The organism is Paenibacillus amylolyticus, assembly GCF_003719335.1.
In the GTDB taxonomy this organism is placed as follows: domain Bacteria; phylum Bacillota; class Bacilli; order Paenibacillales; family Paenibacillaceae; genus Paenibacillus; species Paenibacillus amylolyticus_D.
Window position 1 is genome coordinate 807,400 of sequence record NZ_RIAS01000001.1, and the last position, 57,671, is coordinate 865,070.

General features: G+C 44.6%; 57 protein-coding genes (2 of these 57 only partly in view). 9 read left to right on the plus strand and 48 right to left on the minus strand.

Translation table 11 applies throughout. The annotated features are described in order from the left end of the window. The 3 genes from EC604_RS03545 to EC604_RS03555 all read right to left on the minus strand — a co-directional run. On the minus strand, positions 1 to 1,381 hold the 5' portion of the coding sequence (locus EC604_RS03545) for a methyl-accepting chemotaxis protein (protein WP_161556847.1). It extends 680 nt beyond the left edge of the window; the window shows 1,381 of its 2,061 coding nt (coding positions 1-1,381); the start codon lies at positions 1,379 to 1,381; its stop codon lies beyond the left edge, outside the window. A gap of 238 nt (positions 1,382 to 1,619) precedes the next feature. Further along, positions 1,620 to 2,495, minus strand: coding sequence for an amidohydrolase family protein (locus EC604_RS03550; RefSeq protein WP_123062761.1), 876 nt, complete (start codon positions 2,493 to 2,495; stop codon positions 1,620 to 1,622). After that, complete coding sequence (locus EC604_RS03555; protein ID WP_123062762.1) at positions 2,482 to 5,673, minus strand: GNAT family N-acetyltransferase; 3,192 nt, start codon at positions 5,671 to 5,673, stop codon at positions 2,482 to 2,484. The genes EC604_RS03550 and EC604_RS03555 overlap by 14 nt, the downstream gene beginning before the upstream one ends. Positions 5,674 to 6,060: 387 nt before the next feature. On the opposite strand from EC604_RS03555, the gene EC604_RS03560 reads away from it, so the two are divergent. After that, entirely contained in the window at positions 6,061 to 6,654 is a 594-nt protein-coding gene (locus EC604_RS03560) for a DedA family protein (RefSeq protein WP_123062763.1), read from the plus strand. A gap of 226 nt (positions 6,655 to 6,880) precedes the next feature. On the opposite strand, the gene EC604_RS03565 is transcribed toward EC604_RS03560, so the two are convergent. The 4 genes from EC604_RS03565 to EC604_RS03580 all read right to left on the minus strand — a co-directional run bounded on the left by EC604_RS03565 (position 6,881) and on the right by EC604_RS03580 (position 11,108). Then, on the minus strand, positions 6,881 to 7,900 hold the full coding sequence (locus EC604_RS03565) for a hypothetical protein (RefSeq protein ID WP_123062764.1): 1,020 nt from the start codon (positions 7,898 to 7,900) through the stop codon (positions 6,881 to 6,883). 212 nt (positions 7,901 to 8,112) lie between these two features. After that, positions 8,113 to 9,312 carry an MFS transporter gene (locus EC604_RS03570; protein WP_123062888.1) on the minus strand — a complete coding sequence of 400 codons (1,200 nt, stop codon included), beginning with the start codon at positions 9,310 to 9,312 and terminating at the stop codon, positions 8,113 to 8,115. Positions 9,313 to 9,577: 265 nt separating this feature from the next. Continuing rightward, positions 9,578 to 10,615, minus strand: coding sequence for an ROK family protein (locus EC604_RS03575; protein ID WP_123062765.1), 1,038 nt, complete (start codon positions 10,613 to 10,615; stop codon positions 9,578 to 9,580). Positions 10,616 to 10,838: 223 nt separating this feature from the next. Next, a complete protein-coding gene (locus EC604_RS03580; RefSeq protein WP_123062766.1) occupies positions 10,839 to 11,108 on the minus strand; it encodes a hypothetical protein in 270 nt (89 codons plus the stop codon). 107 nt (positions 11,109 to 11,215) lie between these two features. On the opposite strand from EC604_RS03580, the gene EC604_RS03585 reads away from it, so the two are divergent. Further along, positions 11,216 to 11,431 carry a helix-turn-helix domain-containing protein gene (locus EC604_RS03585; RefSeq protein ID WP_123062767.1) on the plus strand — a complete coding sequence of 72 codons (216 nt, stop codon included), beginning with the start codon at positions 11,216 to 11,218 and terminating at the stop codon, positions 11,429 to 11,431. Positions 11,432 to 11,452: 21 nt separating this feature from the next. Here EC604_RS03585 and EC604_RS03590 read toward each other — a convergent pair whose 3' ends face one another. Further along, positions 11,453 to 11,824 carry a hypothetical protein gene (locus EC604_RS03590; RefSeq protein WP_123062768.1) on the minus strand — a complete coding sequence of 124 codons (372 nt, stop codon included), beginning with the start codon at positions 11,822 to 11,824 and terminating at the stop codon, positions 11,453 to 11,455. Between the two features lie 180 nt (positions 11,825 to 12,004). Here EC604_RS03590 and EC604_RS03595 point away from each other — a divergent pair, with 180 nt between their 5' ends. From EC604_RS03595 to EC604_RS03615, 5 genes are all read left to right on the plus strand, one after another. Next, positions 12,005 to 12,346, plus strand: a complete 342-nt coding sequence (locus EC604_RS03595; RefSeq protein ID WP_123062769.1) for a hypothetical protein — start codon at positions 12,005 to 12,007, stop codon at positions 12,344 to 12,346. Positions 12,347 to 12,516: 170 nt separating this feature from the next. Next, a complete protein-coding gene (locus tag EC604_RS03600; RefSeq protein WP_123062770.1) occupies positions 12,517 to 13,128 on the plus strand; it encodes a TetR/AcrR family transcriptional regulator in 612 nt (203 codons plus the stop codon). 282 nt (positions 13,129 to 13,410) lie between these two features. Then, entirely contained in the window at positions 13,411 to 14,256 is an 846-nt protein-coding gene (locus EC604_RS30365; protein ID WP_123062771.1) for an amidohydrolase family protein, read from the plus strand. Continuing rightward, the gene (locus tag EC604_RS30370) at positions 14,190 to 14,732 is read left to right on the plus strand and encodes an amidohydrolase family protein (protein WP_123062772.1); all 543 of its coding nucleotides are present in this window, start codon (positions 14,190 to 14,192) and stop codon (positions 14,730 to 14,732) included. Before EC604_RS30365 ends, EC604_RS30370 begins: the two co-directional genes overlap by 67 nt. A 165-nt stretch (positions 14,733 to 14,897) precedes the next feature. Then, positions 14,898 to 16,223 carry an APC family permease gene (locus EC604_RS03615; RefSeq protein WP_123062773.1) on the plus strand — a complete coding sequence of 442 codons (1,326 nt, stop codon included), beginning with the start codon at positions 14,898 to 14,900 and terminating at the stop codon, positions 16,221 to 16,223. 35 nt (positions 16,224 to 16,258) lie between these two features. Here the strand turns inward: EC604_RS03615 and EC604_RS03620 are convergent, their stop codons facing one another. From EC604_RS03620 to EC604_RS03695, 17 genes are all read right to left on the minus strand, one after another. Further along, entirely contained in the window at positions 16,259 to 16,852 is a 594-nt protein-coding gene (locus tag EC604_RS03620; RefSeq protein ID WP_123062774.1) for a YdeI/OmpD-associated family protein, read from the minus strand. Positions 16,853 to 17,162: 310 nt separating this feature from the next. Next, a complete protein-coding gene (locus EC604_RS03625; RefSeq protein ID WP_123062775.1) occupies positions 17,163 to 17,705 on the minus strand; it encodes a DinB family protein in 543 nt (180 codons plus the stop codon). 66 nt (positions 17,706 to 17,771) lie between these two features. Then, a complete protein-coding gene (locus tag EC604_RS03630; RefSeq protein ID WP_123062776.1) occupies positions 17,772 to 18,719 on the minus strand; it encodes a helix-turn-helix transcriptional regulator in 948 nt (315 codons plus the stop codon). Between the two features lie 182 nt (positions 18,720 to 18,901). Continuing rightward, positions 18,902 to 19,411, minus strand: coding sequence for a hypothetical protein (locus tag EC604_RS03635; protein ID WP_205127908.1), 510 nt, complete (start codon positions 19,409 to 19,411; stop codon positions 18,902 to 18,904). Between the two features lie 75 nt (positions 19,412 to 19,486). Continuing rightward, the gene (locus EC604_RS03640) at positions 19,487 to 20,188 is read right to left on the minus strand and encodes a hypothetical protein (RefSeq protein ID WP_205127909.1); all 702 of its coding nucleotides are present in this window, start codon (positions 20,186 to 20,188) and stop codon (positions 19,487 to 19,489) included. Further along, a complete protein-coding gene (locus EC604_RS03645; protein ID WP_161556849.1) occupies positions 20,170 to 20,511 on the minus strand; it encodes a hypothetical protein in 342 nt (113 codons plus the stop codon). Before EC604_RS03645 ends, EC604_RS03640 begins: the two co-directional genes overlap by 19 nt. A gap of 461 nt (positions 20,512 to 20,972) precedes the next feature. Next, positions 20,973 to 21,731: a phosphate ABC transporter ATP-binding protein PstB gene (gene pstB / locus EC604_RS03650; protein WP_123062780.1), complete on the minus strand. Its 759-nt coding sequence runs from the start codon at positions 21,729 to 21,731 to the stop codon at positions 20,973 to 20,975. Between the two features lie 188 nt (positions 21,732 to 21,919). Continuing rightward, positions 21,920 to 22,828 (minus strand): phosphate ABC transporter permease PstA, encoded by a 909-nt coding sequence (gene pstA / locus EC604_RS03655; RefSeq protein WP_123062781.1) that lies wholly within the window; start codon positions 22,826 to 22,828, stop codon positions 21,920 to 21,922. Beyond that, on the minus strand, positions 22,825 to 23,793 hold the full coding sequence (gene pstC / locus EC604_RS03660) for a phosphate ABC transporter permease subunit PstC (protein ID WP_123062782.1): 969 nt from the start codon (positions 23,791 to 23,793) through the stop codon (positions 22,825 to 22,827). Before pstC ends, pstA begins: the two co-directional genes overlap by 4 nt. Before the next feature lie 122 nt (positions 23,794 to 23,915). Then, on the minus strand, positions 23,916 to 24,779 hold the full coding sequence (locus EC604_RS03665) for a phosphate ABC transporter substrate-binding protein (protein WP_123062783.1): 864 nt from the start codon (positions 24,777 to 24,779) through the stop codon (positions 23,916 to 23,918). Between the two features lie 94 nt (positions 24,780 to 24,873). Then, complete coding sequence (locus tag EC604_RS03670; RefSeq protein WP_240036629.1) at positions 24,874 to 26,274, minus strand: stalk domain-containing protein; 1,401 nt, start codon at positions 26,272 to 26,274, stop codon at positions 24,874 to 24,876. Positions 26,275 to 26,617: 343 nt separating this feature from the next. Then, entirely contained in the window at positions 26,618 to 27,808 is a 1,191-nt protein-coding gene (locus tag EC604_RS03675; protein WP_123062784.1) for a response regulator, read from the minus strand. A gap of 17 nt (positions 27,809 to 27,825) precedes the next feature. Further along, positions 27,826 to 30,858 carry a histidine kinase gene (locus EC604_RS03680; protein ID WP_123062785.1) on the minus strand — a complete coding sequence of 1,011 codons (3,033 nt, stop codon included), beginning with the start codon at positions 30,856 to 30,858 and terminating at the stop codon, positions 27,826 to 27,828. Between the two features lie 216 nt (positions 30,859 to 31,074). After that, entirely contained in the window at positions 31,075 to 33,468 is a 2,394-nt protein-coding gene (locus EC604_RS03685; protein WP_123062786.1) for an S-layer homology domain-containing protein, read from the minus strand. A 22-nt stretch (positions 33,469 to 33,490) separates the two neighbouring features. After that, on the minus strand, positions 33,491 to 34,981 hold the full coding sequence (locus EC604_RS03690; RefSeq protein WP_123062787.1) for a dockerin type I domain-containing protein: 1,491 nt from the start codon (positions 34,979 to 34,981) through the stop codon (positions 33,491 to 33,493). A gap of 112 nt (positions 34,982 to 35,093) precedes the next feature. Next, positions 35,094 to 35,312 (minus strand): hypothetical protein, encoded by a 219-nt coding sequence (locus EC604_RS30375; protein ID WP_240036630.1) that lies wholly within the window; start codon positions 35,310 to 35,312, stop codon positions 35,094 to 35,096. Beyond that, positions 35,281 to 35,691, minus strand: coding sequence for a hypothetical protein (locus EC604_RS03695; RefSeq protein ID WP_240036631.1), 411 nt, complete (start codon positions 35,689 to 35,691; stop codon positions 35,281 to 35,283). Before EC604_RS03695 ends, EC604_RS30375 begins: the two co-directional genes overlap by 32 nt. Before the next feature lie 123 nt (positions 35,692 to 35,814). Here EC604_RS03695 and EC604_RS03700 point away from each other — a divergent pair, with 123 nt between their 5' ends. Further along, positions 35,815 to 36,720: an ArsR/SmtB family transcription factor gene (locus tag EC604_RS03700; RefSeq protein WP_123062788.1), complete on the plus strand. Its 906-nt coding sequence runs from the start codon at positions 35,815 to 35,817 to the stop codon at positions 36,718 to 36,720. A gap of 64 nt (positions 36,721 to 36,784) precedes the next feature. Continuing rightward, positions 36,785 to 38,020, plus strand: coding sequence for an MFS transporter (locus EC604_RS03705; RefSeq protein ID WP_123062789.1), 1,236 nt, complete (start codon positions 36,785 to 36,787; stop codon positions 38,018 to 38,020). Positions 38,021 to 38,226: 206 nt separating this feature from the next. On the opposite strand, the gene EC604_RS03710 is transcribed toward EC604_RS03705, so the two are convergent. From EC604_RS03710 to EC604_RS03815, 23 genes are all read right to left on the minus strand, one after another. Beyond that, the gene (locus tag EC604_RS03710) at positions 38,227 to 39,045 is read right to left on the minus strand and encodes a purine-nucleoside phosphorylase (protein WP_123062790.1); all 819 of its coding nucleotides are present in this window, start codon (positions 39,043 to 39,045) and stop codon (positions 38,227 to 38,229) included. Positions 39,046 to 39,185: 140 nt separating this feature from the next. After that, complete coding sequence (locus EC604_RS03715; protein WP_161556851.1) at positions 39,186 to 39,530, minus strand: hypothetical protein; 345 nt, start codon at positions 39,528 to 39,530, stop codon at positions 39,186 to 39,188. A 570-nt stretch (positions 39,531 to 40,100) separates the two neighbouring features. Further along, complete coding sequence (locus EC604_RS03720; protein WP_123062792.1) at positions 40,101 to 41,003, minus strand: carbohydrate ABC transporter permease; 903 nt, start codon at positions 41,001 to 41,003, stop codon at positions 40,101 to 40,103. Positions 41,004 to 41,016: 13 nt separating this feature from the next. Further along, positions 41,017 to 41,916 (minus strand): ABC transporter permease, encoded by a 900-nt coding sequence (locus EC604_RS03725; RefSeq protein WP_090915693.1) that lies wholly within the window; start codon positions 41,914 to 41,916, stop codon positions 41,017 to 41,019. A 186-nt stretch (positions 41,917 to 42,102) separates the two neighbouring features. Beyond that, positions 42,103 to 43,761: an ABC transporter substrate-binding protein gene (locus EC604_RS03730; protein WP_123062793.1), complete on the minus strand. Its 1,659-nt coding sequence runs from the start codon at positions 43,759 to 43,761 to the stop codon at positions 42,103 to 42,105. Positions 43,762 to 43,903: 142 nt separating this feature from the next. Further along, positions 43,904 to 45,457 (minus strand): response regulator transcription factor, encoded by a 1,554-nt coding sequence (locus tag EC604_RS03735; protein WP_123062794.1) that lies wholly within the window; start codon positions 45,455 to 45,457, stop codon positions 43,904 to 43,906. Positions 45,458 to 45,482: 25 nt separating this feature from the next. Continuing rightward, complete coding sequence (locus EC604_RS03740; protein WP_240036632.1) at positions 45,483 to 47,228, minus strand: sensor histidine kinase; 1,746 nt, start codon at positions 47,226 to 47,228, stop codon at positions 45,483 to 45,485. A gap of 4 nt (positions 47,229 to 47,232) precedes the next feature. Further along, complete coding sequence (locus EC604_RS03745) at positions 47,233 to 48,351, minus strand: response regulator transcription factor (RefSeq protein WP_123062890.1); 1,119 nt, start codon at positions 48,349 to 48,351, stop codon at positions 47,233 to 47,235. Positions 48,352 to 48,589: 238 nt separating this feature from the next. Next, a complete protein-coding gene (locus EC604_RS03750; RefSeq protein ID WP_123062796.1) occupies positions 48,590 to 49,588 on the minus strand; it encodes an endo-1,4-beta-xylanase in 999 nt (332 codons plus the stop codon). A 133-nt stretch (positions 49,589 to 49,721) separates the two neighbouring features. After that, positions 49,722 to 50,069 carry a hypothetical protein gene (locus EC604_RS03755; protein ID WP_123062797.1) on the minus strand — a complete coding sequence of 116 codons (348 nt, stop codon included), beginning with the start codon at positions 50,067 to 50,069 and terminating at the stop codon, positions 49,722 to 49,724. A 19-nt stretch (positions 50,070 to 50,088) separates the two neighbouring features. Further along, positions 50,089 to 50,985 carry an aminoglycoside phosphotransferase family protein gene (locus EC604_RS03760; RefSeq protein ID WP_151458040.1) on the minus strand — a complete coding sequence of 299 codons (897 nt, stop codon included), beginning with the start codon at positions 50,983 to 50,985 and terminating at the stop codon, positions 50,089 to 50,091. 6 nt (positions 50,986 to 50,991) lie between these two features. Further along, the gene (locus EC604_RS03765) at positions 50,992 to 51,486 is read right to left on the minus strand and encodes a DinB family protein (RefSeq protein WP_123062799.1); all 495 of its coding nucleotides are present in this window, start codon (positions 51,484 to 51,486) and stop codon (positions 50,992 to 50,994) included. 34 nt (positions 51,487 to 51,520) lie between these two features. Then, positions 51,521 to 52,057 carry a GNAT family N-acetyltransferase gene (locus EC604_RS03770; RefSeq protein WP_123062800.1) on the minus strand — a complete coding sequence of 179 codons (537 nt, stop codon included), beginning with the start codon at positions 52,055 to 52,057 and terminating at the stop codon, positions 51,521 to 51,523. A gap of 6 nt (positions 52,058 to 52,063) precedes the next feature. After that, positions 52,064 to 52,354 carry a hypothetical protein gene (locus EC604_RS03775; protein WP_123062801.1) on the minus strand — a complete coding sequence of 97 codons (291 nt, stop codon included), beginning with the start codon at positions 52,352 to 52,354 and terminating at the stop codon, positions 52,064 to 52,066. Between the two features lie 8 nt (positions 52,355 to 52,362). Continuing rightward, the gene (locus EC604_RS03780) at positions 52,363 to 52,863 is read right to left on the minus strand and encodes a hypothetical protein (RefSeq protein WP_123062802.1); all 501 of its coding nucleotides are present in this window, start codon (positions 52,861 to 52,863) and stop codon (positions 52,363 to 52,365) included. Positions 52,864 to 53,049: 186 nt separating this feature from the next. Continuing rightward, positions 53,050 to 53,580: a DinB family protein gene (locus EC604_RS03785; protein ID WP_123062803.1), complete on the minus strand. Its 531-nt coding sequence runs from the start codon at positions 53,578 to 53,580 to the stop codon at positions 53,050 to 53,052. A 51-nt stretch (positions 53,581 to 53,631) separates the two neighbouring features. Then, entirely contained in the window at positions 53,632 to 53,763 is a 132-nt protein-coding gene (locus EC604_RS30795; protein WP_275670020.1) for a hypothetical protein, read from the minus strand. Positions 53,764 to 53,984: 221 nt separating this feature from the next. After that, entirely contained in the window at positions 53,985 to 54,929 is a 945-nt protein-coding gene (locus tag EC604_RS03790; RefSeq protein WP_123062804.1) for a GNAT family N-acetyltransferase, read from the minus strand. Positions 54,930 to 54,941: 12 nt separating this feature from the next. Next, positions 54,942 to 55,565 (minus strand): hypothetical protein, encoded by a 624-nt coding sequence (locus EC604_RS03795; RefSeq protein ID WP_123062805.1) that lies wholly within the window; start codon positions 55,563 to 55,565, stop codon positions 54,942 to 54,944. Positions 55,566 to 55,604: 39 nt separating this feature from the next. Further along, positions 55,605 to 56,318 carry a DUF1361 domain-containing protein gene (locus EC604_RS03800; RefSeq protein ID WP_123062806.1) on the minus strand — a complete coding sequence of 238 codons (714 nt, stop codon included), beginning with the start codon at positions 56,316 to 56,318 and terminating at the stop codon, positions 55,605 to 55,607. 29 nt (positions 56,319 to 56,347) lie between these two features. Beyond that, on the minus strand, positions 56,348 to 56,776 hold the full coding sequence (locus tag EC604_RS03805) for a GNAT family N-acetyltransferase (RefSeq protein WP_123062807.1): 429 nt from the start codon (positions 56,774 to 56,776) through the stop codon (positions 56,348 to 56,350). Between the two features lie 13 nt (positions 56,777 to 56,789). Continuing rightward, positions 56,790 to 57,257, minus strand: a complete 468-nt coding sequence (locus EC604_RS03810; protein ID WP_123062808.1) for a GNAT family N-acetyltransferase — start codon at positions 57,255 to 57,257, stop codon at positions 56,790 to 56,792. A gap of 294 nt (positions 57,258 to 57,551) precedes the next feature. Then, on the minus strand, positions 57,552 to 57,671 hold the 3' portion of the coding sequence (locus EC604_RS03815; RefSeq protein WP_123062809.1) for an amidohydrolase. It continues 1,110 nt past the right edge of the window; the window shows 120 of its 1,230 coding nt (coding positions 1,111-1,230); the start codon falls outside the window, past its right edge — the gene reads right to left on this strand; its stop codon occupies positions 57,552 to 57,554.

The following is a 57,671-nucleotide window of genomic DNA, read 5'->3' on the forward strand; positions in this document are numbered from 1 at the left end:
CCGTAATCTCATCAGCCTTAGCCATGACAGACTGGGACATCCCGTTGACATTTACAATTTTGCTACCCACGTTCATAAATTGATCCACGATCGCCTCTGTATCGTTAGCCTGCGACTCCATTGCACGGGATATTTCAAGTGCAGTGGCAGTGGTATCGGTAATCGATGCAGCTGTCTGCTGTGCAGACTTATCCAGTTCCGCAGTACTTTTATTCAAAACACCAATAGAAGCGTTCATACTGGCGATTAGCTGTCTGTTCCCTTCAGCCATCGTGTTGAAGCTATCCGCCAGTTCGCTGAACTCCCCGCTGTATTTTTCCTTCGCCTGTACCGTCAAGTCTCCCCCCGCAAGCTGTTTAAACAGTGCGGTAATGGATGTAACCGGTCTTGTCATCACCCGTGAGAGTAGAATACCCACAATGACAGAGAAGGCAATGGAGCTGAACAGAACGATATACATTTTATTCGCCATGCTTGTTAGAGGCTGATTGACATCGACGTAGGAATCCTCAACAATAATCGTCCAGTCCGATTGCGGAATTTTGGAATAAAACACCACTTTCTCGTCCGTGCTTACCTCGCCCTGTTGTAATTCATTACTTGGAGGCAAATCTACAAGAGACTTGTATTCCCCGGTTTCCAGCGGTTTCCCTGCCAGATTTGCATCTGCCGAGTGATACATCACTTTACCCACCCGATCCAGAACAATCACTTTACCTTCATCGTTAATCTTGACGTTCTGCAATTGGTTCACAAAAAATGAAGTGGATATCGTGGCAATGAGCACCCCGTTTACTTGCTTATTCTCATCATACATCGGGGAAGCAAATACAGTGCCAAGTGTACCCAGCGTTTTGGAAATGATACCATCACTGATCACCTGACGCCCTTGTATCGCTTCCTTAAAGTAGCCTCGATCCGCGCGATCTCCGCCTACGGTCTTCGGGTCGTTCGCTGCGACTACCGTGCCATTCTTATCAATCAGCATAAGCACAACGGCGCCCTCAATGCCTTCCAAGCTTTGGGCTAAGATATCATTAGATTCATTGATTAGAGTTTGATTTTCCTCAAAAAAGACATTTGCTTCCTGTCCTTCATTTGCACTCCGTATGGAAAGCAATTGTTCAAAGGCCTTATGTTTGGTCATGAGAAATGCCGCTTGCTTAGACAACTGCAAGGAAGTAAACAGCCCTGCTCCAATCCGATCAGAATTCGCATGAATTTCATCTTTACTTTTATCCTGAGTAATGCCTTCAGCTATCTTATAACACAGCACAGCTGTTACGGTCAGTACGATACACACGAGAAGACTGATCATTAATGGTAATTTGACCCGAAAAGACATATTTCTTAGTCGCTGTCCTGCTTTTGCAAAAAACATGAATACCTCCACCATCCATCCTGATTTTGTATGAACCCATATAATATTTGATATTTTAATATCGGCATGAATCCAATAATCTGACAGTGAATGGAGCATTTGTACAAAAAAAATTTTAACGATCTAAATTTATTACAAATTGGAATGAATGGTGGTAGTGAACTCAATGAACAGCAATTTCTCTTATTTAAAAAGAAAACAAGCTCCTGCCGCAAAATGGCAAGAGCTTGTTCGGGGGCTATAGATTCGCAATACGCTTCCCAATACGAGGAAACAGGCCAAATGCGTTCTCGTAAAAAACCTTCTCATGGTGCTGCTCCGGCACAAGCCTGCGGACGAATTCGGCATACAGATCGATAGGCGCAAGCGGCCAGTCAGTTCCGAATAACATTTTCTCATAATGATCCGAGTAGACCAACGCCCGGCGGAAATGATCCATAAACAGCGGTTCGTTCATAAAGCGTTCGAAGTGAGGGCGATCCCCCACTACAAGCCCAGATAAATCTGCGTACACATTAGGGTTCTTAGCAACCACCTCAGCAGCATCCATGACCCAGGGATCACCCAGATGACAGATCATGAAGTTTACACCTCGTTGTTGCAACGCAAGCTCGTCCACCGTTAGCGGATGCGAATATTTGAGCAGCCCGTTCATGGAGTAGGTGTCTCCGGTATGGATGACCACAGGCAGATTGTATTTTGCCGCCAGCTCATAGACCGGGGTATAGATTTTGTCATACACATAGTGGTGATAATATCCAGCATACAGCTTGATTCCAGCAACTTCGGGCGACTGCAATCTGGCTTCGATCCTGTCCAGTTCGTCTTGAGCTTGTTTACCACCCAGCCTGTTCGGATTAATTCCAACACACTCCATTAGAAACGATGGAACCTGTTCTTCCAGATCCAGACCCATCGGGTTAGGCGAACTGGAATCGGGGAAGGCACCCTTCGTCTGCTCGCTCACCCCCATGCCGATGCCAAGAATGACGTCATTTCGGTCAAATTCCGCCTTGAGACCCGCCGCGCTGTAGTCTACTTTGGACAGGTCAATTGCGGTACGGTGAAAGCTGTCGATATCCGATAGATGAATGTGAATATCAATGATGGGCATCGTAGGCCTCCTCTTCGCTTGTTGATGTTACAAAGTTCAGCTTCAACAGATCATGTACATCTCCCGTATCGAGTGGGATCGGCCCCAGAACAAGATAGGTTGGCTCCGTCCAGACGGTTTCGCCATGTTGCATCGTAAGCTCATGTGTTACGTTATGTCCTGTCACCAAATTGTTAGCAAAAGCCCAGGCATTCTGGTTCGGGTAACGATTCACCGCATGCAGCATGTTTTGACGTGAAAGCGAGCCTGTCCGAAAAATATCTTTTAAAGGCAGGCCAATGTCTACTTTGCCGAGCGGAAAACGATCTTGACCCGGTTGCTCGATCCAACCTTCTGTATACACATCCGAAGGTTTGAAGAAATGACCTTCTGTAAGAGCATAATTCGCTCGTGTGAGACCAGACTTGTTGGTCACAGCCAGCAAGGTACAGAGTACAGGAACCCCAGGTAACATCAGATAATGCTGATGAATGGTCAGTCCCCGGTTCGCCTCATGTTTCTCAATGCGGGTAGTCACCTTCAAGCCTTTCCACACATTACCGAATTGATCCTTCTGCTCTGACCAGGATAGACCCGTTTGCTCCAATTGACGGCTAAATCCGTTCATACCTGGAATATCGACAGCCATCCCGCCGTACCAAGGATTCCACCACGAACGAGCAGTAGGTTCAGGATATGAACTGTCTAGCCATTCCTCGCCTTGAACTTTCAGAGAGTGTACAATCCCCCCGAATGCTGGATCAGCCGTAATAGATAACACACCATTGTTTACGGTATATAACGTCCCTGATCCTTCTTTTCCTTCTTCAATCCCTTGTTGCACCTCGGATCGTGTCTTCGGAAACCAAAGAGACGTTCGTTCCTGAATCCGATCCTCTCCACGATAGACCCCGCGGACTTTCCAGCCGTTCATGCGCTTGTTTATATCATCTGCCGTTTCGGTATCCTCAGGTGAAAACTCCAGCTTAACCGAGTTCGACTGCTCCGTCGCATTAAATTCTATCGTACGAGCTTTAATCTCCGAATCACCACCCTGCTGTACGTACAGCTCCAATGTACCTACAAGCGGAACAAGCTTACGCTCGACTAATTCAGCTTGAAGTACATCCGCAGCAAATGGATCGCCATCATTCAGCGTCACATCCAGATGACTGTCCAGCATCGGAATAATCCCATTAGGTTGTTTACGGGCGAAAGCGCGGAAATCCGACCACTTGGCAAACGTATTGAGCGCAAATACCGTTTCCTTCGTGGCTACCGAAGCTCCGGCTTCCAAACGTCCCAGCTCATGCTGTAATGCCAATGTATATTCAGGCTTAATCAGCTTCAGCGAAGGGTCCCAGTAGATGCCGCACGCACCATGCTCTTCCTTGCAAAACAGCCAGTTTTCCGTAATCTGTCCCGTATCCCAATGGTTCGGATCGCCGGCATAATCATCCCCCATATCCACAAAACGACCCTGATAGGGCAGAATGAGCCGATTGCCGAAGAAACCGAAGTGATCCATCAGGAACAGTTCTTCCTCCCATGCCGTATCACGTGTATTCACAACCTCGTGAGAGAACGTAGCGATTCCGTTAGCGGACAGCTTGGCAACCGTCTTCAGCCGTAATCCCGGGAAATTTTCCAATTCATAGACCGCTTCCATAACCTGATGATTCCCCTCAGCCACAATCTGTACTTCTTTGGCTTCTTTCAGGGACAACTCCTCCGAGTACGGTTTCCCTAGCTTCGGATAGTTCCACCAGAAGGAGTGACGCGACCCCGGATATTCGATCCACATGACATTATCATGTTTATTCATATGGAGGGAGTACGCCCCGTTCACCGCAATCCATTGTCCATTCGCCTCTCCGCCATACCTGCCTTCAATGCCCTTCATCAGTACAGACAGTTTTCTTGTAAAAGTAATCTCTGATCCCCCCGCCGGAACAGCGGTAATCTCCACGTCCTGGGCATATATTCCATACGAATGCAATGTAAACGGAACGGACACGGAGCGTTTGCCCTTCGCAGGTACAGTGAAGCGCAGTGTGTGCTCAGTCCAGTCTAGAAAAGCGTCTGCCTGCAGTTCCATAACGAATTCTGTTTCTGTATTCACATTGTTTTCCACGTTCAGGATCAGCTCTGCTGAAGTACCCGGATATAGTTCCTTTACGGGGAGAACTGGCGTAATCTTCGCAGGGAATTTAGGATGAACGCCGAGACGGAACTGAGCTTTCTTGCCGCCAATAAGCCAAGCACTACAGATGACTGGATGTGTTTTGTTCTTGTTCTGTTCTTCGGTCACCGGATCGAGGTAAAATTCTCCTTCTACGGTAATCGTTTCGCCTGGTTGCAACGTTTGCGCGACATCCATAGCAAAACGGATATTTTTGTCGTCCTGTCCTTTGATCTCGAACTCAAGATTGAAATTGGATTTATTTTGAATATGATAACGCACGGGGTAACTCGAACCAAACACCAGATCATGATGATCTACTTCGGTGTGGATGTGGTAATCCGGCGTTTCGAGAGCGGCCAAGCCGCGGCCTGTTTTTTCAAAAGTTGCCCGCAGGGAGAGTTCCCCTTTTTCCCATGTATAATCCAAGAAATCAAACCCGTTGTCCTGACGTCCATCCGGCTCGATTACCAGTTCACGTGTGCTGTCGGCATACCAATCTAATGTTTCAAAGTACGGTACCAGCGCCTCCGTCTGTAGTACGGTCGGGATAAAGTTCATGAGATGTACGCTGTCGTCTTTTTTCTCCCAAAAGAAACCGCATTTCTTGTACATCGGCACCGCCTTCATATTGCCCGGCCATGTGAATAGATCCAGGCGCGGCCATCCGGCCTCGACTGTTTTCTCCACTGCTTTTAAGATCAGATTGCGGCCAATCTTGTACCCGTGGTAGTCCGGGCGTACGTTAAGTAGTGGTACATATAGTGCATTCTCGTCAAAACGGTAATGGGCAAAGCTGCAAAAGCCGACGACCTCTTCCTCATGAACAGCCAGAAACACATGCAAATTAGATGAATTTTCCATCTCCTGGCGAATCGTTTCCTCTGTCCGCTGCCTCGTGCCGCCTCCCCAGCTCTCATTACTTCGATTCCACATATCTGCCAAGCTGGCGGCATAAGAAGCGTTGTATTCAACAATGCGGATCTGATCGATGATCGTTTGTGATTGTACGTTCATGTTCCATTCTCCTTCTCTATATGTATAGGATGGTCTTCGTGAACACTAACTGGCCTTCGTCTGATCGCTATTGAAGTAATCAAGGTTATATGTAGCAAATCTAGCGATAGTCTTATCATACTATATTTGGAAACATTTTCAGAGCGTCTTCGTCTCATAGATTCATATTGGCTCTAGAACGATTATACGTAAATAAGAAACCTTAGACCGTTATCGTTCGTATGTACCTAGGGGCTGTCTTTGGCTTATGTATAGGCTAACATATACTGTGGTGATAAGGATAAATTGCCTTGACTGTGAGTTTTGACAAGCGCTGTTCGCCCTTGGTACTCTGAAGAGAGCAATGTCTACTTATATCAAAAATAGATAGATTCATGGAGGGAAAGCATGACGGAGTGGATTACGCAATTCATACTTTTTTTTAAGGATTTGTCATACGCAGGACTGGTTATTGCCTTGTCCTTTGAATTTGTCCCTGCTGAACTTGTTCTGCCCATGGCGGGATATTGGGTATATCTCGGGGATATGAAGCTGTGGTTGGCTATTCTGGCAGGAACCGTTGGCGGCACATTTGGCCCATTGACGTTATATGCACTCGGACGTTATGGCGGCAGACCGATGGTCGAGAAATACGGCAAATACTTCCTCATTCGCCCCCACCATGTTGAGGCTTCCGATAAGTTTTTCGAAAAATACGGCAGCGGAGTCGCTTTCTATGGACGCTTCGTACCCGGCATTCGAACCGTCATCTCCATCCCTTGCGGAATGGCGAAGATGAACGTATTCAAATTCAGTATTTTCACCTTCCTGGCCATGCTTCCGATCACATCCATCTACGTCTACCTCGGTTACAAACTGGGCGCACAATGGGAAGAAGTCGGCGAAGTTGTTAAACCGTATGTCATCCCGGCAGGCATGATCTTCCTGATTGGTTTTGGACTGTACATGCTGTTGAAACGTTGGAAAAAAAGACCGGCTTAGACAAGGCAGAGGCTTGTTGAAGTAAGGAAGGGCGATGGGACGTTACGGTTAGCTTAACCTTCAACTTGTTAGAATAATAGTAAAGCCCCGGCGATTGTGGGAATCGGCGGGGCCTTTGTTTTAAAAAGAAGAAGCATCTCCGCTATAAGTAGATCTCTTCTTATATAACATTTGACATTGAACCAAAAATATTTTGCATATGATCTTTTCAAATAAGCCAAAATTACTATGTAATAGATACTAATAAATCTGTTACCAATTGTTCTTCAAACAATTGTATTTCCTTTAATTTGGTTGAGATTTTCAGAAAAACTTTCATATCATTAGTAATGGAATATTTCATTGATAAATTTTTTAACAACAAGCTCTCATTACAGAGGGATCTAGACTTACTTGATAAGCTTTCATAACTCCCGGTTTTCAAATACCCTTTAGAATTCAAATAATCTATTCTTTTATTGAAAACGTTCTTGTGCTCCCATATTATTCTATATAATCTCATATCCTTACTGAGAAGGATGTCATCAGAAAATCTATTTATCAACTCATCATATATTGCTAATCCGAAAACAGAGTCTTCACTGCCTCTATGTGTAAGGAAAGAATTTCTGGATTGAAGGAAGTCTTCTAAATAAATTCGGAAAATATCCAGATCAAAATTTAAATTAAAATGATAAACATATTTGGTAGTCGTACTTGTTAATTCAGGAGTTATATTTTTTATGAATTTAATAGTTGAGTCCGGATCTTCTGTGAATGATGAAACAAACTCTTCATATGAAACAGAATACTGACCAAATATCATGTCTTGATTGTATCCAAGATAATACAGCACTCTATCATTATCATTGTAACCATATATTAAATTGTCATGATGGAAATGTTCCTGCATATAACTTTTTTTATTAGACCAGTAATATTCATCGATGCCGACTTCTAAATAGTAATTCAAGTCAATATTTTCTATTACTATATCCAGAATACTTTTTTCGAAGGTTCTGATAATATGTCCATCCATATTGGCAGACGCAAGAAAAGGGATATTAGGGTATTTTCCATTGTGAGAATAGAAATCGATTTTAAAGTCTCCTACGGGGTTTTTCCTATTGTTAAAAGTATAAAGCTGAGTGTAGTTTGTATAATACCAACCTAAGAAAGCTTCGTCCTTCTCTAATATTGCTAGCGGGTATGCATGATTTAAAAATGTTTGAATAGAGGGAGTTTGAATCTCTAATTTTTTCTCCATGTTGCGCTCACTCTCCTTTATACTATTATTCCTAATCATGTATGCATAAATAATGTTTGTCAACTTTTCTATAATAAAAATCACAGTCCTATTTTTTGAGTTTATAAACTAAAAACTCTCTTCTACACAAAGGTAAAAGAGAGAGTTCAAAAAATGTTTGTTGTTATAAATCAGCTTAGCAACTAGTCCTTTCCTAACTTAACATGATTTATCTAGATCAGTTCCCTTCTTCTTTTCAAATACACATACAACACCACGCCAGACGCCGCACAGATGACCGCGCATAAGCCAATAAATCCATATCCCGCCTGAAGTCCGCGTAGCAAGCCGAGCTGAGTAGTGGCACCGTACATGTTCTTCACGCCTTCAATGACCCAGCCAATCACATAGTTCCCGATCACACTGCCGACACCCATAAGCGTGACCGTAAACGTAATTGCTGTATCACTGCCGTTCGGATATCTGCGCGCGATAAAGGCCATCACCGTAGGATAGATCATCGCAATACCGGCGCCCGATATCGCGAAGAAGATCGCCAGACTCTCTCCGCCTGCAAGCGCGACAAATGTACACACCGCCGAGAAAGCAGAGAACAAGATCAACGATAGCACAAACCCGATTCGGTCCGTCAGCGGACCAAGCAGCAAACGCCCCAGCGAGAATGTGAGGAAAAATGCAGACAATAGACCAGAAGCTTTAACCGTGTCCCATGTGTATGCTTTCTCCAGGAAGTTAACAAGCCAACCCCCAACCGCCAGTTCGGATACCACGCCAAAAGAAAGAATAAGCACCATCAGCCAGAGCGCTGGATCACGTGTTAACATCTTGAGTGAAGTTCGATCTTCATGTGCAAGATCATCTCCGGGGAATGTACTGCGCAGTGCCGCAATGATTGGCAACAGACAGAGAGACAACATCACCAGATACATGCCGCGCCAGTCCAGCAGGTGACCAAATACCGTCAGCGACATCACGCCTGTCGCCAGCAACGGTGCCACCGTTGAACTGAGCCCATAGAAGAAATGGGACAGGTTCATCATCGTGCCTGTATTTTTCACGAAAATCCGCGCCCCGAGAATCGCCAGCGCAATCTCCAGCATCCCGTTGCCGATGTACATGAAGAAGTACGATGACGCAAAGAGCGGATACGTATGCGATACATAGATGAACACGCCCGACAGAATCATCGAGGCAAATGAAATAATGCTGACCGCCTTGATGCCCCATTTGCGAACCAGTATAGCCGTAAACGAGCAGGCGATCAGATATCCCAGAGCGTTCAGGGACAACAAGGTCCCGAGCTGTTTCTCATCGAGATTGAAGTCGAACTGAATACGCGGAATAGCCGGGCCTTTAATATTTTCCGATATGCCAAATACGATAAATCCAAGAAAGATCGTTGCCAGCTGCATGGCGTACAGCTTGTTAAACTTTCGTTTGCTCTCTTGTGTACCTGCTTGCTGATTCAAAATAAGTTCCCCCATTGTGTCCAGAAAAATGGTTACACGCTGTACCTCCGATTGCAGTGCCATCTTCCGCCCGCTGTTATCCCTGTATTTTTTTAATTTTCTTTCTAATGGTGAAAATACAGTGATAAAGGCGTTCTCCAGATTGACTCTGCCCTCTCCGCTCTCGTGTAAAAAATTTTGCTTAACTTCACTTCATAATAAGTCGTTCCTACCACTGCTTCTCAACTACCTGAATGCGGTATGTCAAGCTTTCCAGCGTTACGGCTACCAGTCCAGTAACATACTCGCGTCGGGTGTCGCGGCGAATCATTAGCTCAGGCATATGTTCCTGCGGAATGTGGTGATCCCGGCAACCTTGTAAAAGGTCATCCCGCATGGCCGGGTCCATCGTGTCGCCCGTCACCACAATGGCCGCCGGGTTAATGATTGCAATGATGGAGACCAGCGTCTGTACAACCAGTTCCTGCAATCCGTCTGTCGTTTTCAACATGCGCAGCTGCTCATCCCGTGACACGCTAAAGGGTAAAAAGGACACCTCGCCCCCAAATTGCGTATTCCCGGTAAGCGGCCGACCATCGATAATAAAGCCTGCCCCCGGAAAATGGTTTTCAGGGAATGTCACCACCGCAAAGTTCTTCTCTTCCTCAAATTGCTGTTCGTTGTATAGTCCGTACACCGTCAGATTCATATCATTGCCAATGACCACTTCGATGTCTTCATATTGCTCTTTGAGTCTTAACCCCAGCGGCTGATTAGCCAACTCTGGTACGTCACAGATACCGATTACACCATTGTGCGCCACCCCTGGTATCCCAATTCCAATAGCCTGCACATTGTGATGCTGCTCGATCAGTTCAGCAATCAGTTCCTCCACTACCGTGACATTAATCTCATCTAAAAACAGAGTCTGTTCGTCCGCCATCTCTCCGTTCAGGTTGGCATATGTATGTGTGATCGAGTGGATGCCGCCTTCTGTACGGATAATCAGACACAGCACACTCGCGTAGTCTGCATTAAAATGATACCGACTCGCCGGTCTGCCCCCGCTCGACTCATCCGGGCCCAGATCAATGATCTCCCCTGTCTGGAGTAATTCATTTAGTATCGTTCCGCATGTCGCCACGCTGAGTTTGGTCAGGTTTGCAATGGATGCCTTCGTGCCTACACCCATCGACCGTAGTGTACTTTTTACAATTTCAACGTTAATCCGTTTGACCTGTTGGGTGTTGTGGGATGTGGGTAACATCGTTTGTTGTGTGCCTCCTTTCGTTTGTATGTATATGGGTGATCACGTATTCGAGAAAATATTGGAGAGGAGTTTTTAAAAGTGTTTTAATAATTGAAGTTTAGGGGGATTGGTGTGGAAAGTCAATGCTTATTTGGAGATGGTTTTGGGGCGGGTAAAAAGAGAAAAGAACAGTTCGAGTTCATCTTGGTAATGATCTTGAACTGTCCTTTGGTTCAAATGATTATGTAGACTGGCTCATGTGATGGGCCAAGATGCTCTTCTCCAGCCTGACTTCAAATAACTTGCGATTCAGATCCTGTTCCATCGCGTGAAGATGATACGCCGCCTGTTTCACCGTGTCCATATGCAACACCCCTGCCCGCTTCGCGATTATATCCATGGCATCCAGGATGAGTTTGTTACACGTGACCAGTTGATCGATGTAATCATCTTCTTGTTTTACGAGTTGTGCGTACTGCGAAGCCAGATCTTCGCCGTAGGTACTTGTCATGTCACCACCCTAAAATCGGTACGCATAAGAGTACCAGATATGCAAAAAGTATATGGTACGCTCATGCGTAACGTCAAGACCATATGGAATTTTAGGAGTGATTTAAGATGGCGAAAAAGGTTGTCGTCAATATTCACAAACTCACAGAGAAACATAACATCTCACTGCGAGAATTAGCACGTTTAGCTGATATCCGCCACGCTGCGTTAAGTGAGTTGCAATCCGGGAAACGCGAGAATATTAACTTTGCTCATATTGAGCGGATTGCGGAAGCGTTGGATATTGATGATATAAGGGAGATTATTGAGATTCGGGAGGATTAGTTTATTTACCTAAATGACTCCTTATACAATACTTAATTGATAGCTCGGATTGTCCACCCATTGTATCCATTGAAGCAAAGAATTACCATAACGTCTTATAGATGCTTGACTCCATTTCTTATTAAGATGACTACCTATTAGTTCTCCAACATCCACTCTTGTTAACAAAGGATTCTCAACTAATTTTATTTTCATATACTTTACTGTTTCAGTATTTAATACTATTGTAGCTAATTTATAATGATCTAAACTAGGATCATTCAATGTTAAAACACTTTCATTTTTAGAAATCAAACCTAAAGAATATAATAATGATATTGCATTTCTATATCCTAAATTAACAAGTTGGTCTTCATTTTGTTGACCATTTTTTATTTTGTTAATTAAGTCCATTACTCTGCTAGGCGGAGCTTCCCCCAAAAAATAAGAAAATCTTTTTGGCTTTAACTTGTTGTAAAAAATAATTGGGCAAGCGATATTGCTTCTGATTTTTACGTCAAGTACGGTACCTGGAATACTAATATAGTTACCTGGGTTGTAAATCCCTAATCAGTAACTCAAAGGAGATCAAGAATGCTGAAAAAAAAACAAATATTAATAGGTATTTGTACATTAGTTGGTTTATTACTACTCAGTGAGATTATCCTTTGGACTTCGGGAAAAGTTGGATTAATAAATATGGCAAATAGGATCATCTCTGGTGCTCCAAATATTGAAATAGAAGGCAAGAGACTATCTTATCAAGGTACAATTCATTCTAGCCTTTCTGATCTAGACGAATATACTTCAAGTGATGAAGGCGAAGCTCTTTATAAAGCCAAAGGTACACCACCAAACCCACCATGGATATATGTAAAAAAAGATTCGAATACATTTTTTCGTTATAAAATTCCACATGTCCCTTGGCGCATGTAATCTTGATAGTATCTAAACATCATTCCCCTCTTACACTCTTTTTTAGTATAAAGAGCCTCTCATGGGGCTCTTTCTTCCATGACCTTCCATCCCCCTCTCATTTGACACCCCCTCCTAAAAGGTCTATCCTAATAACGAATCATCCATTCACTATTAAGGAGTCGTTCCCGATGGTGCAGGCCAAGAAAGACGAAGTCAGGAAAGAGATTGAATACGCGGCGCTTAAGGTCTTTTTTGAGAAGGGATATGCGGATGCCAAGATGAACGATATTGCGAACGAGATCAATATTTCGGTCGGCAATATCTATACCTATTTCAAGAACAAGAAGGAGCTTTTCTACGCCGTTGTTCCGCCGGATTTGGTGGATTATCTGAAAAAGGTACTGGTGGAGACGATTCATTTTGATAACCAGAACGCGTTTGTGGAAACGAACAGTGAGGAGCGTTCTGTCCTAATGCAGGAGCAGGTAGATGTGCTGCGGAAGTATCGGAATCAGATCGTTATTATTTTTGAAAAGAACAAGGGCACGATCTACACCAACGCCAAGAATGAGCTGGTTGAGCTGATGATTGACACGAAGAAAGCCTACCTCAAAAACCAATACAAACACTATAAGATCGGCACCGAGGAAAACCTGATTCTGCTAAACATTCTGGCACATAACGTCATCGATATGAATCTGGATTTATTGAAACGAGACATGAGCGAGGACAGCCGCAAGCAAATCTTTGAAGCATTGTATGTATACCGACTATACGGTATGAAAAGCTTGAACGAATAAGGAATACTGCAGGGTCCCTACAAAGCAAAAATCCATTTTCACCATAGATGACTACGCGCCACACAGCGTGCAGATCAGTTGTACTTTCCTCTGATTTGCACGCAAAAAAAATAAGCATAGGCAAGCTGATCTATTTTTTTAACCCAAAAATGAATTATAAATTCACTTTTAAATCGGAAGAATACTTTGCACTGAGAAAACAAATAGCACAGAACCGTATCACTCGACTGATTCAACATGTAGCATCATGTAACACCATCAACACCCAAGGAGGAACACACCATGAACACCGCTTATGCTTTGAAAAACGTGCATCTGATCCACGGCGACGCAAGCCGCAATTTGCAGCCAAACATGACGATTCTTGTCAACGAACAAGGACTTATCGAGAACATCACCCCAGATCAGGAGCTGAGCATCCCCAATCACTACACTACAATCGACCTTACCGGAAAATATGTGATGCCTGGGCTGAATAACGCACATGTGCATCTGTTTGCAGAGGGTAAACCGCTCACCCTCTCTGTCAGTGAAGGATTGCTCGATTTTGCCTATCATCGGATTTTGAATACCCGATTCGGTCGAAATATTTTGAAGAAACGCATGAAACGTAACGCACTTACCGCACTCCATGCGGGGGTAACAACGATGCGCAGTGTCGGGGAATTCTTTTATACCGATGTGAAGCTGCGAGACGAGATTAACCGTGGGGAGTGGGTCGGTCCGAATCTGCTTGTTTCGGGATTTTTCCTGAGTGTGACAGGTGGACATGGTGCTCCTTACTTGGCGCTGGTGGGGGACTCGCCTTGGGAGATGCGTAAGAATGTACGGATTAATGTGAAGAACGGGGTGGACTGGATCAAAATCTGTGTGACGGGCGGCTTAACGGATGCCAAGATGGTTGGAGAAGCTGGACGTCTGCAAATGACGGTGGACGAGGTCACGGCGGTCTGCGATGAAGCGCATAAGATTAGAATGAAGGTTGCCGCTCATGTGGAGAGCACGGAAGGTGTGCGCGTTGCGCTTCAGGGGGCGTGGATACGATTGAGCATGGGGCTGGGATGGATGACGAGATTATTCGTTTGTATAAAAACAACCCCAAGGCCCTTCATGGTTACACCGCATTGATTCCTACCCTGCAAGCCGCTTATCCATCCGCTTCGCTCGATCCAAGTGTGACCAAGTTAAGTCCGACGGTCAAAGAAAACGCCAGACTGGTCTACGACTCCATGCTCAAAGGGGTGAAACAGGCCATCTACAACGGCATTAGTATTGGAATCGGAAACGATGCGGCCATGTCATACGTGAGTCACTACGATTTGTGGAGAGAGATGGATCATTATATGAGACAGACCAAACTGACCAATAAAGATGTCATCGACATGGTCACTCGCAACAATGCCAAAATTCTCGGGATCGACGACGTGACAGGTACGTTGAATATCGGCAAACAGGCCGACTTGATTGTACTGGATCACAATCCGCTAGAACAAATCGAAGCTTTATCCAACATGTCAATGGTTATGGTCAAAGGCAATCTGATCCAGACTCCCTCCGTGACACGCATCAAAGAGGTAGATGAGGTTCTTAATGCCGTGTGGTGAAGTCAGCGTCAAGTAAAAATTAAACCATCTCGTATCATTTTTCATTGGATTGTTGACGCTTTTTACGAAAAAGCTTGTACTTTCTGAGAAACCTTGGTTAAATGTGAGGTGTCACGTTAATGATTTAGAAAACATTTCCTCATTCCGAAATCAGGAGAAGATAATATGTCAGATAAACTTACTTTAAAAAGAGAATTATCGTTGTCTCATGTCGTGACCATGGGTTTATCCTGGATGTCTCCCATGATTTTCTTCACCAGCTTTGGCGTTCTTCATGAAGGGTCAAAGGGTATGCTGCTTGCTGCATATATACTTGCATTTATCGCCATACTTTTCACCGCGCTTAGTTATGCCCAGATGTCCAAGGCATTCCCTGTGTCAGGCTCGGCTTACACCTATGTAACGAAGTCCATGAACCCCTTCATCGGCTTCCTCGTCGGCTGGGCGATACTGCTCGATTATCTCTTCTCCTGTATCATCGCGGTACTCATGTTTGGCATTAATCTTCATGCCCAGTTCACCTCAATTCCCTCTTTTGTCTGGATCCTGTTGTGTACCCTTATCGTAATGATCATTAATATTGTGGGGATCAAAACTTCGGCTAACGTCAGCAAAGTATTTGTACTAATGCAGATTGTTTTCATTGCCGGCTTCTGCGCCCTGCTTGTATATAGAGCGCTTCAAGATGGATTTACTGCCGGCTGGAACCCGTTAGCCGTGAAGGAAGGTGTACCGTTTTCGACAATTCTCGCCGGGGCTTCACTGGTCTGCTTTTCTTTCCTCGGTTTTGATTCCATTACCACAATGACTGAGGAAACCAAACATCCCAAGAAAACCATCCCCCGCGCCATTCTGATCATTGTGCTGATGGCAGGTGTGATGTACTTCATCACGGCTTATCTGATTCAGCAGATGTACCCGTCCATTAAATCAAGCAATGTGGATTCTGCCGGCTTTGAACTGATGCAAGTGATTGGCGGTCCCATACTTTCCTCCATCTTCACGTTTGTGATCATTTTCTCCGTACTTGCCCAAGGCATGTCCTCTATGACAACCGTGACCCGATTGATGTTTGTAATGGGAAGAACGTCTTTGTTACCACGTGTATTTGCATCTATTCACCCGAAATACCGCACGCCGGCGTTCAACATTACACTCATGAGCGTCATTTCATTATCCGCCATGTTCATTAGTCTGGGGACGGCGATCAAATTCGTTAATTTTGGCGCATTAACCGCTTTTCTGTTCGTTAATCTGTCGGTCATTTTCCACTATATTATTCATAAAAAGCAGCGCGCTTCTCGGGATCTGTTCATACGTTTGCTTTGTCCGTTAGTCGGTGCAGGATTTGTACTTTATCTCATCATGTTACTCGACCTTTCCTCATTGATGCTGGGTGCAGGATGGATTGCAGCAGGATTAATCTACTACACCATCAAGCGAGTGAAATCAGCCAGCGTGAGTGTCGCCAAGGTGGATGAAGCAGTCTAAACAGATTAGAATAGAGTTAGTGTTGGGAGTATTAATCAGTCATTCAACCCTTTGCCCTCCATAATAGGCTGCATACATTTTTCAATGCGGGATGTCTTGGTTTTAGATTGTTTTGGTTGTGAAAAGTGGTACAGATACGCACGCTGGCGGCCAGGGGTTAGTGCTTCAAATGCTGCCTGAAATGCAGGATTGGCATCGAATTGTTGTTGCAGTTCCTCGGGAACCGCGAATTGTTCTACTTCCTTTTTTTCTATTTTCAGACCCGCTTGTTCCACTTCGATCGCTTCACGAATGTAAGCTTTGAGAATCTCTTCCTGTTCGATAATCTGCTCCAGGTTGGTGAAACGAATCTGGCGACCTCCCTGTACATTATTCGTTTGCTGAATCAGGATACCATGCGGGTCTTTGAGCAGAGAGCCTTTGAGAAACATGATCGCACAATACTCCTTGAAGCCATGAATCAACACGACGTTTTTCCCGTTCAAGGTGTAGCACGGATGCATCCATTTATAATCTTCGGTCAGATCACAGTCCAGGATGATCTCTCTCAGCTTCACCGATTCTTCCTTCCACGTTTTAATTTTGCTTAAATATGCATCTACCTTGGGATTGGTATTTTGCGTAGTCATAGGAATCTTCCTCTCAACAAACCTAGTTGTTTTTTATTCGATCAAACCTAATTCGTCTCATTTTGTGCGGACTACCTTTTATCTTATTTTACCTTTATTTATCGGTTTGTTTGTGCGGTTATTCAAGAGATTATACAGCACTACTACAGGAGAACTTATCCAACATGTATTAGCTTCTCGCCTTCAATTTAAACCTAGAGGGTTAACCTGGACGGTTCTCCCCAAAATAGGTTATAACTAGAGAAATCGTTTATTATTTTATACGAAAAGAAGAGCCTATAAACGGTCTATAGGCTCTGTATTACGTTAATCACTTTCCCAGATTCATTTTCAAGCGATCCAGCTGTAAAAAATGATGTTTGTAATGCATATCGATCAATTGGAACCACTCTTGTGCATTTAACGCTCCAAGACGGGGATGAAGCACTTTAGCGCCTGTAGCCGCTTCTTCTAGAGCAAGAACAGAAGCTGTACTTCGCATCCGATCCACAATCTGTTGCAGTCCCTGGGCCAGTTGTTCCTTACTTTCGGGTTGCAATGGTGTATATTGCGGCGAAGCGGGTACTTTAACCCGAACAGGAGGGAATTGTTCTGCCTCAAATACCTGACTGCCCAGCTCTGTTTTTTCCGCATCAAAATCTACTGTGTGCTCATTCTTGGCCAAACCATGCTCGATGTTACGTAATTGCATGAACAGCGCCGATTGAATCAAATGCATGTACATCTGCCCGATCGACCATTCTTCTTCATTCTCTTTTCGAAGCAACTCATCCATATTCAAAAAATTTAATTCCGCTACATACCTCTCTACTGTAGTCTCGAAAGAATTTAATATTTCATTTGTGCTCTTCATCCTGCAAACAACTCCTCTTCATCTTGAATAATTCCAGTATAAAAAAGCACTACTGACAAGGGTATGTCAGTAGTGCTTCAAGATATTTTTCGCCATCTCCCGCATACGAACACGCAGAGACTCCGGCTCCATCACTTCGATATCTCCACCCAAACCAAGTAGATGACGCAGAATTTCCTCAGGATAGCGGACACGAAAGTGGAAATGAATACCGTCCTCGTGCTCCTCCACATGATCGATATAAAAATGGAGGGTCTCCATCATTTTGTCAGCAACTTCTGTTTTTGCGCGGACAAGCACATGTTCGTTACGATCATCCGGCGGCTGATACCGATTCAGATCAAAATCTGGCGGCAGACCAAATTTCTCTTCCAGAACAGAAAGCTCCGACATGCGCGATAAACGAAAATGACGGATGTCTTGCCGCAGATCACACCTACCGATCAACACCCAATTTTCCCGCACCAGGGTAAGTCCATAAGGAGACACAACACGGTGATTCGAGCGTTTCCCGTCTGATCCCGGCATTTTTTTCAGATACATCAAGCTGATTTTGCGTTGCTCCAGAATGGCATTACGTATATCGTTAAGGTAACTTCTCACCATCCCGGTTGTATCAGGCCCCATCGGATGAAGCACACGCATCGTTTCCTGTACACGTGTGGACTGTTTGCGAACAGCTTCTGGTAAAATCGCTTCAATCTTACGCTGTGCAGACTTAGCCTGAATACCATACGCGGTATCCCATCTCTGTTCGATAAACTTCGCTCCCATGAGCAGCGACACGGCTTCCTCCGCGGTAAAACTAACCGGGGGAAGAAAGTATCCCTCCATCAGAGAGTACCCATGACCCGGAGCACCTGCAATCGGCACTCCCGCCTCGCTTAATGCTTGGATATCGCGATATATTGTACGAACACTGGTCTCAAACTGAGCAGCCAGATCCTCCGCCCTTATCAGTTTTGTTCGTTGTAGTTCAAGCGTTATAGCGAGCTGTCGCTCCGTTTTATTCATGTTTCATTCAGTCCCTATGGTCTTATCATTCTAGAATTTATTCATTTGATCTTAATAAACTAACGTTACATCTAAAAAGTCAAAAAGTATAGTTGTATCAGTAACCACAAAACTCAGGCAAGCATAATCATCCTATTAGCATATGCATAATTCTCTCTTACTTCTTACACTACAACCTCAACTCATTTAGGATAATTTTTAAATACCACAATTCCCTTTTTCAATCCAGTAATTTTAACCAAAGAATCTTTAGGTTTATCAAGTGTGAAAAATAGTTTAGTCTGATCGTCTAGTTTAAGCAAGCTTATTTGTTGTTTATCTATCCCTGTAATTTCAACTTGATCAACCCAATTCGTATTATATATTCCACCGATGATTGAATAATTTGGTTCACTATTAGTTGCATTGAACCAACTAATAGTGTTGTTCTTGTCAGGATAAGTGTCAAAATAATTTGAGTAGAGAAGAATATTCTCTTTAAATAAAAAAATAAAAGGCTTAAATCCATTATTAATGTTACCTTTTAGAGAGATTATCTCTTCTTTATTCAATTCAATCTTCTGTATACTCTCAGAATCAAATTCAACCTGCGGATATGTTTTTTCAATTAAAGACATCTTGCTATCAACCTGTAGCCCTACTGTTATTAAGACTCCTACTATTAGGATGAGCAAAGTAGCAACAACTAACAACTTTTTATTAATATGTATGCACCTCCCGTGAGAAAAGAGATGGATGCATGTTCCAGCATCCATCTCTTTTAATACTTAAAATTCTACAATAGTAGTCCCTTCTTGTCTCCATTTTTTTGAACTGGTTTCTGTAGTAAATCCTAACTCAAAAACTCCTTGGGAGTTCATTGTAAAACCATTAACTTTAAGAGATTTCGAATCCCATGTATGTCCTACTTTAGATTTAAAAGTAATTTTAGACCCCCTGGCCGGCACTCCGTTCGTAAATTTAAATTTAATGTAGCCAACATATCTCCATGTATTTAAATCTTTAAATCCCTTGACTGCAACTAATTTGTCTTGATGTATCCAGCCAACTCCTCTTGCTTGAGTATCGGGATTGATATTTGTAAGATTGTATTGACCCAAATGTTCACTAATTCCGTATAGTTCCTTTTTATAAATAGTTAGATCGCGATGTAAACTACCGATCATATAACCATCCTCGCCTCCAATAGGGTCACCAGTCGACGCCAAGAGCCCCGCATCTGAACTCCAATTTCTGTTTTGCCATTGGCCTTGGGCATCGAAATAATAGAATCCATCTGAATCTTTATAAACATTAAGATGGTCATATTTAAAATCTGAACTGGTAGAATAAGGGGTCACACTATCATCGGAATCTGTATTACGAGTTTGACGTAAAGGTTTTAAGTCAACTTTAGTACTATCCATTTGATGCTGTAAAATTTCATTATCCACTATGTTAATTTCGCTTTTCAATTCCTGAATTTGCACTTTTGTTGCTTGTTCTGTTTCGGTGAGTTCAATAGTTGTTGTTCGGCTTGTACCAGTTCCTGTTGAAGTTTATTAAGTTTAGCCCGTTTTATTCCACCTTCAAGAAAATAAGCACCAACTACACTATCACGTTTAGCCATTTTTTCTTGATCTTCCGGTGATAACTTACTTAAGTCAGCTTCTCCTGGTTCTTTAAAGTCATCTACAGTCCAATACTGTTTAATAGGTGATTCTGTAATTGAAGATGCACTCACTAATGATGTACTTGAAAAAATTGTTGCTGCAGCAAGTAACAAAGATAACGAAATATTAAATTTTCTCAACCTCTCCTCACTTGTTTTTTGTAAAAATAGATGTGAAATATGAATCATTATATATCACAATCAAAAAACATCCAAAAAATTGAATAAATTAGAACTTTTTAACTAAATTATGTGACTATTTTTTTATCAAACCTTATATTAAAATTCTAGTCAAAAAGTCTCATAAAGATAAAAAGTAAAGGTGCTTTGCCAAATGAGTAATAGACTTGGGACTGATACTATATACATCATTTCAAGATGTACTAATGACATTCATTTAAATGCAGGTTGCATCACATGTCCTATTAATGCTGGCAACTGAATCAGGTTTACCCATCAAATATGACTAGAAGTACCGTTTCTGAAGGTATCCTTAATTATTGTATAGGTTTCATAAATCTTGCAACTAAGTCCCCATTTAAAATAAAAGGCCTTCCAGATATCTTCTGAAAGACCTCCACTAATACTTCCACTACCTTATCTCAACCAAATCGGCCGCTAATATAATCCTGTGTGCGCGCGTCGACGGGTTCGGAGAACATGCTTTTCGTAGGCGAATACTCTACAACTTCACCGTTCAGGAAAAACACGGTCTGCTGGGAAACACGTGCGGCTTGCTGCATGTTATGAGTCACCATTACGATGGTGTAACGTTCCTTCAACTCATGTGTCAATTCCTCAATCTTGAAGGTGGAGACCGGATCAAGAGAGGCTGTCGCTTCATCCATCAGCAGAATATCCGGTTCGACCGCTAGAGCACGAGCGATGCATAGACGCTGCTGCTGTCCACCTGACAAACTAAGCGCCGAGCGCTTCAGGTTGTCCTTCACTTCGTCCCAGAGAGCGGCGGAACGCAGGCTGCGTTCAACGATCTCATCGAGCTTTTTTCTGCTATGAATCCCGTGCTGTCTTGGTCCGAACGCAATATTGTCATAGATCGATTTCGGAAAAGGATTCGGTGACTGGAAGACCATGCCGATCTTCTTGCGCAGTGTCTCTACATGCACGTCACCACTGTAAATATCTGTTCCACCAACAGCCACGGTTCCCTCAATTCGCGTGCCAGGTATCCGGTCATTCATACGGTTCAGGGTGCGCAGCAAGGTGGATTTGCCACAGCCGGATGGACCGATAAATGCCGTAATGGCACGTTCCGGGATTTCAATAGAAACGTCTTTCAATGCTTGAAAGGTACCGTAAAATAAGTTCAGCTTCTTCGTTTCAATAATCGATTGCACCATGTGTCCTCCTGGCGATGAATTAAAATATACTATTTTTGCATCGAGTGCTGTAAACCGATTGTTTAGATTATCGTGCTCTTTGCGGTTCAGTTCTGTCATGATCAGTTCTAGAACATACGCCGTATCCTTATCCTGAGCCCGAATCTAGCAGATATAACAGGTTTGCCCGCACAGACTTTAGTTCTACGTTACATTTGATTTTTACGAGAATTAAACCATAGTGGCACACGGAACAAAATATTGATCAGCAACACGACAAAGATCAGCACCGCCGTAGATTTCTGGGCAATCTGCTCCGCATCCGGCACAATGGCCTCGGACTGGATATACCACAGATGCACCGCCAGCGTTCCGCCTGGCGATAACAGATTGAAATCCCACATCTCGCCGGACGTGGATACACCCGCAGTCAGAATAATAACGGCACTTTCGCCAAAAGCACGGCCTGCGGTCAGACAGATGCCTGTCATGATTCCGTTCAGCGCAACGGGAAGAACCACCTGCCCAATCGTCTGCAGATGCGTCGCACCCAGTGCAAACGAACCATTGCGAAGCTCGGTTGGTACAGCACGAACCGATTCCTCTGTCACCCGGGTCAACACAGGCAAGTTCAGGAAGGCAAGGCTAACCGCGGCTCCAAGAATGGTCAGACCAATCTCGAAATACTCCACGAACAGTGCAATCCCGAACAAACCAAAAATAATCGATGGCACGGACGATAGTCCCTCCACGCAAATACGTACAACCTCAATCAGTTTGTTGTTTGGCGCAAATTCAGCCAGGTAAATGCCTGCTGCAAGTCCGATTGGAATCGAAATGAGAAGGGACAGAATCAACACGTAAAAAGAGTTAAAGAGTGCCGGGCCAATCCCTCCGCCCTCCTCAATCTCACTCGGTACACCGTACAGGAAATCCCAGCTGAGCATCGGCAACCCTTTTTGCAGCAACAGGAACAACAATCCCACAATAAATAAAATAACGATAATACCTACGCCCCACACCGTCCCCGTAAACAGCCGATCCATCCATGCCGAGGATGCTCGCCGTTTGCCAAAGGAATACGCGGTACCCGGATGAACCTCTCTTTTCACACTCACAGGTGAAGTCCCCCTCTCTTCTGCAACATTCTCACGGCAACAATCATCAGGATGGAGATGGCCAGCAAAATAAAGCCCATCATATACAAGCCATGATTCCAGATCGAATCGAATTCTACACTGGAGATTTGCATCACAATGTTACTGGTCAGCACGGCGGTTGGTGTGAACAGACTCGTCGGCAACTGCGCTGTATTCCCAATGACCATAACCACCGCCATCGTTTCACCAATGGCTCGTGTCATGCCCAGAATGACTGCATACATGATCCCGCCTCTTGCCGCAGGAAGCACAACCCGGGTAATCGTTTGAAACCGATTCGTACCGAGTGCATACGCCGCATCCCGGTATTTGTTCGGCACGGCGGAGATGGCATCATCACTAATTCGGCTAATTGTCGGCAGCACCATGATGGTGAGCACGATAGACGCCGCAAGCAGACCATCTGCCAGATCACGTCCACTCAAGTCTCTAAGCCATGGGATCAATACCGTCAAACCAAGATAACCGTATACGACGGACGGGATACCCACCAGCAGATCCAGCACCGGACGCAACAGGCGACGAAGCCATTTTGGTGTCATTTCCGCCAGAAATACAGCAATGATTACGGATAGAGGGATCGCCATCAGCATCGTAAGTCCAGTGAGAGCAAACGTACCCAGAATAAAGGTCAGCGCACCATAGTGCTCATTTTCCGGGTCCCAGTTCGTAGAGAAAAAGAATTCCTTCAGCGAGACGTCTGCAAAAGTGAGGACACCTGTGCGAAGCATAAGCACCAAAATACAGAACAGAACGAGGCAGACAAAGGCCGCACTGCTAATGCAGAGGATGCGAAACATGCGGTTAGACCACCGGAGCCGGGCTTTACGGTCAAAACGTCGTCTCTTCTCGGGCGCTTTGCCAAGACTTGAACCCAGCTCATTCGGAGCCGGGCTGTTCGCCGGTGGATTCATTTCCATCATAGAGGACTCTTCCTTTCACATAGAGAAGCCAGCTTGGCGACCACGCGCGGAAGCTGGCTATCCCTTTCTTATGGAATTGCAGGATGTTGAGTTGAAGTCTGATCAGCACCAGACTGAACGTTTTACTTAACGGCTGCCAGCGGAATGAATTTCAGCTTTTTCAGAGAACCGTTCTGGAATTTGTTGCTTTGGATGTATTCGATGAATGCTTTCGTTGCACCCGTTGGTTGACCTTTCGTCATGTAGTATCCGATACCCCATACTTTGTATGTTTTGTTCAGCACGTTTTTCTCTGTTGGAGCTACGCCATTGATGGATACAGCTTTCATTTTGCTTGTTACGTACGGCAGATCGATATAACCAATCGCGTTAGGCGTCGTTTCGATGGTCGTTTTCATGTCACCGCTCGAACCTACTTCTTTGTAGTTGTCACCTTTGCTCATGAAGTCTTTGCCATCGAGTGCTTTTTGTTGAAAGTTAACACGTGTACCTGATCCGAACTTACGGTTAACCACAACGATTTTACCGTCGGAACCGCCAACTTCTTTCCAGTTCGTTACTTTACCGGAGAAGATGTCTTGCAGTTGTTTGGTAGTCAGATTCGTTACACCTACGTTTGTATTTACTACCGCTGTAAACACGGTTACAGCTACCGGGTGAGCAACTTGTCCGTCGAATTTTTTGAAGCCAGGAACATCCTTGGATGCATCCCAGTCTACCGCGCCGATATCTGCGATGCCTTTACGAACAGATTGTGGGCCAGTGACGGAACCCGCAGCGGATGCCGAGATTTTAACTTTTGGATTGTCTTTCTTGAATTCACTTGCAGCTTGAAGCGTCAGTGGAAGCAATGCAGAAGATCCATTGATGACAATTTTGCCCTTCTCTGTGCTTTTGGCAGCCGATGCTGTCATTGCACCACCAAGTCCACCAACCAGGGATACAGCCATAAGCATCGCTGTGAACGGTTTGATCCATTTTTTCATTCTAAAAAGCTCCTCTCGAATTTCGCGGTTTATTATTCATTTCATTTTTTTAATTACGCTTATTCATTTTACTTACGCATCAAAGTGTATGTTTTTACTTCGTTACAGCTTTCCAGCTACCATCCGCTTGCACCAGTACTCGACCGTTCTCAACAACAGCAAGCTGTGAACCCTTCACAACGATGGACGATACGTCAGAGGATACCGTGTATAGCTTGGATTGTTGGCCGGTTAGCGTATCGATCGACAGAATCACGCTGTTCTTGTCATCCTGCGCAGCAAGCAGATACAAGTTACCGCCTGACAAAACTGCTTGTTCTACATCATGTTCGTTATACACCGTAACTGGTTTCTGGGATGCATCTACAGACATCAGTGCAGCATTACCATCCTCAGACGGTACACTCACGTAGTAGGCTTTCTGACCATCTGCAGAATAAATAAATACTTTATCATCCGTTGAAGTGGTTAACTTCAACGCCGCTGGTTTGTCAGAACCGTTGTTATACGAAAATAATTGCTGTTGATTTGCCGAGAAATCAATGTCCACATTGTCTTCATCTACATTCGTCGAGTCCGCGGTTACTTTACCCAGAGTAGTTACGGTATAGATGAATCGTTTGCCGCTCAGCGACACATTCAGGTTTTCTTTGTAATCCACTTTATCTTCCACCAGTTTTTTGATGGAGCCGTCCGCCAGATTCAGGTTGGCAATCACCGAGCCTTTATCTCCTTGCAGGAAATAGATTGAACTCTCATCGGCAGACCAGACCAGTTCCGGTTTGATGCTTGTATCCTTCGTAATGAGCTTGGAAGCCTTCGTTTTCAGATCGATAACGTATACGGCTCCTTCTGCATTCGTATAGGCTGCTTGATTGCCGCTTGGGGACACAACGAGGTCTGAACCACCTTCATTGGTTAACAACAGCTCATATTTGCCAGTGGCTGTATTTACGAGGTAATCACTTCTGCCCTCATCATCGTTTTTGGAGACAATTAGCTCATTTGCTCCGGCAAAACGCGGGTTCTCTGCACCTTCAATCAGAGCAATCGTGCTGACTTCAAGCTGACCGTTTTTCAAACCAACCGTTCCACCTACACCAGATACCAACGGACGAAGTGCAACATAGCTCACTCCTCCAATGATCGTAACCGGCTGGTTCAAATTTACCTTTGTACCGTCTACGACAAGTTGTTTGGACTTGTTTTGTAAGCTGACTGTGTGACCATTCCATTGAATCACCGTCGCCCCGTTTGCAACTTCAGCTTGAGCACCGATCGCTTGGATAACATCGCGAACCGCTACCAGGGTTTCTCCATTTTTCACAATGGAACGTACCATGACACTGTTACCGTTTATGGTAAACGTGGAGTTTTTCACCTGTGCTACACTCGTACTAGCCGCAGGTTTTGCTGCAGGAGCAGCCGATACTGCACCAACCACAGAAGTTGTTAGCGCTGTGGCTACCATGGACACTACAAACACTTTTTTCATTGACATTGGCTCTTGTCACCCTTCTTTTCTCCATATAATCTTGCCTGATGCTGCTGTGCCCTGCTTGGTATGCTTGCATGTATCGTCTATATGAGAGCTTGTTCGCCTCATCCCCCCAAACTATCCACGTTCATAGTAAAAATGACCTATCACGTTTGTAATTATAGGAGGGATTTGTAAACGGGAAATCTTGGAATTGTTAACGTAATGTCAATATTTCCATAAAAAAAAACGTGCCGGTGAAATGGTTTCATCCGGACACGTTCTATTCAACTATTGGATCGTATTATTGAATTCGTCTGATTGTATATAATGCTGTATTAGCAAGATTCCCCCTCACAACTTAGACTTTAATTTGTTCATATAAATGTTTCGTTACCGCTGAAGGGGCGATGTGCAGTTCGCTCAGCCTCGCTTCCAGATCGCGATAAATTCGCAGCACCTGATCATGCTTTCCCAAGGATAAGTAAGCTTTCATAGCGAACCGATAGGCTTCTTCCTCATAAGGCGAATGTACCATAGCCCGCTCGGCTGCCTCCGTTGCTTTCCTCCCATTCCCCAGCGCCAAATGCTTTTCCGACAGGTTCAGCAGCAGTTCTAGGACATTTCGCTCCAGCCTCTGACTAAGCTCATACACCCATGGATAATCTTCCTGCGCCAGAAGTTCGTCCTGATACAGGTACAAGGTCCGATCCATCTGCTCCAGCGGCACATGCCCCTCACGCTGCATACGCTGCAGAACATCCAGCACATCATAGATATCAGCACGGATTCTCTTTTTGTCTATGATATACTGTTCATTCTTATAACTGATCATCTGTTCCAAACCCAGCTTCTTGAGGTTTTTACGCAGCAGGCTGACACAGGTATGCATATAAATTTTGGCCTTTTCATAACGCTCATTTGGCCACAAATGTTCTATAATCTGATCCCTGTGAACTTCGTTGGCGTCAGGGTCTTGCAAAAGAAGATAAGCAAACAGCTCCTTTTCCTTCGCTGTACGCCACATGACTGAATCACCACTCGTCGGCGTCACTCGCAATTTTCCGAACATCTGTACAAATAAGTAGTTTTCTTCCTCACGGTTGTCTGCATCTTGCCGATTCGCATCGCGTTCGGCTGAATCAATCAAGGTTGTAGTCTGCTTCTGTTTCTGATTTCCATGCTCTTTCTCAGTTTCTCTTAAAATTCGTTCAATCGTGCGAGATAAACGTCCCATCTCGATCGGTTTAAGCAGATAGTCCAGTGCCTCATGTTCAAAAGCAGCAACAGCGTATTGATCATACGCGGTGACAAACACAATAACCGCATCCAGATCTACCTCATGAATGTTGGCTGCGAGCTCCAATCCACTCATGCCTGGCATCTCGATATCCACGAACCAGATGTCAGGACGTGCATTGTCCAGGGCCTTCAGGGCTTCGAAACCATTCATCCAGCGGCCAGCTACATGAACCTCCCCTGTTTTGTCCAGGAACATCTCCAGCATATTTAGCGCATGCAGCTCATCGTCCACCAAATAGGCTTGTAACATAATCCTCCCTCCTTCTATTATTGATAAGGAAATTCAATCCTGATTTTAGTGCCCTGACCAAGCTCGCTCTGAATCACAGGCCCTTGCCCGTTCAAGTGTTTCAGGCGCCTCTGCACATTTTGCAGGCCAATGCCTTGATCCGATTGGTTTCTGTTTAGAACAAGTGTAACCTGCTCTTGCGACATGCCTATACCATCATCCTCTACTACAACCTGAACCTGCTCCTGATGTTTACGAATGGAGAGGGTCACTTTACCGCCATCAATTTTTTTGGATACACCATGACGAATGGCATTCTCCACCAGCGGCTCAATCAGAAGCGGCATCACTTTGCAGAGATACAGCGTGCTGTCCACATCCAATTCCACCTGAAGACGTGAGCCAAAACGCTCCTGTTCAATCTCGACATAAGCTTGAATCAGCTCCATCTCCTGACGAAGTGGAATCAGCTCTTCTGTATTATCCAGATGAAACAAAATTCGCAGATAACGACTGAAACTGCCAAGCAATTCTCCAGCTCTTGGTCCATCTGTAAAACACAGGGACATAATCGTTCCCAGAGCATTATATAAAAAATGCGGTTTGATCTGCGAACGCAGAAAAGCCATCTCGTTATTCGCAGCCTGCTTCACAAGTTGCTTCATGCCTAGCAGCATATGGATACGAACCAGAATCTCCCCGGCATCCAATGGACGCGTAATAAAATCATTACCGCCAGCCTGAATGCAGGCCTCAATGTCCGCTGGTGTACTCCGCGTGTTTATAAACAACACCGGTAGCTCGGCCTGGCTAAACTCCATACGTATCTGTCTGCACATCTCATACCCTGTTATTTCAGGCAGCATGGCATCCAGAATCACCAGGTCTGGCTGTCTGCCGCCAGCCAGAACAGAGCGCACTTTGGTATGGTTGTCTGCAAAGCTCAGTTGAAATCCTTCCGCAGAAAGCAATGTATTTAGCTGTTCAAGGTCTACGAGATCAGATGTTGCAATGAATACGTGACCTGAATTCATGCTCTCCACTTTTTTTTCCTCTCCCATATATGTCTCTTCACCAACTGCTGCTTCTAATAGAATCATGTCAGCATCTGCAGCCGGCGGAAGCTCAAGGGTAATCCATGCTTTTTCTTCATTAATTGTGAGTTTTCCTCCCATTGCACTGACAATCTCGTATGCTGCTGACAATCCGGCAGCTGTTCGCTCTGCCTGTGCTGAAGTAGTATCCAGACCACCTGGACCCAGCCGAGAACCTGATCCCCTCTCTGCTTTCATATGCAGCGTAATTCGAATGACCATTTGATCCCGTTCACTGGAAAAAATCAACTCTCCATTATAATACTGTCCCATCATGTGATAGACCAGGTTATACAACACTTGCAGCAATCGATTCTCATCGGCTGTAATGTACCTTGCATCAGGCTCCATTCTTCGGACGATGATGATCTCCTTGCCGGACGCCAGAAACCCTAACACCTCTGTAACAAGCGAGAGACATGAAACCAGATCAACGGTACCCAGTGAGATTTTCACTACACCATCCCTGAACCTTGACACATCGATGAGATCGTTAACCAGATTGGACATCCGATAAGCCGTATTCCGGATTAATTGAAGCTTGGACCTGACCTCCAGTTCATTCGTTCGTTTCATGGACATCGTCAAAAGAGAACGGGATAGATGAATAATGCTATGCAGCGGGGAGTTTAACTCATGTGAAGTCAGCAGCAAAAACTCATCCTTTGCCTTATCCGCCAGTTGAAGCTGGAGAGTCAGGCGCTGCATGGAGGCATACGCCTGCACATACTGATAGATCAGCAGCATTGCAAATGTGCCCAGGATCACGATGGTTGTACAGTTCAACAGTACCTGACTGACCGGATACCACGTTACGATGATGCCTAGAACATAATTGACCAGCATGAGCCAGATGCAGACAATCAGCAACTGAGCCTCAGATCGGGTCCGTTTTTCATCACTTGTGCGAATATACTGACGAAGAATGACAAAGAAAGCCACTGCATAGGAGCCTACATTAACGACATACATCACTTCCTGGATCGATGAATATACGCGGAATGGAGATATGGTGATCAAACCGAGATACACAGTCAACATTCCACTGGGAATCTTCTTCCACTTTTTCCACCATACTCGATCATCTGGAACAAGTCTCCAGGTTATCAAGCTTGCAATGATGGATAGGCCATACACAGCTATATATTTCAACTTGTAAACCAGTTCAAAAGAAAGTTCCGGCACCAGATGTAACAGCAAACGCTCACCGTTGGTTACCACGGTCAAGGCAAAACCGATAAAGAACAATGCATACAGAAGTTGAATGCCATCCCGATGCAAACGCACATATAAATAGATGAATAATAAGCTGAAAATCCCCAAAATCCCAATGATCAGCAGCTCAAGCCCCGCTTGAATCATTGCCCTGTTCTCCATATAACGGCCTTGACCCAGATCAATCGAATTGTAGATTCCGCCGCTGCGAAAATCAAAATTAGCAGCTTGCAACACAATTTCGATCTCAGAACGATCCGGATGAAAATAGACCATGTACGGTTCATTCCTCGGGACATAGGAGGCAGCGGATTCTCCCGGGATGCCGGACCGATTCATTAATTTTCCATCAACGTACATTGCATCCGAGAAGCGAACATATCGTTTGGCGATGGCCATCATTTCTCCTTGAGGCACGTTTCGCACGAGCAAACGGTAGGTCCCATAACTTTTACCGTTCATTACCGATCCGTGACTGTTGCTTTTGTCGTCCCAATTCCCCGGAACCTGCATCATGATCGGCTTTATATGTGCGAGATGAATCTGCTGGGGAGTAAGCAGTTGCTTCGGGTAGAACTCCCATTCTCCATCCAGCGGGATAACGGACCTGTTTGTCCACTCCAGACCTGTCAAGTCCATCACGCCCTTTTTAGCCTCTGGCCTCTCCTGTTCAGATGTAGTTTGCCACACGACCACCAGTGCGAGCAACAAAGTCATGAATCCGATTCCTAACAAAAATCGATCCTTTCTGATGACCTTCATCTCTCTTTCTTCAGTAACATCTATCTTTACCGATAGCAATCTAGCGTTATTTTCGCACTCATACCTGAAACTGTCTATGCTTATTCAGATAATCTGCATACAAGATGGAAAAAAGGCATCCGAGGATGCCTTCGCAAATGCCTTCCGTAATACCATCTGCCCTAATAGAATGATCTACCATGGATGAACAGACTGAGAGAGTCAGCAAACTTCGTGCTAATTTTGGGATGCAGCCTGGATTGCTCCATACGCCCAGTGACTTACAGGGACATCCTTCCACATAGGAGAATTATCACCATCAGATTTAATGTTTAACAAACGATTCAACATGGTCACAGCTTCTGCCCGTGTAACGGCATCTTCTGGACGGAACTTGCCTTGCCCAGACACAGTCATAATACCGGAGGCTACTACGTGCTGAACCGCCTCTTTCGCCCAATGTTGTGTAATGTCAGAAGCATCGATTGCACCGTCAGTTTGTGTAGCATCGGTCATCGCAGTAGCTGGCGACTCCTGTTTTTTCAGAACCCGATCAATAATTACAGCCATCTCAGCCCGTGTAATGGAACGTCCCGGCATGAAAATGCCGTTCGCATTGCCATTCATCAATCCTGCATGTGAAACCTTTGTGATGGCATCGCGAGCCCAGCTGGCAGCAGGCACATCCTTATAAGTAATAGCGGGTATTTGCCCACTGTTGTCAGATAGGAGTGCACGAGATATAAGGGCAGCCATTTCAGCACGTTGCACAGTCTGATTGGGTCTGAACATGCCGTCCGCATACCCTTGAATATAAGAGGCTCCTTTGGAATCATTAATATGAACAATGGAAAATGTGCTGAACTTGGTAACTTCAAACTCAATCCCCGATTGGTCTGTTCCATTAAACTTGACGATTTTCCCTTTAACAAGTTCTTTGGTTCCATCACTATGTTCAATAAATACCTGCAGCTTGTCCAGTTCTTTCGGTGTCAGATTCGGTTCTGTGATTGGCAGTACAACCGTCACCGGACGATTGCTCATATTGGTTTCTATCGTCATTGGACGACCTGCCAAGCGAAAGTCCGCTGTATTCGCCGATGAGTGAGCTAACAATGGATCGTTCTGGATTCGTTGCTTCACCATTTCACGCTCTGTGGCATCTTTGATCGGCACAAGGTGAAAGAATACATCCGATCCCAGTCCCTGTAAAGAACTCGCCGGAAGTTGCAATGAAGCATTAACCGTTTCGATATACAGATTCATCTTCTCATTGGCCATCAGCGAGGTAGACTCAGCCGGAAGTTTCACGTTCAGTTCGGATACCTCATCCTTTACGTCCGGAATCAGGATTCGGGCGATGTTTGAAGCCGCCTGCTTCAAACTCTGAATTGCTTTTGAGGTCTGTTCAGCCGTCAGGTTCACCTCATCCTTTTTGCGTCCATCTGTACCAGTTGTTCTTTCAATAGTCGTTGCCGATACAATGGCACCCACATTCCGTTCGTTCGTCACATTCACCGTAATCTTCTCGGAAGTGCTTGCAGACGGTATTGTTGTTGGCGTTGCAGAGCCAGAGGACGAAGTCCCCGAATTGGATGAACCTGGATTTGATGGCGTTGTTGGCGTTGTTGGCGTAACCGGAGCGCTAAGGACTGTAATACTGCCCGGTACAAACTGCTTGTTCATTTCAATCGCATCGACATCCGTCACCGTAAAGTGTTCAGGTACAGTTGCATCAATGGTCTGCACCGGATATTCTCCTGCCACAGCACCAGAGGCAATTGTGAATTCAATTTTAAACAGTGTCTGTGGGATCTCTGATGCTGGAATAGGATTAAGCCCGCCATCCGCATCACTCCAGCCCACGATGAGCGATCCTGTTTCATTGTTCACGTTGTACTGTACTCCTGATCTGTTTCCCGTAACATTTGTCACCCTGAGGACAGCCGGATTGAACTTTAAGTGTACCCCGTAAGAGCCAATCGGCTGATCCAGCGACACGGTATCAACGGATTGCGTTACCTTCTCACCTGCTTTTCCCTTTACAGATCCGATGTAGACAACCGCTTTCCCAACCGGTTTTTCATCTGCCTTCACTGTAACTTTCCCGTTTTCTCCCGTCACCGGAAGCGGATCACCGTCCTGAAACCATGTGCTTTCACCGAGGTTCACTGAACTTTCCCCGACGACTGTTGTATTCTCCTTGATTTTGAAATGAAGGGAGTACAGTGCTCCAGGTTCATCAATGTGTCTTTGCGTCGTCATCGTAATCCGAATGACACCAGAAGTGGATGTATTTTTGGTCAGGCCGACTCCCTGATATTTGGCATACGCCTGGTTGTTTACGACCTCATCCTCATTCACCAGTTCAAGCACTGCCGGGTCATAGGTAAAGGACAGTTCAGATTGATAAAAAGAAAAATTTGTACCTTTTGAATCATAGGATATAGGCACTTCAATGCTGTCTCCCTTTTTTCCGGATACTTCTCCGATATGAATAACAGCATCTATACTGGCGTCTGCCGGAGGAAGCCACGAAAAAATCATGGAAACCATAAGCAGCATAGCCAGAAGCGACTTCATTGAACGTTTGTATTTTGCTGAAAAAAGATACCCTTTATTGTTTTGCAAAGTATTCACTCCTTCCCAGGTTCTATGATTTGATTCCCAAGTAAATGCCCATAATTAGGGCTGAATCTTCAGCATCAAGCACACCGTCATCGTTCATGTCCAATGCTTCAATCTGACTTGGGGGTAAAGTAATTAAACCTTTGATATATTTATTGACTAACAAGGCATCTGCCGGAGTAATCACACCATCCCCGTTCGCATCTCCTTTAATTCGAAGAGCAATCGTTACATCCGCGCTACTTGAGAAAACAGATCCATTCTTGGCTTGCCAGCTAAAAGATGTCTTCATCCCCGTGTAAACCGAAGAAGGAATAAAGCTCAACCTCTCTAGTTCCGTAACAGGAATAACCTGATCCTTCACAACGTCCGTATCATTCAACTGTAACTTACCGCTGTCAGGCAAAGATATGATGCGAATATCTGTCATAGGCTGATTCTCCGGATCGGCATAATTACTAACAAAATCCGTAGCGCTAAAAACCAATGGAGCCCCTTGTTTAATCGTTTTGGAAAATGGACTAGTAACAGGCTTGGGGGTAGTAATTTCTATAAGACTTAAAAGCCGATTATAGGTTCCATCCGAATTGAAAATAACTACCCTATTCCTCACTGTATCAGCCATATATACTTCTCCGCCTGGGCCAACTGCAATTGAATTGCTAATATCTATAGGGTAATTGTCACTTGAACTCAACCATGGGCTCAGTACAGGCCGATTATAATAAGAGACTCCTTCATAGCTTGTTCGCATGATCTGATTACGGTTCACAACATATAACAACTTCTTATCCGGGTCTATTGCCAAATCTCCGTAATCATCAGATGAGTTGAATGCATTGGTTAAGTTGTTAAGAACTAATCCCGTTGTTTGTGTATACCACAACTCATTGTTATCTCCTAATATGACATTTGAGTTTTCTGAATATCCTCCGCCCGATGATCCGTACCCCGAACTATCCAATCTGATTGTCGCCAGGGTGATCATTTTTTGTTGAGCATTCATAAACACGACATATGTGCTGTAGAACATGGCCAACTGCTCACTATTGTTCTTTGTGAATAGAACCATACTTTTAATATAGGGTTGTTTATTTTCATCTGTACCAGCAGTTAATGAGAACTTACTCATAATGTCTATAGGTGGCGCATGCTCAGTTCCGTCAGGATTAAAAATATGTACCTTGGCTTCCGCACCTGATTCAGCAGCGTAAATCAGCCCATTACTCCCCATTGTCGCCGCTGTCAAATGTGGGACTTCCATAGTCGCAAGCACTCTTCCTTCGGTTGTTGCCCGGATAACACGATTATTGCCGCTATCTGCGATGAGCATCTCCGTTTCACCAGCATCCATCTTAAAAAACTGAATGTCTTTAGGTTGATTTAATGTGACAGGAACTACGGCAGCCATGGCAGTGGATGATGAAAAAATCACACTGGCAAGCAAGGTCATGACAAGCACCAGAAGTTTCCATCTCCCTTTTATCTGAGAACCTTTACCAATCTGTAGACTCAAAATGTCTCCTCCTTAATCTGTACTTCCATACCGTTTTAATAATACAAGGGCGCTCTTAACATTCACTGAACATGACGCGCATTATCCTGAAATAAAATACAAAACGACTGAATCAAATGAATTTCTTCGACTTGGCAAACCGTGACTCCACATCCAGTTCGGATACAGGTGCCAGCACTTCCTGAGCCACAACATGGTTGTAACCGATGGCCTTCAGATTGTTCGGAAAACCACTCAGATCAATGACACCTGCTCCCGGATAAAGCCGTTCGCCATCCTTCAATTCCTCAATGGGCAGATCATGCGCGTCCGAGCCGTATAACGTAAGCATCCAGAATATCAGCACAAAGTCTTAGTCGTTTGGTCGCTACAGCCATAAATGTAGCAGCAGGATAATCCGTAGAGGGCAGAATGTAGGTACAGCACTTGTCTACATTCAGTGCGGCAGATGCTTCGGCCATCGATACCAGGTTCGGCAGCCCCTCTCCGAATTGTTCATCGGCTGAACGCCATTCCACTGGAAAATCCGCTGAGCCAATGATAACTTGATTGCTTTCCAGCAAATGCTGCGCTTGTTCTATGCCATACGTCTGTACGAATGAGAGCGGATTCAAATCAACTGCCCCAAAACCATACCTGGATGCATACGTAGTATATTGTTCATCTGACTCCAGCTTGCCAAGTCCTGCCTTGGTCAATTCCTTAATCATCCCTTCGCCCTTCACGTGCTTATTCCATATATACGAAATGCCAGTTGAAAAAAAACTCTGGATCATATAATATGAAAAACAATTAGTTCTATAATTATAGAACAAATAGGAGGTTCTGCATTTATGGAATATAAAGTCGAGGTTGATTTCTCTCCGATGTACGAGTGCGTAAACAGCCTGATTGCTTTTACGAACAAACAAAATCATAATGCCCTTGACGCGGGGAAATCTTGGATTCGTGACGTCCAGCATCGTTTCACCCCAGCCAAGCTTCAACTGATGCGCGATATGATGAAAGCGACAGACCACTTTACTCTTGCACCTTACATTTGGACTTGTCCTGGAGAACGCTCGGTGAATGGGTTTATGGATTGGCTTGAGAGCCTGTCAACAGGAGAGTTATTCGACATTGCATCCCAGTTTCACATGTCTGTGCCCTCTAATTTATCGTCACTTCGCAGCCAAACTTTAGAGGTGCTAAGAGAATGGAATAGCCAGTATTTCAGTCAAGTTCATTCAGTCATCATAGATGAGCTCATTCGCGAAGCAGAGGAAAGACGTGCCCTCCTTGATGGTACTAATGATAAAGAGGTGTATGAAGATGCAACACAAGGCATGCGCATTTATCCCACCTCTAAGTTGAAAAAGATCATTATGATTCCCCAATACCATGCTCGTCCTTTTGTCACGTCAACCATCTTTGACGAGGTCATTTTCACGAATTACGCTTGTGACATCATGCCAACAGAACCGGGACGGCCTGATCCTAAATTGCTGCGTCTAACAAGAGCTTTGTCCGATGAGACGCGATTAGTTATTTTACGTCTGCTTGCGGGTAAGCAACTATCCTTTTCCGAGATCGTCCGTAAAGTCAAGCTTTCGAAGAGCACAATACACTATCATCTGATTTTTCTGCGAGCTGCAGGTCTAGTTCTCGTTCACTATGATCACAAAAATACGGAATATAGCTTGCGGTTGGAGGCCTTGAATAAACTCCCTCAGCAGATCGACGACTATTTTCATAACTAAGCATTCTCCATTTCATTTGTTTCGTGCTTACTAAGCTCTATTTGACATCTACGGAGGAATTTTCATGCTGAAGCGAAGTTACTACTATTTATTAGCCACGGTTACTCTAAGCTCCTTCGGAGACGTTTTTGGTCTCTTGGCCATGGAATGGATCGTTTATGAATTAACAGCTTCCAAACTGGCTATGGGTGCTATGGCACTATGTTTCAGTATTTCTGAGGTTTTATTCCGCCTGCTTGGGTCACCATTATCCGATCGGCTGAACCGTGGGAAATTCATGAGCGGACTTGTAGTCATTAGACTAGCAGCTCTTCTGATTCCATTGACCATGAGTATTGCTGGCCACCTGCACATCTGGCATCTCTTCATAGCAGCAGCACTTAGCGGTGCCTGTTCTGCACTGTTTATGCCAACAGCCATGGCTGTGATTCCTGGTGTAGTAGACAAGCATCAATTGATACGCTCTTTCGCTGTAATCGATGGCGCCCGTAATGCTTCTGCCTTGATCGGCCCCGCTTTGGCTGGAGCTCTGATCGCACTTGCAGGTTCCTTACCCACATTGGGCGTCAATGCTGCCTGTTACCTTTTAGCATTAACTGCCCTGCTCTATATGCCTACGATCCATCAACAAGCCGTTTCTAACGTTACATTTTCATTTAAAAAATATATCCAAGATATTGGCGAAGCTTGCTCCTTCTATCGAAAGTTCCCCGCAATGTTAACCATCATGGTCATGGTTTCCATAAGTAATATGTCTTCTATAGCTGTCTGGACGATGATGATCCCTTTTGTGCGTGAAGTGCTACATAAAAATGCTGCGACGATGGGTACCTTGACCTCAGCTTCTGCATTCGGAACCCTCGGCGGGTTACTGATCATATCCAAGCTAGGTGAGTTTAAAAAGAGAAGAGTCGTTATGCTTTGCAGTTTAGCTACGATTGGGCTCAGCTACGTTTTACTCGGGGCATTTCCCAGTTATCCATTTGCACTTCTTATTTTATGTATCGCTGGGGCAGCTGGACCTTTTTTTGGTGTGCTTAGTTCCTCACTCCATGGCACACTTGTACCTGTCTCGCTCCAAGGTAGGGTGAATTCAATTCGCTTCTTGATCGGCGGGGGGTTACAGCCTGTGGGTGCTTTTGCAGGTGCAGCAATAGCAGAGAGATTCGGAATCCCCACGCTATTGCTAACGATTGGATTGCTTCCTATATTCTGCTCCATAGCCGCATCCTTCCTGCCGAATCTGAAATTTTTGGATGGAGATTTATCAAAACTCAAGAAAGAAGAGTCATTCTCATGAATTAAATAAAGTAGGTCGTATGACCGCTATGGATCGGCTAATTTATACCTATTTACATATTTCCACTTATAAATTATGAGTGGCACAATCTGATGCAGGGATATATTCCTGCATCCTCTTTTCTGTAAAAAAAACATTGCCCCACCAGAGGTTTCTGATGAGACAATGCCTGCGAATGGATTCTACTAGTATAGCGCGATGCTGTATTACATTTTTTGCAAAATGCCTTTAACCAAGCCAATAAAAGTTGTCTTCACTTTCGCGGCTACCTCAATAACTTCATCATGGCTGAGCGGTTGATCCAGAATACCGCAAGCCATGTTTGTCAGACAGGAAATACCGAGCACCTTCATGCCGCCATGAATGGCAACAATCGCCTCAGGTACAGTAGACATCCCTACAGCGTCCGCGCCCATCGTGCGAATCATGCGAATCTCCGCAGGTGTTTCATAAGCTGGGCCACTCCACCACGCGTATACCCCTTGTTGCAGGCTTACATTTTGCTCTTCGGCAACCTGTAGTGCGATACTGCGCAATTCACGATTGTATACTTGAGACACATCCGGGAAGCGCACACCCAGATCAGCATTATTTGGTCCAATCAGCGGATTGTTGCCAACCAGATTAATATGATCCGTAATCAGCATGAGCTGGCCTGGTTCAAAACTGGTGTTGACTGCACCACAAGCGTTGGTGACGATCAGTTGTTCAACGCCCAGTGCCTTCATAATGCGAACCGGGAACGTTACTTCATCTAAGGTAAAACCTTCATAGTAGTGAAGGCGGCCTTTCATGGCTACAACTGTCTTCCCCATTAATTCTCCAATCACCAATTCATTGGCATGCCCGATAGCTTCGGATTGAGCAAAATATGGAATCTCTGTATAAGGGATCACTGTTGCATTCTCAATCTCGTCCGCAAGTGCTCCCAGTCCTGAACCCAGAATCATACCTACTACTGGCTTGGTGTTGATCCGGTTTAATATGTAATCGCGTGCTTCCTGAATGTGTGCTGATTGATGCATAATAACGTCCTCCCGATCATCTGAATTGATATTACGTATATCCTATTTATAAGCATTACTTATCAAGTGTAATGAACAAAGGCTCGGATGTAAATGGTTGTCCTCATTCTCTCCTCGATACACCGTTGTCACAAGCTTTGTTAGACTTTAACTCCAGACTGCAAAGCGCCAAAGTAAGGCTCCAATATCGTTTCGAAATAGTCTTCTTGCTCTTCAATCTGCTCAACATACGTCCATATTAAACGTTCTTCTGTGTCGATGTTTACTACCTCAAATTCCATCTGCCGAGAGGCCCATAAGGTAACCTGCCCCATAGCTATCTCCGATTCATGAACATATCCAATGAAAGGATCGGAAGTACACTTCTTCTCATCTTCAGGATTCTCTTTTCTCTCTTCCGTTGAGATCTGGAGCACCTGCAACTGCTCCTGTTTCCGTTGCATCCAGCATCGGAATGAGTCAAGCGAAAGCGGTCGTGACAGCAATCCAGCACCTCCTCTCCAAAATTGTACACCAAATAGCCGATCCTCTGCCAGAACCGGCTCCATGGTACCGTATGCTAATTTAGTGTGTGACTCTTCCTACTCTTGTACCAGTCCAACCCCATCATCAACATAAGCATCCAAAACGCAAATATTAGCGGCTTACCGATTGTTCCCTCTCCAAAAATAAAATAGGCCATCGCGAAATTCCCTATAAACGTAACGCATTATTACGGATGCTTTCCATCTTTTTCAACTCCATCTTGAATTAGATTTATGACCCTTGAGGATATATCGTTTCGGCTCGATCTTCATTCCATTGAATATGAACAGAGACAGGAAATTGCTGCAGATCTAGAAACTTAGCACCTATCGAATGCTTGACCGCTGACTCACAAGACCACGCCGTATTATTGAAAATTATAACATATACAGCAAATGATTAGATGTCTTTTTCTACTCATTTTTCCGTTACCTACGTATACCAAAAAAGCCGACCTCATTCGGCCGACTTCTTTAGATCCTACAATCATTCGCTTCCTAACGATGATAACTCATCGTTGCTGCTTCTTACTATTCCTTCACACTACCCAGTTGCAATCCGTGTACAAAATACTTCTGCAAGAACGGATACACGACCAGGATTGGCAATGCTGCAACAATAGTGATCGCTGCCCGGATTGATATTGGCGTAACCATGTTACGCGCTTGCCCCATATTTGCTCCGCTGGATACCGCAGCACTGCTGTTGGTGTTCATAGAAGAGGACAGCAGTTTCATCAACTCGTACTGCAACGTACTCAGGTTTTGCTTGGATGAAGCATACAGGAACGTATCAAACCAAGAATTCCATTGCCCTACCGCAATGAACAACGCGACAGTCGCAAGTACCGGCTGACAGAGTGGTAAAATGATCGACATAAACGTTCTGAAATCGCCCGCGCCGTCAATCTTGGCTGACTCAATCAGTCCTTCAGGCAACGTCTGGATATACGTCCGAATAACGATCATATTAAACGCACTGATCAGACCCGGAATGATGTATACCAAGAAGTTGTTAAGCAAGTGCAAATCTTTGATCAGGAAGTACGTTGGAATGAGACCTGCACTGAAATACATCGTCATTACAACGATAATCGTAATCGGTTTACGCAGAATATAGTCTTTGCGGCTGAGCGTATACGCCAACATGGAAGTGAGGAACAAGCTGAGCACAGTACCTAGTACAGTTCTGGCAACCGAGATCCCGAAAGCCGCGAATATGGTTCCACCCGCAAATACTGCTTTGTAGTTCTGGCTGGTCCACTCCCTCGGCCACAAGTAGATTCCGCCTCGAATCGTATCGTTACCCGCATTAAAAGAAATAGCCAGTGTGTTCAAAAATGGATACAAGGTCACTACTGCAATAAAGATCATCAGCAAGCCGTTAAATGTGTGGAAGACAATCGGCTCAACTCGAGATTTGTTTATTCCCATCGATGTGTCCTCCTCATATTAATCGGTCTTCGCCGAATCGTTTGGATATTGAGTTAGCTGCAAATATCAGGGTGATACTGACGACGGTTTTGAATATACCGGCTGCGGTAGCAAGTGAATAGTTACCGATCTGTAGCCCGTATTTCAAGACAAAGATGTCAATGGTCTGAGACCAGTCAACAACTACACCATTTCCAAGCAAGTACTGTACTTCGAATCCGGCTTCCAGAATCCATCCCATATTCATAATCAACAAGATAATGACGATGGACTTGATGCCGGGCAACGTAACATACAACATTTTTTTATACCGGTTAGCTCCATCAATCTCAGCCGCTTCATAGAGTGAAGGGTCAATGGAAGTGATCGCCGCCAGATAGATGATTGCATTCCAGCCGACTTCTTTCCATACGTGTGATGCACCGACAATACCCCAGAAATACTCTGGAACGCTGAGCCACATAATGGGTTCTTTAATGAATCCGAGCTTCATCAGCACCACGTTCACAATCCCGCCATCAACAGATAACGAACTGGCTACAATGCCCGTAACGATGATCCATGACAGGAAGTGAGGCAGATATGAGATCGTTTGAATCGTGCGCTTGTACAGCTTGTGTTTGATTTCATTCAGCAAAATCGCAAAAACAATGGCTGTCACAAAGCCAAGAATCATGTTAATTAAACTCATCGCGATCGTATTGCGAAGCACGTTCAGAAACGCGTCGTCCGTAAGCAGAAACTTGAAGTGCTTAAGTCCGACCCACTCCTGCTGCGAGAATTTCTTCGCTGGACTGTAATTTTGGAACGCCATAACCCAGCCCCAGATCGGATAATACGAGAAAACCAAAATATAAGCGACGATGGGCAGAGACATAAACATCAGTTGTTTTTGACTGCGCAGGCGCTTCATCAGAGGCGTCTTGGTCACAACGGTTGGAGCAGATTTTTCCTGTATGGCTCCTGGCGTATTCGCCATCTTTCACTCCTCCTATCAACGTACAGCGGATTTTGAGGATAAATTGTTCGGAAGGGCACAGGGCATGATTTATATTCATGTACCTGACACCTTCCGAGCCAATCTAACAACCGCTTTTATTTATTTCACGGTCCAGTTCTGAATCCGCCATAGTAATTGCTCATTGATTCGGTCTTCATACGCTTTCACGTTGATTTTCTTGTAAGCGTCCACATACTCGCTCCAGATCGAATCAAATTGATCTGCATTGGACATGATTGCTTTAGGCAAGTACTTCAGCGACGTATCGGTCATTTGTTTGTTGGCTACCGAAGCATCTGAACCTTCTTTCAAGTCCACTTGCCACGCTGGATAATACACTGGGTTTTCAGGTGCAGGAGAGAAGAAATCACTCCATGTTTTGAAACCGTATGCATCCAGCAATTCTTTATCCTCCGGCTTCAAGCTATCGTAGAATTCCTCAGGCTGGTTTAGCGCTCCTACAGCATTACCGTCCTCAAAAGTTCCCTCCAGCTTCGGTGATGCTTTGTAGAAACCTTCCGCTTTGTTAGCCAGTTTCCATGCCGGGTCGTCCTGTTGAAGACGTTGTTCAGGTGTACGATAGAATCTGCCTTTATCGTTAACCATGTAGTCTACGCCCTCTTCACCCCAGGACAGCAACTTTTGATACTTTTCATCCATCAACTTATCCAGGAATTTCAGAATTGCAACAGGATCTTTAGCATCTTTACTGATACCAAAACCGTTGTTCAAGTTAATTACCGGACGATCCAGGTAATGATCCTTGATGCTTGTGTCATAAACCAGCGGGAAGCCAACATATGTTTGAGCAATTTTGTTCTGAGCTACAAGCGGGTCCTCCCCTTGCTGGAAGTTCCAGTGCTGATCAAACATGCCGATAACACGGCCCGAAGAAATTTTCGCCAAATACTGGTCGTAGTTCTGAACGAAGGCTTCTTTATCGAGCAGTCCATCGTTATAGAGACTGTTCAGCTCTTTATAGTATCGTTTTGAAATGTCTTTATCCGCGAATACGGTTGCAACACCTTTGTCATCTACAACAACACCACCATCATTTGGATGACCGGTCAAGTGCTCTGGCGGATTGAGCAGAGGGAATGTTCTCCAGTCAGAAGCCAGTGTTGTGAAACCAATGGTTGGTTGACCATCCGATGTCGTCGGGTGCTTAGCCGCATAATCACGAATCAGCTTCATGTACTCATCAAGTGTTTTCGGTGTTGGATATCCGGCTTCTTTCAGCACCTGCTTTTGAATCCAGAACGCAGGTCCGGAATAATAGTTACTAATGAATTCACCAGTATATACACCGTAGTTAGGCAACCAGTAAATATGCCCATCACTGGAATCTTTCATCCGTTCCCAATCTTTTGCATAATGCTTTTTAAGGTTTGGTGCATGTTCCTCGATCAGATCTTCCAGCGGGATCACCGCACCAGCCGCAACCAATTTGGTATCTGCCGTGATCAGATCCGGGTAATCTCCACCCGCAATCATAACCCCCAGCTTCTGTTGCAGGTCACCGACCAGAAACTCCATGTTTAGTTTGACACCCAGCTCTTCTTCAATCCTTTTGTATATCCGGTTATCCGCTGCCGGTGCCTGATTCGGCTCACTAATAAATGCCGAGATGTTTAATATTTCCTTACCATCGGGTGTCGTCGTTTTGGCTTCTTCTCCACTGCATCCTGCCAGTGCCAGAGTTAATGCCATAACAAGAGAAACGGAACCCCAAAGTTTCTTTTTCTTCAATCCCCCCATGTATTGCGCCTCCTTGGAAGTGGTTTTCCTTACTGATTTCATTATGAAGAAATGTATGCGGTTTCAAAATAAACAGATTTAAGCATCTCCCCCCCTTAATTGCAGGAGGTCTTGAACCGGCTTATACCTCCTTATGTGTGCTCTACTTAGCATGCTTAAGGCGATACTCAGCCGGTTTCATCCCTGTTCTACGCTCAAATTGTTTTAGGAAATGCTGGTAGCTCTTATAACCAAGCTGCTCTGCAATCGCACATGAAGCATCGTCGGAATCTCTTAGCAGTCTCATCGCTTCCTCTATCCTTAGATCATGCACCATATCGAGAACACCCTTGCCATATTTGCGCATAAAAGATTGGCCCAGATGAACAGGATGCATGAAGAATCGTTCGGCAAGCTCCTTAATGGTAAACGTCTCTCTAAAATGCTCTTGCAAATACTCAGCTACCATCGCCTGTGTTCCGCCGAGCTGTTTTTGACGAAGAGATGATGCCGCAGCTTGACACTTCAGGCAAAAATTTTCCAGCATACTCGCTGATTTTTCGATGTTCCAGCGGTACCGGTCATCAGAATCAAAGGCTGTATCTAGCAACATATCCTTCGTTTCTCCTCCAAGCTCCTTGCATAGAGAAAAACCACGGAATAAAATCTGGGTCATGAATATGTGTACGAATTCAGGTGCAGCCTTGTTCATTACAAATTGATGGAATGCCTCTCTAATCGACAGACTGAGCTGTTCTGGCGAACCGTTCTCCAGGTGCTCCATAATGAGATCCACTTCACGGAGAGATTCGGGATTAAACCTCAGTCGTTGTTCCTGAATATCTTCGGCGAATAGCAAATTCCCCTGGTGCAGAAACAAAAAACGCTCCGTCTCGACAGCCATACTTCTGGAAAGAGATAAAGCTTCCGGTTGCTGCACAGGTAAACCGACGGCAAACTGAACTCCGTCTGGAATAACTTCATTTAAGTCAGACAACAACCTTTCCGCAAAATCCCGATGGCCTTTTCCCTGCCATGATTCTGGCCCTGAAGAACCTTCACCCCATACAATGCCGCAGGTATCCAGTTCATTTTCCACCACATAACAGCACGGTTCACGGCTTACGGTCTCATGAATCATCGAGCGAATCTGACCAGAATCAGCACGCTGAAATCTTACTTTCACATACGTCCACCTCTGAGCTTGTTCATACAAATGAGCGATATCGTGAGCCATCTGTTCTGCATCATCAACTTCCTGTCCGGTGACCAGTACAGCCAAAACATGCCGGGTTTCCTGCACTTTGGCCTGTTCACGAACACTCGCGCGCAGTTGCTTCTCCTTCAACTCCTGCGCCAGTCGCGCCAGCATATCGTCCGCTTCCAACGTATCCACAGGTTTGGTTAAATAATTGCTTACGCCAAGACGAATGGCCTGCCTTGCGTAATTGAAATCGCTGTAACCACTTGTAATGACAAACATTGTGGAATCATGCCCCAGACGACGTGCCTCTTCAATCAATTCGAGCCCGTTCATCGCTGGCATATGAATATCCGTGACAACCAGATCAGGTTTACTCGTACGGATCGCTTCGACTGCCTCTTCTCCATTGGTGCACACACCGTTAATTTCAAACCCGAATTTTCGCCAATCAATTAACAACTGCAAGCCTTCAATCGCAAACGGCTCATCATCCACCAATAGTACTTTATACATCTTGCTGTCCCCCTTTGTTCATCAGTCACAGTCTATCTGTGGGAATATGGAATCCGGCTTCTGTACCGCTACCCTTCTCACTGCGAATCGTGAACGTTGCATCTCCTTCATAAAATAATTCCAGGCGACGATAGACATTACGAATGCCCACATGTGATCCGTCCTTCGCCTGATCCGAGCGTACGTCCTGTATTAATTGCCGCAGTTTATCCTGTTCCATCCCGATCCCGTTATCGATGACACGAATAACCAGTCCGGATTCACCTAGCTTTGCGGTAATATGAATCAATCGTCCAGTCTTGCGTGCCTGCAATCCATGTTTGCACGCATTTTCCACCAGCGGCTGAATACTCATACGTGGAATACGTTTGCCTGCAGCCTTTGGATCAATATCCAGAGTATAATCAAATAATTCTCCGAACCTGAACTTCTCAATTTGAAGATAAAGTGTTGTGAACTGCAGCTCCTCTTCGAGTGGAATCAGGTTGTCTGATCTGCTGAGCAACTGTCTCATGAGTAATGATAAGCTTTTAATAATTTCAGATACTTCGGTATAGCCGTTCTTAGTGCTCACGACGAGCAGTGCGTTCAGTGTATTAAACAGAAAATGTGGATTCATCTGGCTCTGGAGCATAGATAACTCCGTTCGGACTTGATCCAGTTCCAGATCCTTGTGCCTGATCTCCAGTTTGTATACGTCATTAATCAGGGAATGGATTTTGCTGATCATCATATTAAAAGTGCGAATTAACCCGCCAATCTCGTCCCGGCCTTCCTGGATCTCGATCAGGTCAAAACGTTCATTCCGCACTTTCTCCATATGCCGTGACAATTTACGGATACGGTAGTGGTACGAACGCAGAATAAAGTAAATGAGCACCGAGGGTACGATGACACTGATGACCGCCAGCCACAAAATAGAATTACGCGCTTCGTCCAACAACTGATCTACATGCCGCGTATCCGCAACACCAATCAGCTTCCAGCCGTCCAGGTAAGCCAGATTACCAAGTGACTTCTCCATGATATATTCGGAATTCACATCGGAAGACCATCCCTCTGCCGGGAAGCGCGCACTGGAAACAACCGGACGGCTGTTTCCGTCCACAAGTCTGAGCTGCAGGCTGTTTGTCTCCCGATTAAGGATGCTGTAAATACGATTCACTTCGAGATCAATTCTGGAATACTTCGCATAGTTAGCATATGAAGTAAAGGTCTTCATTTTCCCGATGACACTAATTCGCTTCCCTCGGCTAAATCCAGACTGTTCTTCGTAATCAATAACTAAAATATCGCCGTTTGCTTGATTTAACTGCTCCATGCCCGGCAGTGATGTCGTTTTGTCCTTCATGACGATGTAGTGACTGCCCGTCTGAATGGTATCGTTATTCGTATAAATTCGGACTTCCAAAATATTGGCCGACATATACCGTGTCAATTTGTCACGCAAGAAAACATGATACTCGTTGTAATATTCCACAGGTGACGCGTAGGTACGATCCAAGGCCTCATACAAGGAATCATCCGCTGCAATCATACGGCTTAGCGCCACGCTCTCATCAATCATACCGACCAATTCTCCTGCAGCCCTGTCAATCGATTTGCGCAGATTTTCCTGTTCCCGCACTTTGATATCTGCAGATGTTCGTTGATAAAAAAACAAATTAATCGCAATAATCGGAAGAAGAATACTGACGACATAGATCAGCAAAAATTTATATCGAAGGGGGATGTCGTTTACCGTATGAAAAGTCCTCTTTTTCTTATGCACATAATCACCCTTGGTTATTGTTTTTATATAGAGATGGGAGTTCTCCTGTAAGCGCTTTAAATTTTTCTGTAAAATACTCCGCATCATGATAGCCCAATTCGAATGCAATATCTGAGATTTTCATATTGGTTCGGCGGAGCATCCTGCGTGCCTCTTCAATACGAAGACGATGAACATACTCACTGAAGCTGACTCCCATCTCACGTTTGAACTGCTGGCCTAGATAAGCCGCATTGACATGAATGTGATTGGCGAGCTGCTGCAGTTTGATTTTTGTGCGATAGTGCTCTTTCAGATACTGGACAGCCTCTGCCACCAGCCCACTGGAACCCGGGTCGGCCTGAGCCATCGAGGCAAAAGTTTCCGTAATCCGAATAAACAATTTCTTCAAGTCTCCCATGAACCAGCTCTCTGTATGATGCCAGGTCCGCACTTGGAGAACAGTCTGATCTGCTCCGATCATGCTGTATCTGCGTAGCAGTTCTCCATGGATGTATCTAACTGCGCTTTGAGCCCAGATCATCACGGCCCGTGATTCTTGCATCTCCTGTAGCATATCATCAACAGTGCGAGCAACGCCTGTTACATCTCCTGCCTCGATTAAAGCGATAAACTGCCGGGCGCGCGATGCCATTTTCTCCAGATCCGCCTCATCCAGCATGCCGCCCTCATCCATAGTTGTGTCCAACATCTCCATGGCGTCATATTGTTCTTCCGCAAGCTTGATCTCTATTTCCTGTCGCTGTGTATCCAGCGGTATGATCAGGTTCCGTAATAACTCGTGAATTTCTTCTGGCACTAAAGGTTTGAGCACATATTCATTCACCCGATATCGTATCGCCTGCTGCGCATAACCAAACTCGGAATAACCGGTTACGATCACGATCTGGGAATCATATTTCAACTCTTCACGCATGGTCCGAATCAAGCCCAGTCCATCAAGCACCGGCATCTGTATATCGGTTACCACCAAATCCGGATTTACATGATTGATCAGATCTAGTGCTTCTTCTCCATCGGTCGCAGTTCCACACAACTCATATCCGCAGCCTTGCCAATCGATCATCGTTTTCCAACCTTCCAGCATAAACGGCTCATCATCAGCTACAATGACCTTGTACATTGGATTCACCTGCCATTTCCCCTTTTTTTCTCCAGTATGGCATCGTACCGTCCATGTGACAATGCTAAGATTCAAATAAATCTGCTCTCTATATAAGATACTTCAAAAAAGCCTTACATGTTTAACCCTTTTTCTGGGGTCTACATGTAAGGCTGTAATTCCGAAACGGTCAGAGAGCGCTGTATGCCTAACTGAACTTATACCTCAATTGAGCCTGAGCTTATGCCGAAGCTTCTTCTTACTTTTGCCCGAGAATGCGCCAAAATGAATCCTTGGGTTGCAGCTTGGTATCGAACACAAATGGCCAGTTTTTGCGGCCACGTACCGGGAAATGATCCAGCCACGTATAATTATCAGCCGCACCCCAGAATGTTACAGAAGTGATATTGGATTTATACTCCCGGAACAACCTAAAAATGTCCTCATACCTTTTCTCCTGAAGCTCCGCCATCTCAGGCGTTGGCTCTGTCAGATCAGTGCGCCGATCCTCGTGTTGAAACACAGATAAATCCAATTCAGTGACGTGAAGCTGCACATCCAGTGAAGCATAACGTTCAATGGCTTCACGGATCTCTTCAATGGACGGACCATGAGTATTCCAGTGTCCCTGCATGCCAATCCCATGAACCGGAACCCCTTGATCCAGCAAGGATCGAACCAGATTGTATATTTTCTCCCGTTTGACCGGATTAGTCTCGTTGTAATCATTGTAGAACAGCAGTGCGTCAGGATCGGCTTCATGAGCCATATTGAATGCTTGCGCCAGGTAATCTTCTCCAAGCAATTGCAGCCATTTTGTATCTCGCATAACCAGATCGGTCTTATCTTCGATGGCCTCGTTCACCACATCCCATGCGTAGATCTGTCCTTTGTAACGACCAACGACGGTATCGATATGCTGCTTCAACCGGGACAGCATCAGTTCTCTCGAAGCCGGGCCGCCAGAAGCATCCTCAAACACCCACGCTGGCGTCTGGTTGTGCCATACCAGGGTATGACCCCGAACACCTATCGCACGGCCAACGGCAAAATCAACGATCTCATCTGCTGCCTCAAATGTATATTCATGCTCTCTCGGATGAACCTCTTCAAACTTCATCTGATTCTCCGCAGTAACACTGTTATAGTGCTTTGCAATAAATTCCCCTTCGGATTGTAGCGTTCTCGTATGTACTGCTGCACCTATTTTAAACGCATCGGCATAAGCAGTATGTAGGGACGGAATTTCGGTAGACATCCTGGTTCCTCCTCGCAGATTTGTTTCTTCATCATAACGGATAATGAATGCGCTTTCCCTGAACAAAATAAACCTTCTCCCCCCTGAAATTCTACCAATTTCAGCACAAAAAGAAGAATTACAACAATATACGTTATAACTTGTCTATCTGCAGCAAAGTCACTTGCTTCACGGTACATGCTGGGCTCACTTGTTCTTCAGAGAGAACATTAAGCTTGATCAGGCTTTTCAGCTTATGGCTGTCCACCTTGGACAGCAGCCTCCAGATCTCCGGGTCAGGCAACGATGCGTACAGCTTCTGATCGTCATATTCCTTGCGGTGCTGGAGTACCGTTTTCACCTTATATCCGCCTACTTCGGTCTCATATACGCCTTGCTGCGCACAGTACGCCACAATCTCGTCTCTCAATACACATAACTGTTGTTCGATCTCTTTCTGCTGCTGTTTCAGTTCGAAGTAAGCCTGTACCTTCTGTTCCATTACTCATCACGCTCCTCTACTACCATAGGTATGCAGAAGATGAGAATTTAGGACAGGCTTGTAGGTAAAAGTTATGAGTAGCTATATGCTGCACACGCCGCATAACTTCTGCATTTCTCGGAACATCGCCTTCACGCGAAAGTAACACCCAGCGTAACCAGGCCAATGCTTCAAAGCCCTCTTCCTCATCCAGCATGTTGCCGGCGACCGCTTGTAATTCGGATTGATAAAACATTCCATACTCTTCTCCGTTATAGATCGTGATTAGAAAAACAGACCATGCCGCATCATATCTCGGATCTCCGTACTGTCCGTTGGTCCAGTCTATAATGGTGTATTTTCCATTCATCTCTACGATATTCCCCAGATTATAGTCGCCATGAATGAAGTGATCCTGTCTGATCTTTACTTGCTTTATCAAGTTATGAACAATGTGATGGATATCTTGGTGCTTGGCAACCTGAGGAAAGAAATAGTCGACAAAATGGTACCGAGGAATATAATCTTGTTTTGCTTCTTCTGTTTGCGGCTCTTTAACACGGACTGGATACTGGTGGATATCATGTAAAGTCTGAGCCATTTGTCTTAATATTTCTTGATCTAGCCGGGTAACCGGCACACCATCGTAACTTGTGAGCAATACTTGATTCCGATGCTGATCTATCCCCCAGCCATACGGCCTGGATACCTGAATCCCGCTTTGAATCAGCTTCTGCAATAACTGATACTGTTGTTCAATATTCGGACGAGACTCCTTATTCCAGATCTTCAGTACATACGGCTGATCATTGAGTTCAACACGCGTAACATCCGCTTCCAATCCAGGCTTAAGCGGGATCATCCGATGCTCCTGTCCTATTCCCTGCCGAATCGCTTCATCCAGTTGAACCCAGTGGATACAGCTAAGTTGTATCACTTATACTCACGGCCCTTCATCATGGTTTGGCTCGATCAATCCTTTACCTATGACATTAGCAGATACGGGCTCTCGGCCAAGTTCTCTAGCCCATACGGATAACTGTCCCATATGATGAATTTCATGCGCAATGACATGACGCATAATTTCACCCCAAGCATCGATATCCACGCGTCCATCACTCCGGCGGTCAATGAAAGTTCTCTTCTCCATGCCCGGCTCCCAAGCTAATACGAATGCTTCTACATCCTGATGCAGCTTACGGTCCAGCTCACGAACGGCTTCGAGCGTCTGGTAGTTTGCAAAATCCTCCGCAGTATCCGGTTTTCCTTGTAGCAGTTGAAGCCAGCTCCACTCCACATCGATGACATGAAAAAAAGTTCTCAGGATACTTCCTACGCCACCTGTACGTTGACGAAGCAATTCTTCTGTTGGCAGTTCTTCGCACCAAGCATACCACTGTTCACGCACGATCCAGTTGTATCGAAAAAAGACTTCCATCAGTCTAGCCTCCTATTCTGCTGTAATCAGCTGATTACAGCTTCTTAATCAGTTCTATATTTGCAAAATTGTTTGATGAATGTTTCTCATCACCATAGATGCCGCCGATCTGGCTAAAACCCGACCTAAACCAGAAGCGTAAGGCTGGCCAATTTTTGAGTGCGACATTAATTCTAATCTCATCATAACCCAGAATGGTCAGCTGATTAGTTAAAGCAGACATCATTTCCTGGCCGTATCTTTGTTTCTGAACAACGTTCCGAATATATAAAAATTCCAAATACAATACATGTTCAGCAGGGTAGCCATGATATACACTTAACATCCCGATCGTTTGATTTCCCTCAAGCGTACGTATACTTTGAATTCTATAATTGGCTAATATTCCACCTGGGGGAAGGTTTCCTTGTTCTATACAATTCTTAACGTAATTTATATCATTTTCTTGTCCATCCCATTCCTGTATATAACGGCTTGTATCATATAATTTTTGAAGTTCAACAATCTCGAAAGGCTTTACATCTGAAATAATTAGCCTTTCTGATTTCCAGCTTGAAGGAAGATGCTTCATTATTATTCACTCCACTGATTTCTTAGTTAATCTTTTTTTGATATACACAATCACATGCATTCCAGCATAAATAAATAGAACATTCACGAAATATATCAGTACATTAATATGCATATCGGATATAAACCAGATTGATCCGTTCGAATCCGAGACATGATAATCTGTCAAAAAACGAAGCGGGAATCCATATTCCGTTCGTAAAATTTTGTTATCGTTATTCAGCGTTCCTGGAAGAAAAAAGACAGCCAATACAGCAAGCCAAGCGGACCAGTTCAATATTTTTTGGTGTATCTTCATTACGTCTCCTACTGTTCCTCCTTCGCCAGATTTCCTCCGTAATAGGTTCCTTCCAGCTCTTGATCCAGATAATTCTCCAACGCCTGATGTTGCAGCGAATACCTCGAATTTTTGCTAAAACGGCCAATCTTCGTAACGTATATCTGTTTGCCGTTGTATTGTATCATGACCTGAGTGTTATGCTTCATTCTCAAAGCGATGCCCATATGAATGCTACCCTCGATGTGATCCACAGCTGTCTTCGCAGACGCTGGAGCTTCATTCACCCAATCAACAACTTTGTTTACTTCCTCTTCATTTAAAATAGCATCCTCAAAACGAATATAAGCCCCGCCGCCACCCTTGGTATATATCGTTTTACTCGTGTCTGCACGGACAACCTCCGCACTGGAGAGCGGGGTATCGATATTCACGAACCGATTGTTCATAAACGAGAAGTACAGGGCTAAAGCAGCAGCTACAGTACCCATAACCAACCAGAATCGTTTAATATTACATGTGTTATTCATCCTCCATCACCTCGTAATGTGTGTCATGTCCACCACATGAGCAAACATGCTCAGCACCGAATTATGATGTTCAATAATCTGCTGTTCCACGTTTCAACGGGCTCCCACTGTTCTTATAATAAAAACAAACTGAATTGAACTTTAGTTACAACCTATTTTATCATTTATCCAATGGCGGCCTCCCCTTCATTGATCAGATGTATGGGTGTGGAACCATTTCCGCAACTGATTTATATGTGCCTGATGATAACGATTGTGGTCAGCCATATGCCAAAGTCCCCAGCGAACAGAAGCTTGCTTTTCACTCCTATGGCCGAAAGTGACCACGATATCCATATCCGCATCCGTAAGATTTGTGCATGTTTCCTGCAGCATGTTCATTATCAACTGATGTTGTGAAATAAGTGTGTCTCTGGATACCCCCTCCATGAACGGAAGTTTGTTATTTTTATCAATCATGGGACCATATTGCTCCAACATATCGTAAGGAATCGTTTGTCCTTTGATACGATACACCCAGTTCAGGTCAACGAAAGTAATATGTCTCAGTAACTGCGCTGTGCTGTTGTATAGGTTACCAGGCCCTTTGTAATCGATCTCCTCCTGTGACATGAAATCCGTGATAAATTTCAGGCGATCACTGTTCTCTTTAACCGCGGCGAAAAGCATACCCGTCAAAGTAGACATATTGTCCTCCCCTTTTAAATCATGAATCATACCCTCACCTCTTCATTAGGCTATCGTTACTGTCTCTCTTTCAATAAAGACTTAATTTCCTTCAACTCCTCCAAAATCTCTTTCGTATGCTTCGTATTTTTTTGAAGTATCAATAGCCGTCTTGATGACATATTGACCTAAAACCAAAAGTATGAGTAAACAAATAATTATGCCAAATATCATATTTCTTTCCTCCTATACTGAACGAGAGAAGGCGATCTCAGCAGATCGCCCCTGTTCGCTAATTATTTTCTTTTTCGAGTAGACAGTCGACTCCCATGAAATGCTTTTAAAATAAAATCTTTATCTGGAACGTTCAAATGCTTATACGCTTGAAGATATTTGGTGTTGTCATAAGGAACTCCTGTGAACATTTCCGTGAATGTCGGTTAAAATGAAAACCTTCATTCCGCTTCCTCCTCTGGTATATACATCGTCTGAATCTCCTGAACACCCTGTACAAAACCCAGATTCAGATATACCGACTCCGCATCATTACCTTCCATTACATACAGCCGTAAAAAAGGATAGTGTCCCTTAAGCATTGATAATGCTCTCTGTAACATCTGGGTAGCAAGTCCTCTGCCTCTATACGCAGGAATCACACCGATACTGTACACCGCAGCCTGATTGTCCTGTAAACACAAGCGGCAGTTAGCGACCAGCTCACCCGTTTCCCGATCATATACCAATGTAGATGCCTGAGTCAGGACTTCATTCGTATAATTAGGATCTTCGTCAGGTGTAAAATCTTCAAGAGAGCTCTGTTTTCTGCGCGTTGCTTCCAGACTTCCGCCGAAACTTTCCAGATCACACCGGGCAATTTCCTCTTCATTTACATATTTGAAGCCGCCTGATCCTTTTTCAATAATCACTGGACTTTTCACGGTCATCCTACTATCCCAATCGATATCAAAATGATCCGTAGGCCGCTGCATCCAGCGGCATCTGAACTCGGCTGGCCAGAACCCCGCTCTCGCAAACCAGTCTACTTGACCTGGAAGAATCTCAAATGTCAGAATACGTTTGCTGCGATCCGACCACTGTACTAATTTCTTTTTCAAAAGTTTGACGACCTCAAAGCCTTGCTGGAATGGCGGGATGAGAAACAAATGATACATCTTGTTAGGCTCCATTCGTACACCGCCTATTTTGCTTTCTCCCCGATAAATCCAGTACGCACTGCATCTTGAGGAACTGAATTCTTCTTCCCTGAAAAATCCGACGTATCCCATATCATAATAAATGGTGCAAAATAACCCCCACTCCGTAACATCCGCAAGGCGAATCGAGTATTCATCCGACAGATCATATTGAAGTGTATCTGCAGACCACTCTGTTAAATGCATATGTCCTTCCTCCTAAGCCGGGTATCCAATTTCTGCAATGTCCTCTTCCAACTCGTCTAACTCGATCTCCGGGTTTAATGCTTGCAGCAGTTGTTCATCCAACGGTTTCATGTCAAAAACATGCTGAATTGGCTCTAGATCCAGTTCAAGCTCATAATACTCCTGAGCCCAAGCATGATAATACACTGCACCGCCCACAAGAACTTGCAGCAGAGCATAAGCTTCATCTGCGAGCTGCCGACTCGAAGTCCACTCGTTCTGTTCCTCTTCGTTCCAGATGCAGAAGGTAGTCCGATCCATCATAAAAGCAGGCTCGTCCAGAAACGTCTTTTTGAAGTCTGCCGGCACACCCTCCAATACATCACCGAGTTGATCTTTATGTAGGGAAGCATAAGCTTTGTCGTAACCTTTGATGATTAAACGGTTGCTCGAATCAAACAACGCGAAATAGTGATCTCCCTCCCCATCTCTCATCGAAGCCATCTGTTCATTCTTATCCCAATGTGCATTGTACGAATAGTACCTGTACTCCCATTCTGGCATTAGAACCGCATCCAGCATCGCTGCTGCCTTGAAGATTCGCTGACATTCAGAAATGCCGGGCAGTTGCTTGATAAAATCAGAAGCCTCTTTCATGTTTTACCTCCCCAACAGTTGTGTGGATATTCCCGATTCCTAACTCTCTAGTTTTATCAATGAAATAATGACATATGCAAATGCCTGAATCACAAATATCAGCGCAACAAACTCCACCAGAAGACCGCTTGCTGAACTAAAATCATTCATCAAATCGATAACAATCTGCCCGGGTCTGGACACGATATCCCATGAATTCCAGCGATTAAATCTCCCGATATATACGCCCACCCCGCTTAGAAGTAGAACGAATCCGACAATGATCCAGCAAACAAACCTGTGTACGAATCGTTGCAGCACATGTTCTATTTGCCTTATAGAACATATGGAGAGCATTAACCCTACAATGGCTACACCAAACGTAAGGGTCAGACTGTACCAAAAATCCATCTCGAACCAAAAAACACTCTCCGGCTGAGCAATAAAATACCGGAATGCATGCAACATTTCTGTAAACAGATAGGCTGCGTTAGGCAAAAAGAAAAGCCAGATCAAACCGAGCAAACCTATCCACATCATGCCCATCCATCCGGGTCTCACAGCCTTACGTCGAAAGTTAAGAGCAATCATCGTTGAAATGAGAAACGGAACCCATGCCAGAAACATGTCCCAGTCTAGAAATGCATACATATTCGAGCCTGACTTTGCACGCAGATACGCCGCAATGCCAAGACAGCATAACGTCATCAACAGCAGTGTGAACGCTAATGCAATGAATCTTTTGTTCAATATTCGATCATGTTTATCTCTCATCTTGTTGGACTAGTCCTTCTTTTATCAAATTATAGATATTTCTTAAAGGCTTTGCTGGACTCGCCATCGTACCCTAGCTTTTGATAAAATTGATGGGCCCCTTGCCTAGTAGCTCCACTAGCGAGAAGGATCTTGGATGCATTCATCTGCAAACATACCTCTTCCACATGTTCCATTAATTCTGTGCCGTATCCCTTGCCCTGCACCTCGCTAGACATAATGACCCTTTCAACCAAACCAAACGGTCGATTTCCTGCGAGAGCATCTAAGCAGATATGTAAATGTACCGTACCTACCACCTGCTCCTGGACTTCATACACGAAAAGGAAGCTGTGTTCGTGACGCCTGATCTCTTCAATTCGTTCAGCCAGCACCTCAGTATCCGCGTGGTTAGGCAACAGCTCTCTGTACAATTTTTCAATCGTTGCTGCATCCCTGGCTTCGGCTTCTCTGATCATTTTTTTGCCACCTCTACCCTCTAACTTGATAACCTAAAATAATGTCGCCGTTATCCTCCAATTCACCTGTTTCCTGAAACCCACAATGTTTGTACAGTGCATTAGCCGCAACATTATGCGGAACATGAGATACCCTGATTTGCCGACAATCACTTCGCTCCTGCAACATGTAAATCACTTCCTGGATGGCACGTTTCCCATAACCCTGCCCCTGATGTTTCCCATCAATCATACAACGAAGAATCCAGTAATACCCATCCGTATAAATCTCGTTATCAAATAAAATAAACCCAACCATCTCATTCCCAGCATAGATCCCGTGAGGTTTTGAAGTTACTTCCTTGGTCGCATGAATTAAGGAATCCGCATTGCTCGCTACCAGTGTGAGTTGATCTTCCCTCGGTTGCAGACGGATGCACTCACTTTCATTTTCCTGCGTTATCGGTTGCAAAGTGACTTGTTTCCCCATGTTATCACGCATATCTCATTCTCCTTCGTCTATGGCTACTTCAATTTTCTTTTGTCAGTCTTGTTCAGAAGGTATGCATGGTTTGCCTGCGAAGCATATGTAATGTTCATAGGACTAGTAAAATCATAATCTATCATAACCCAGAATGTGGGTTATGCGTATAATTTTTCTTCCTCCATATGGGCTATATATGTTGAACTAAAATTTTTCCACACGGTTCATGCCTGTTCATGCAAAAAAAGCCACGGTATCCGTGGCTTAATCTTTAACCTTCATTCTGTTCATTACATCTTAAGGTGATGCCTGTTACGCTAGCGATCCACTTACCAATTGTCCTTGATACCACACAGCCATCCTTTCAGATCGCCTTGCCACCGCTTCCGCTGCACAACTCGCTTGAACCAGGACAAAGCTGGCCGCATGGTT

Bases quoted from the DNA above. Each gene is read 5' to 3' on its own strand.
- EC604_RS03550 (WP_123062761.1), bottom strand. From the start codon at position 2,495: ATGCCCATCATTGATATTCACATTCATCTATCGGATATCGACAGCTTT.
- EC604_RS03555 (WP_123062762.1), bottom strand. From the start codon at position 5,673: ATGAACGTACAATCACAAACGATCATCGATCAGATCCGCATTGTTGAA.
- EC604_RS03560 (WP_123062763.1), top strand. From the start codon at position 6,061: ATGACGGAGTGGATTACGCAATTCATACTTTTTTTTAAGGATTTGTCA.
- EC604_RS03565 (WP_123062764.1), bottom strand. From the start codon at position 7,900: ATGGAGAAAAAATTAGAGATTCAAACTCCCTCTATTCAAACATTTTTA.
- EC604_RS03570 (WP_123062888.1), bottom strand. From the start codon at position 9,312: ATGCAGCTGGCAACGATCTTTCTTGGATTTATCGTATTTGGCATATCG.
- EC604_RS03575 (WP_123062765.1), bottom strand. From the start codon at position 10,615: ATGTTACCCACATCCCACAACACCCAACAGGTCAAACGGATTAACGTT.
- EC604_RS03580 (WP_123062766.1), bottom strand. From the start codon at position 11,108: ATGACAAGTACCTACGGCGAAGATCTGGCTTCGCAGTACGCACAACTC.
- EC604_RS03585 (WP_123062767.1), top strand. From the start codon at position 11,216: ATGGCGAAAAAGGTTGTCGTCAATATTCACAAACTCACAGAGAAACAT.
- EC604_RS03590 (WP_123062768.1), bottom strand. From the start codon at position 11,824: ATGGACTTAATTAACAAAATAAAAAATGGTCAACAAAATGAAGACCAA.
- EC604_RS03595 (WP_123062769.1), top strand. From the start codon at position 12,005: ATGCTGAAAAAAAAACAAATATTAATAGGTATTTGTACATTAGTTGGT.
- EC604_RS03600 (WP_123062770.1), top strand. From the start codon at position 12,517: ATGGTGCAGGCCAAGAAAGACGAAGTCAGGAAAGAGATTGAATACGCG.
- EC604_RS30365 (WP_123062771.1), top strand. From the start codon at position 13,411: ATGAACACCGCTTATGCTTTGAAAAACGTGCATCTGATCCACGGCGAC.
- EC604_RS30370 (WP_123062772.1), top strand. From the start codon at position 14,190: ATGGATGACGAGATTATTCGTTTGTATAAAAACAACCCCAAGGCCCTT.
- EC604_RS03615 (WP_123062773.1), top strand. From the start codon at position 14,898: ATGTCAGATAAACTTACTTTAAAAAGAGAATTATCGTTGTCTCATGTC.
- EC604_RS03620 (WP_123062774.1), bottom strand. From the start codon at position 16,852: ATGACTACGCAAAATACCAATCCCAAGGTAGATGCATATTTAAGCAAA.
- EC604_RS03625 (WP_123062775.1), bottom strand. From the start codon at position 17,705: ATGAAGAGCACAAATGAAATATTAAATTCTTTCGAGACTACAGTAGAG.
- EC604_RS03630 (WP_123062776.1), bottom strand. From the start codon at position 18,719: ATGAATAAAACGGAGCGACAGCTCGCTATAACGCTTGAACTACAACGA.
- pstB (WP_123062780.1), bottom strand. From the start codon at position 21,731: ATGGTGCAATCGATTATTGAAACGAAGAAGCTGAACTTATTTTACGGT.
- pstC (WP_123062782.1), bottom strand. From the start codon at position 23,793: ATGATGGAAATGAATCCACCGGCGAACAGCCCGGCTCCGAATGAGCTG.
- EC604_RS03665 (WP_123062783.1), bottom strand. From the start codon at position 24,779: ATGAAAAAATGGATCAAACCGTTCACAGCGATGCTTATGGCTGTATCC.
- EC604_RS03670 (WP_240036629.1), bottom strand. From the start codon at position 26,274: ATGAAAAAAGTGTTTGTAGTGTCCATGGTAGCCACAGCGCTAACAACT.
- EC604_RS03675 (WP_123062784.1), bottom strand. From the start codon at position 27,808: ATGTTACAAGCCTATTTGGTGGACGATGAGCTGCATGCGCTAAATATG.
- EC604_RS03680 (WP_123062785.1), bottom strand. From the start codon at position 30,858: ATGAAGGTCATCAGAAAGGATCGATTTTTGTTAGGAATCGGATTCATG.
- EC604_RS30375 (WP_240036630.1), bottom strand. From the start codon at position 35,312: ATGCTTACGTTATACGGCTCGGACGCGCATGATCTGCCCATTGAGGAA.
- EC604_RS03695 (WP_240036631.1), bottom strand. From the start codon at position 35,691: ATGATTAAGGAATTGACCAAGGCAGGACTTGGCAAGCTGGAGTCAGAT.
- EC604_RS03700 (WP_123062788.1), top strand. From the start codon at position 35,815: ATGGAATATAAAGTCGAGGTTGATTTCTCTCCGATGTACGAGTGCGTA.
- EC604_RS03705 (WP_123062789.1), top strand. From the start codon at position 36,785: ATGCTGAAGCGAAGTTACTACTATTTATTAGCCACGGTTACTCTAAGC.
- EC604_RS03710 (WP_123062790.1), bottom strand. From the start codon at position 39,045: ATGCATCAATCAGCACACATTCAGGAAGCACGCGATTACATATTAAAC.
- EC604_RS03720 (WP_123062792.1), bottom strand. From the start codon at position 41,003: ATGGGAATAAACAAATCTCGAGTTGAGCCGATTGTCTTCCACACATTT.
- EC604_RS03725 (WP_090915693.1), bottom strand. From the start codon at position 41,916: ATGAAGCGCCTGCGCAGTCAAAAACAACTGATGTTTATGTCTCTGCCC.
- EC604_RS03730 (WP_123062793.1), bottom strand. From the start codon at position 43,761: ATGGGGGGATTGAAGAAAAAGAAACTTTGGGGTTCCGTTTCTCTTGTT.
- EC604_RS03735 (WP_123062794.1), bottom strand. From the start codon at position 45,457: ATGTATAAAGTACTATTGGTGGATGATGAGCCGTTTGCGATTGAAGGC.
- EC604_RS03745 (WP_123062890.1), bottom strand. From the start codon at position 48,351: ATGTACAAGGTCATTGTAGCTGATGATGAGCCGTTTATGCTGGAAGGT.
- EC604_RS03750 (WP_123062796.1), bottom strand. From the start codon at position 49,588: ATGTCTACCGAAATTCCGTCCCTACATACTGCTTATGCCGATGCGTTT.
- EC604_RS03755 (WP_123062797.1), bottom strand. From the start codon at position 50,069: ATGGAACAGAAGGTACAGGCTTACTTCGAACTGAAACAGCAGCAGAAA.
- EC604_RS03765 (WP_123062799.1), bottom strand. From the start codon at position 51,486: ATGGAAGTCTTTTTTCGATACAACTGGATCGTGCGTGAACAGTGGTAT.
- EC604_RS03770 (WP_123062800.1), bottom strand. From the start codon at position 52,057: ATGAAGCATCTTCCTTCAAGCTGGAAATCAGAAAGGCTAATTATTTCA.
- EC604_RS03775 (WP_123062801.1), bottom strand. From the start codon at position 52,354: ATGAAGATACACCAAAAAATATTGAACTGGTCCGCTTGGCTTGCTGTA.
- EC604_RS03780 (WP_123062802.1), bottom strand. From the start codon at position 52,863: ATGAATAACACATGTAATATTAAACGATTCTGGTTGGTTATGGGTACT.
- EC604_RS03785 (WP_123062803.1), bottom strand. From the start codon at position 53,580: ATGATTCATGATTTAAAAGGGGAGGACAATATGTCTACTTTGACGGGT.
- EC604_RS30795 (WP_275670020.1), bottom strand. From the start codon at position 53,763: ATGATATTTGGCATAATTATTTGTTTACTCATACTTTTGGTTTTAGGT.
- EC604_RS03790 (WP_123062804.1), bottom strand. From the start codon at position 54,929: ATGCATTTAACAGAGTGGTCTGCAGATACACTTCAATATGATCTGTCG.
- EC604_RS03795 (WP_123062805.1), bottom strand. From the start codon at position 55,565: ATGAAAGAGGCTTCTGATTTTATCAAGCAACTGCCCGGCATTTCTGAA.
- EC604_RS03800 (WP_123062806.1), bottom strand. From the start codon at position 56,318: ATGAGAGATAAACATGATCGAATATTGAACAAAAGATTCATTGCATTA.
- EC604_RS03805 (WP_123062807.1), bottom strand. From the start codon at position 56,776: ATGATCAGAGAAGCCGAAGCCAGGGATGCAGCAACGATTGAAAAATTG.
- EC604_RS03810 (WP_123062808.1), bottom strand. From the start codon at position 57,257: ATGCGTGATAACATGGGGAAACAAGTCACTTTGCAACCGATAACGCAG.